This window comes from Rothia sp. 88186D007BW, from assembly GCF_053544215.1.
In genome coordinates this window covers 1-57,671 of sequence record NZ_JBPPTR010000001.1, presented here as the reverse complement: position 1 = coordinate 57,671, position 57,671 = coordinate 1, and the positions used below count along the sequence as shown (strand labels likewise).

Sequence of the window (57,671 nt, the reverse complement as noted above, 5' to 3'; positions counted from 1 at the left end):
AGGCTGAATCGCCGATAATCATGACGCGTGACAGGGCCCGACCTTTATTGCGCCAGTGAACCAGCCACCGGCGCACGGCCCAACGGGCGCAGAGTAGCAGAACGATACCGACTGGGTAGGCCACAACAACATAGGTGCGGGCAAAATCGATTTTGGTGAGGTAGGAGAAAATCGCAATGACCGCGAAGAAATAGGTAGTTGATTTTGTGACGAGCCGGTATTCATCGACTCCGTGGCCCAGATAACGAATGTTGCGGGTATTGGCAATGGAAAGCACCACAAACCAAATGAGGCCAAAGGCTACACCGGTGGCGATATAACCCAGGGGCAGAGACGTGCGTGATACGACTTCGGTATTTTCAAAACCGAAGCTAATAAGATGAGCCACCGTGATAGCAAGCGCAAGAGCAAGAGCGTCCGCTATGTAAAGAGCAGCCTTAATCTTAGGGTGCCAGGTGCGGCGGTTGCGTGTTTCTGCCCACCGTTCCTCGATGTACTGTTCGTTCACTGGTGTGTATTCCCCTAAAGCTGGTGCCTGCGCCGGGTGCGAGAATGGTATGGGCAGACCTGTACGTTAGGTTTTTAATACTACAGGGACGGGTGATTTATCGGCAGATGCATCAGCTGAAATATGTTTCACATTTTTGAATACAATAGCCTATCGCACCTTGTCAGAGGAATATTAGCGGGTGAGTTTAGCTTCGTGCAGGATGAAGTCGATGACCGGTTCATAGAGGTGAGGGGTGACGTTATCATCCATGGGCACCGCAACAAGAATCTGCCCCTGCTCGGCCGAGACGAAAAGCCCGGGATCGTTACAATCTGCGATACCGATTGTGGGAATTCCTGCGGACGCCGCGTACCCGGCTAACCCGTGATCGGCGATGACCAAGTCGGGGGTAATTCCCCGTTCTGTGAGCTGGCCCAAGGCTAGCTGCATGGGGCCGGGGAAATGTGTGTGCTGCAGATTGCCGTACTGCTCAAACATGATCACGTCAAAGATTTGGCGGATATCACCGTCGAGAAAACGGTCGCCCTCATCAATGGTCAGGACGGTCGCCCCCTGGGCTTTAGCGGCTGCAGCAAGTCTGGCGTAGATAGGGAAGAGACCAGCAGGGTGGCCGGTGGCAAAGAGCATGCTCTTGCCTGCCCGAACAGCTTCACCGAAGATGCGGGCGTACTCAGTAAGCCCGTCAATGCACAAATCTGCGCTGATGGTGTCTTGGCCTTCCCTGTGGTTGGGGTCAGCACTGGTGCCGACCCTGCGGGCCATGAGCTCAAAAATATCCTCAACGGTCCAGTCCCTGGTCCATTTAACGCCGAACTCTATGTGCTCATTGCCGTCAATAAATCCCTGCATATGGGCCAGGTTGTTCTCACGGGCGGTTGCTACCTTCCCGGTGATGCGTGAAGCATCAAGGTAAGCGGCAAATGCTTGGCGGGTCATAGAAAAAGACATGGGTTCCTTCCTAGGGACGGGTGAGAGTCTGATAAAGCTGGGTGAGAGCCTGGGCCGTGGACTGCCAGGTGAACCTGCGGGCGCGGTGGGTAGCAGCATCCCCCAGGGCGCGGCGCAGCTGAGGATCCCTGACAAGCTGCTCGATGGCGTCCGCCCACGCAGGCGGGGTGCGTTCTGCTACCAGCAGCCCGGTCAGACCATCTGCAACAGCCTCCTTAAGGCCATCGACTTTACTGGCCAGAACCGGCGCCCCGCAGGCTGATGCTTCCAAGGCTACAAGCCCGAAAGTCTCAGAAGAGGAAGGGCAGGCTACGATATCGGCCCGGCAGAAGGCCCGGGCAAGGTCCGGTGCAGCTAGAGCCGGTAAAAAGCGGACGCGACCAGCCAACCCCAGCTCTTCTACCCGGTCAGCAAGATTCTGCTCATAGCCTGTCCCGGAGCTACCAATAATATCGAGGGTAACCTCCAAGCCCTGCGGCAGCAGACCGAGCGCCTCCACCAACAGATGAGGGCCCTTAAGAGGCTGGGGGCGGCCAGCAAATACTAGATGGGCAGCACCGCTCTGACCCTCATGAGCTGGGTGGACGCCCTCATCCCGAGAAAAAATGGATACATCAACGCCCGGGGCTACCGTCACAAGCTGAGTATTACGCGCCCCATAAAAACACTGCATCTGCTCAGCCTCATAGCCAGTATTCACCACCAAGGCAGCGGCCCTAGCCACCAGGGTCTCTTCACCACGCAAACGCAGCTCAGGTTCGGGGCGCTCGCCCGCACCCAGCCGGGCATTCTTGCCAGCAGCGGTAGTGTGCATAGTATGAACCAGCGGAACCTGCGGGTACGCGGCAAGAGCTGCCAAACCTGAAAGCCAGTAATGACTATGCACCAGCTGAGGCATACGGGAAGCCGCCTGCTGAACAGCTACAGCAAAGCCCGGCACCAAGGCCGGCAAATCTTCCTTGCCGGCCCCCTCAGCCTCAGGCAGATAAAGCGCGGTGACCGTAGCTCGCTCATGGTAGCGCACCTGCCCAGCCTGCTGGGAAGAGGTGGCCAACGTAAAAACCTCCACCGTCAGCTGAGGGTTGACTTCAAGTAAGGCAGCTAGAGAACGCTCAATATAGACGTTCATCCCGCCAGCATCCCCAGAGCCCGGCTGAGCCAGGGGGGAAGTATGCATGGAAAAGATATGCAGGTGCAGCGGAAAAGAAAAAGTCACATCTCTACTCTACCTGCCCCACCAAGCCTATACCCGGCAGAAACGAAGGCAGAGCCGCTGCCAGCAAACTCAACTAAGCTAGAGGGAAAGCCCCTACGCCCAAGGAAGACACTGTGCCTATCGACAGCCTCTACCGCGCCTACGGCTTCGTGCCGCTTGACGCCCCCACAGATGCAGAACGCCTTGCGGTCATCGACCTAGACGCCGTCGAACACAACGTCCGGCACATCAAAGCACTGATCGGTCAGCGGGCCCTTATCGCAGTCGTCAAAGCGGACGCCTACGGGCACGGCAGCGTAGATATAGCCCGCTCCGCCTTAGCTGCCGGTGCCGACTACCTGGGAGTCGTCCACACAACAGAAGCTCGCACCCTGCGAGCCCACGGCATCACAGCCCCCATCATCGCCTGGCTCCACACCCCCCGAACCAACTTCGCCCAAGCCCTCGCCGACCGCCTTGAACTAGGGTTCTCCAGCATGTGGGAACTAGAAGCCATAGCAACAGCCCACCGCGCCAGCTCACAAGAAGAGCCAGTTAAGCTCCACCTAAAAGTTGATACCGGACTCGGCCGCAACGGGGTCACCATGAGCGAACTGCCGGCACTGGCCGCCCACGCCCGTCAGCTGGAAAAAACCGGAACAGTAGAGGTAGTAGGGGTTTTCTCCCACCTAGCAGTAGCCGACGAACCTGAACGTACTGAGACAACCCAACAAGCCCAAACCTTTAACCAGGCCCTAGAAATCCTGCACACCGCCGGGCTACGCCCCACCCTGCGCCACCTCGCCAACACCCCCGCAACCCTCAGCGCCGCCACCCTCAGCACAGAAAATAGCCTGCTACAGGACGCCGTGCGCGTCGGGCTCGGCATCTATGGCCTCTCACCCCTACCCGGCACCACCCCCCAAGAGCTAGGCCTACGCCCCGCAATGCACCTACAAACCTTCATCGCCTCCGTCAAAGAAGTACCCGCCGGCCAAGGAGTCTCCTACGGCCTCAACTACACCACCGACCAACCCACCACCCTCGCCCTCATCCCCATCGGCTACGCAGACGGCATCCCCCGCATAGCCAGTGGCGGCCCCGTGCGCATCTACCCAGCCACCGGCCCCGCCACAACCTACCCAGTAGTCGGCAGAATCGCCATGGACCAGCTCGTCATAGACCTCGGCAAACCCGGCCTCGCCAACCCATCAGCCGGCCTCCTTGGAGCCCCCGCCGTACTCTTTGGCACCGGGGACAACCCACCAGTCACCGACTGGGCAGAAGCCGCCGGAACCATCAACTACGAAATCGTCACCCGCATCTCCCCCCGCGTCACCCGCATCAGCATCGGCGGAACCTGGAAAGACCAAACCTAAGATCATGAAAACCCAACACATCCTCGACCTAGAAATCACCGGCCCCAACCACACCCGGGCCCTCGCCCTAGCCCTAGCACCCCTACTCCAGGCAGGCGACGTACTCATCCTCACCGGCGAACTAGGAGCCGGAAAAACAACCTTCACCCGCTCCCTGGGCGAAGGGCTAGGGGTACGCGAAGGCGTCATCTCACCAACCTTCGTGCTCTCCCGCGTCCACCCCAACCTAGCTGAAGGCCCCCGCCCAGGCGGGCCCGACCTCGTCCACGTAGATGCCTACCGCCTCGCCAGCGCCGAAGAACTCGACGACCTCGACCTGGAATACTCCCTCGACCGCTCCGTCACTGTCATCGAATGGGGGCGCAACAAAGCCGAACACCTCTCCACCTCCATCCTCGACCTAGAATTCACCCGCATCACAGGGGCAGACCTAGCCGAAACCGACCCCTACGCCCTCTACGCCCCCGGAAGCTGGGAAGAAGAGGACGAGGACGAAGACGCCCCTGAGCCCCGCCGCCTGCGCCTGATTGGAAGCGGGCCCCGCTGGGAAGGAGCCTGGGGTGAGTTAGTAGAGAGTCTGACGAGGGTAGGGGAAAGGTAGAGGAAAGGTGGGGGAGCATGAAGGGCTACGGAAGCACCCTTAAACGCCAGCCCCGAGCCAGCTTCCATAGCCTTTCATGCTCCTCCCTTACCAGCTAGCCCCGAGCCAGCTTCCATAGCCTTTCATGCTCCTCCCTTACCAGCCAGCCCCGAGCCAGCTTCCTCAAACCCCTATACCCTCTCAACACGCTAGACTGGGGGGGTGCTTATTCTTGCTCTTGATTCATCCGCTATTGCTTCTGTTGCGCTGGGCCGCCTTAACGGTGACCAGCTGACCTTGCTCGCCTCACGGGCAACCGAAGATACCCGCTCACACGCTGAGGTCATGGCCCCCTTCGTAACTGAGGTCCTGGCTGAAGCCGGTGTATCAGACCAAGACATCGACGCTCTTATCACAGGCACCGGCCCTGGCCCTTTTACTGGTCTACGCGCAGGCATCGTCACTGCCCGCACCCTAGCCTTCGCCTGGAACAAGCCCCTCTACGGGCTCATGAGCCTCACCGCCCTCGCCGAAAGCGCCCACACGGCCGCGCAGGCGTCCGGCCACACCCGTTTTCTGGTCGCCTCAGATGCCCGCCGCAAAGAAATATACTCAGCTGTCTACCAGCTCACTGAGAGCGGCTACCAGCTAGAGAGCGGCCCCACCGTAGGCCCTGCAAACGAGGCCCCCTCCTTACCCGCCTACGGCTTTGGAACCTCCCTCTACCCGCAGGCCCTAGATGTTCAGCCCAGCTTTGAACATACCCAGCCGGACGCCGCCGCCCTGCTAGCTGCCGCCACCCGCCTAGGCCTCACCCAGCTCAGCACCGACACCAGCGCCCTCTACCTACGAGAATCAGACGCTAAAGTACCAGCAGCTCGCAAGAAAGCCAGCGCCTAATGCTCCTCACAGACCTACCACAGGCCCTAGCCCAGGGAGCTAACGCACGGGAAATGACCCTGCACGATCTGCCAGCCGTCCACACCCTAGAACTAAAGCTCTTCCCCGCTGATGCCTGGCCCCTAGACATGTTCCTAGCTGAAATCACCCACGAAACACGGGGCTACATCGTCCTAGAAACACCCACAGCTACCGGCACAGAAATCATCGGCTACGCCGGGCTGATGAGCATAGCTGAGACAGCCGATGTGCAAACCATCGCAGTGGACCCCGCCTACCAAGGGCACGGCTACGGGCAGGCCATGCTCAACTTTCTCGCCCAAGAAGCAAAAGCCCGAGGAGCAGACCAGATACTCCTCGAAGTGCGAGCAGATAACCCCCGCGCCCAGGACCTCTACCTGAAGAACAGCTACCAGCAGATTCACCTGCGCCGCCACTACTACAATGACGGGGTAGACGCCCTCATCATGCGCCGTGACCTCACCGACCAGAACACCCTGCAAGGAGAAAGCAACAATGACAGCTAAAACCCAACCCCTGGTGCTGGGCATTGAATCCTCCTGCGACGAAACAGGCATCGGCATTGTGCGAGGCTCAACCCTGCTGACCAACACCGTCTCATCCTCCATGAACGACCACGTGCGCTTTGGCGGGGTCATCCCTGAAATCGCTTCGCGCGCCCACCTAGAGGCCATGATCCCAGCCTTACAAGCAGCCCTCGATGAAGCCCAGGTCAGTCTAGAAGAAATTGATGCTATCGCCGTCACCGCAGGGCCCGGCCTGGCCGGTGCCCTCATGGTAGGAGTCTCTGCCGCTAAAGCCCTAGCTACAGCCACCGGCAAACCCCTCTACGGCATCAACCACCTGGTTGCCCACGTGGGGGTGGGCCTACTTGAGAACTGCGGCATCGAGGGGCACACCGCTGACTTTCTAGATGGCCTACCCAGCGAAGGCATTGGCGCCCTCCTCGTTTCTGGCGGGCACACCGAGATCCTAGCTGTCCGTGACATTACCGGGGACGTCGAACTCCTCGGTGCCACCCTAGATGACGCCGCGGGCGAAGCCTACGATAAAGTAGCCCGCCTACTGGGCCTGCCCTACCCAGGCGGCCCTGTCATTGACCGGGTCGCTGCGGACGGCGACGAGGCAGCTTTTGCCTTCCCCCGGGGCCTATCCACCCGCAAGTTCATGGGCACAGCCCAAGAACCTGGCCCCCACCGCTACGACTTCTCCTTCTCCGGCCTAAAAACCGCTGTAGCCCGCGTCGTAGAGGGCTTTGAAGCCCGCGGCGAAGAGGTGCCCCTAGCTGATATTGCTGCCTCCTTCCAAGAGGCCGTGGTAGACGTCATCACCAAAAAAGCCATGCTGGCCTGCACCGAAGGCGGCATCACCACCCTACTTCTGGGCGGGGGAGTGGCTGCCAACTCCCGCCTGCGGGAGCTCACCGCTCAACGGTGTGCCGAGCACGGTATCAAGCTGGTCATTCCTCAGCTAAGCCTGTGCACCGACAACGGGGCTATGGTAGCTGCCCTGGGCGCTCGCCTGGTTGCTGAGGGGCGCGAACCGTCGGGGATTGGTTTTACGGCGGATTCCTCTTTGCCGGTGACCACAATTTCCCTCTAAGGGAGCAGCCGCTCTCTCAAGGCTTATAGCCCCTCGATTGCTTGGGTGGTCAGGTCGTCCACCACAGCCTGCAGGTTCCCGCCGTTTTCGGTGGCGATGCGACGCTGACGCTGGTAGCCGGCCCCCGTGAGGCAGATGCGCTCCACCTCAGCCAGTTCAGCAGAGCAGCCGAGGTCAGCGGCGATGCTTTCGAGCTTATTGAGAAGCCCCAGGGTATCTTCAGTCACGAGACGCTCGGTGTTCTGGTTATCAAGAATGACGGTAGCTTCAGCGCCGTAGCGGGCTGCCCGCCATTTATTTTCTTGTACATGCCAGGGTTTGAGCGGGTCAATGCTTTTGCCTGCATCGAGTTGGCGGGAGAACCATTCCACTAGGCATTGGGTGAAGGCGGTGAGCGCTGTGATATCGCGAATTGAGGCCAGCCCGTCGTAGGCCCGCATTTCAACGGTGCCGTATTTGGGTACGGGGCGCACGTCCCAGCGGTTTTCGCTGGGGTCATCAATCACACCGGTCATGACCAGGTCGTTGAGGTAGTCTTCGTAGTCTTCCCACCTCTCAAAGGTAAAGGGCAGGCCAGAGGTGGGTAGCTGCTGGAAAATCTGGGCCCGTTGGGAGGCGAAACCGGTATCTTCACCCTCCCAGAAGGGGGAGGAGGCTGAGAGGGCCAGTAGGTGGGGGTAGAAGTTGGTCAGTCCGTTGAGGACGGGCAGGGCCTTAGCCCGGGAGTTAACTCCGGTGTGTACATGCACCCCGTAAATAATTTGGCGGCGGCCCCAGTATTGGGAGCGGTCTAGCACTCGCAGGTAGCGGTCTTTGTCAACGACTTTTTGGTCGAGGGCCCGTGAGAAGGGGTGGGTGCCTGCTGAGAAGAAGGCGAGGCCTAGCTGGTCTGTGACGTTTTTGAGGACGCTAGTGGTTTGGGTGAGCTGTTCAGCGGCTTGGGCTGGGGTGCGGCAGATGCCGGTGACGATTTCTACGGTGTTGTTCAAGAACTCGCCGGTGATGTGAGCCCGGTTGGTGGCGGGTTCAAGAATATGGGGGTGCTGTTCTTTGAGGAGTGCTAGCACATGGTCTGCCTGTGAAGCTAGCTGGCGGGTGGTGGGTTCAACGAGGGCAACTTCCCACTCCACTCCAATGGTGGACTGGTCTGAGGGATGGAAAATCATACGCTGGCTCCAGGGTCTCGGTGCGGTGCTGGTTCCATCTTATGGGCAGGGGCTGAAGCAGAAGAATCTAGCTCACAGTATGACATTTTTGGTCAGGTGGGAGTTGTGCATCTGACCAGGTAGCTGACCGTCAGTTAGGCTGGTTCAGCCCAGATTGCTAGCCGCTGGGAGCTCGTTCCCTGCCCGAGGCGGGTCAGAATGAGGGTGGCTTCTTTACCCGCGCCCTTCTTCTTTTTTACCCCGGCAAGGAGTGTGGCCCGTAGCTTTTCAGGGAGCACATCGACGCCCCGTTTTTTAACGGTCAGGGCGGTGATGCCTTCTTCTTTGACCCAGCGGCGGAGCTTCTTGTCGTTCAAGGGCAAGGTACCCAGGACGCGGTAGGCGCGGCCTAGCGGGCTATCAGCGGGGGAATCGGCGGTTAGGTAGGCGATGTTCTCATCGAGCAGGGTTGCCCCAATCGTCCGCGCATAATCTGCTACCAGGTGGGAACGTACCACCGCGCCGTCTGGCTCAATCAGGTAGGTGCCCAGTTCTGTTACTTCAAGAGGCTCTTCAGGGGTGGACGCTGGTGCCGGTGAGGTAAGTTCACCCAGTACCTGCCGGGTGGCGGCGTCCGCACCCAGTACCGTAGCTGAGCGGGCTACGCCGGGTCGGGCTAAACCGTTGAACCAGAGCACTACTTCTACCACAGACCCACCGTGACTGACCCACTCGGCTTCTACCCCATCCGGTATAGCCTCATGGGGTAGGGCCGGACCCAGCTTGACCCCCATGGGGGTGCCTGTGGCCGCTAGCTTCTGCAAGAAGGAAAAGGGCGGGGAGAAGGCCTCTGGGTCAAAAATCCGTGAGGTGGTAGACCCGCTTTCGACCTCTCGGCGTGCCGGGTCTAACCAGAGAGCTGAGATAGGCTCCCCGGTGACGGTGGTGAGCTTTTCAAGCTTGACCTCTTCCACATTGCCCACCAGCACCTGGGCGGTGGGGTAGGGGGAGAGATTATGGGCGGCCAGGCTTGCTGTGATTGGGTCAAGTTCTAGGGATGTCACAGCTAAACCTGCCTGCGCAAAGGCTAGGGAATCTGCCCCTAGGCCGCAGCCTAAATCTGCTACTGAGGCAAGCCCAGCAGCGACAAACCGGGCGGCGTGGTGCTGGGCAACAGCTGCGCGGGTGGCCTGCTCATAGCCAGCCTCGGTGAAAAGCATGTGCCTAGCAGCCGGGCCGAATTTACTGGCTCCTAGGGTGCGTAGGCGGGCCTGGGTGAGCAGGGCAGAGGAATCTTCGGCGCTGATGCCCTGCGCCCTGAGCCTGCTGACCGCCTGGAGGGAGTCTGCGGGGTTATAGGGGGTGAGCTGGTCAAGAAGAGCTAAGTGGTCGGCTGAGAAGGGCTGGGCGCCGGCGCGGGGGAAAGAGGTCATGCACATAAGTTTAGGTGCAAGTTATAGGGCAGAGCAGGCAGGGTAGCGGGTGCGCTGTCTGCGAAACCGGCGCCCTATCTTGCCCACCAGGGGCCCAGAGGAATAAAGTTTTAGTTAGCACTTGACTGCTGATAGTGCTAAAACGGCACCCGGTAACACCGCGACGATACCGGGTAAAACCGACTTAGCACCCTGTAGTCACCCCATAAATTTTACGCTGAGACCCACTCAAAGGAGTACCTCACCATGGCTATCAAGCCCCTCGAAGACCGCATTGTCGTTCAGATCGTTGAAGCAGAGCAGACCACCGCATCTGGTCTGGTCATCCCCGATACCGCCAAGGAAAAGCCCCAGGAAGCTAAGGTCATCGCTGTTGGCCCCGGCCGCATCGACGACAAGGGCAACCGCATCCCCGTTGACGTAGCAGAAGGCGACGTCGTAATCTTCTCCAAGTACGGTGGCACCGAGGTTAAGTACGGCGGCGCCGAATACCTGATTCTCTCAGCCCGCGACGTACTGGCTGTCGTTTCCTAAGTTTTCGCTGTTTCTACCGAAGACAAGACGAAACACAAGAAAGAAGTAAGGATTCATGGCAAAGCAGCTTGAATTCAATGATGATGCGCGTAAGCACCTGCAGGCAGGCGTCGATAAGCTTGCTAACGCTGTCAAAGTAACCCTGGGCCCCCGCGGCCGCAACGTGGTACTTGATAAGCAGTGGGGCGCCCCCATCATTACCAACGACGGTGTATCAATCGCCCGCGAGATTGAACTGGAAAACCCCTACGAAAACCTGGGCGCCCAGCTGGCTAAAGAAGTAGCCACCAAAACCAACGATGTTGCTGGCGACGGCACCACCACCGCGACCGTCCTGGCCCAGGCTTTGGTCTCTGAGGGTCTGCGCAACGTCACCTCTGGCGCTGCCCCCGGCGAGGTCAAGCGCGGTATCGAAACCGCCACCAAGCTGGTTTCAGAGCGCCTGCTGGCTAACGCCCGCGAAGTCACTGGTGAAGAAGTTGCCCACGTGGCAGCTATCTCCGCCCAGTCACCCCAGATCGGTGAACTGCTCTCTGAAGCCTTTAGCAAGGTTGGCCAAGACGGTGTTATCACCATCGAAGATGGCTCGACGACTGAGATTGAGCTTGAAGTGACCGAGGGTATGCAGTTCGATAAGGGCTACCTCTCACCCTCCTTCGTCACCGACCCTGAACGAGCTGAGGCTGTTCTTGAGAACACCGCCATTTTGCTCTACCAGGGCAAAATTTCAACCGTGGCTGAGATTATGCCCGTCCTTGAGAAGATTGTTCAGGCCAAAAAGCCCCTGACCATCATCGCTGAGGACGTGGACGGTGAAGCCCTCTCCGCCCTGGTCATTAACAAGCTCCGCGGCAACCTGGACGTTGTGGCGCTGAAGGCACCCGGTTTTGGTGACCGCCGCAAGGCAATCTTCCAGGACCTGGCTATCCTCACCGGCGGTACCGTCATTACCGGCGAACTGGGTATCTCCTTGGACGCTGTGACCCTGGACCAGCTCGGTTCAGCCCGCCGTGTGACCGTCACCAAGAACAACACCACCATCGTCGATGGCAGTGGCAGCTCTGAGGCTGTAGCTGAACGCGTTGATCAGCTCCGCGCCGAAATTGAGCGCGTAGATTCCGAATGGGACCGCGAAAAGCTCAAGGAACGCCTAGCTAAGCTAGCTGGCGGTGTGGGCGTTATCAAGGTGGGTGCTGCAACCGAGGTTGAAGCCAAGGAACGTAAGCACCGTATTGAGGACGCTGTTTCCTCAACCCGCGCTGCCCTTGAAGAGGGCATCGTGGCAGGTGGCGGTACCGCCCTGGTGCACGCTCTTGCAGCCCTTGATGGTCTTGAACTTGACTCCCATGATGCCCAGGTTGGTGCGGACATCGTCCGCCGCGCCCTGGTGCAGCCCCTGCGCTGGATTGCTGAGAACGCGGGTCAGGACGGCTATGTGGTCACCTCCCGCGTAGCAGAGATGCCCATCGGTCACGGCTTCAACGCCGCAACCGGTGAATACGAAGATCTCATCGCCCGCGGTGTCATCGACCCGGTCAAGGTCACCCGCTCAGCCCTAGAAAATGCAACCTCCATCGCTGCCCTGGTGCTGACCACCGAAACCCTGGTCGTTGAAAAGCCTGAGGAGAAAGAAGAAGACGAAGCCAAGTAAGGCTTCTACACCCACCTCTTCACCCTTTCCTAGGTCTTCACGGCTCAACAGGCCCTGCCTCTACAGTGACTAACACCGTAGAGGTAGGGCCTGTTGTTTAATGCAATCTGCCGGTCACTAGCAGTAACATTTTAACTCGGTGTCTTCCTGCTCGTTACTTAACGGTAACTGTCTTTCTGGCACCCAACCCTTGTCAGCAAAGGAGGTAGACCGCAGTGTCCCGCCCAGCCACCGAAACACAACCCGCCACCGGCACTATAGCAACCATCACCCGTTCAGCCGAGCGCGCCTGGCGCCCCGAAATTCAGGGGCTGCGTGCCCTCGCCCTTTTGCTTGTTGCCGCCTATCACTTCTGGTTTGGCCGTGTCTCTGGCGGCGTTGATGTCTTCTTATTGATTTCAGCTTTCTTGCTGACAGGCTCTTTTGCGCGCAAGCTAGAGCAAGGCAAACTGGTAGGCCCTGGCACCTGGTTTGGTGTAAAAACCCTGTTGGCTTATTGGGTGCATGTCTTCAAACGTCTTTTGCCTCTGGCTTCTTTGATCGTCGCCTTGACCCTGCTAGGCACCTATTTCTTTATCCCGGCTGAGCGCTGGCTCTCAATTGCTGATGAGGCTAAGGCCGTGATTCTGTACCAGCACAATAACTGGTCTATCGAGAATGCGGTGGACTATTATGCCGCTGATACTTCTTTAGCTTCTCCCTTGCGTCATTTTTGGTCTCTTTCGGTGCAGGGGCAGATCTATGTGCTCTGGCCTTTGCTGGTGGTGTTACTTGCTGCGGTACTGGGCCAGCGTCTGAGGGGCGCTGGTCGTTGGGTTTTGACCGCCGTCTTCGCCGCAATTTTTGTGGTCTCGCTCCTTCACTCGGTGGAGGTGACCGCAGCTAACCAACAGGCAGCCTATTTTGAGACGGGCGCTCGCCTGTGGGAGTTCGCTCTTGGTTCTTTGGTTGCCCTGTGGCTTCCGGCGGTGAAGTTTCCCCCTGTGGTGCGTGCTGTGCTGGGGTGGGTCGGTATAGCAGCTATTATCAGTTGCGGTTTCATTTTGGACGTTAACGGCACCTTCCCCGGGTATGCGGCCCTCTGGCCTACGGTGGCAGCCTCACTGGTCATTGTTGCGGGAGATACCGGAACCAGGTTTGGCCCGGAGAAGCTGCTAACAGCTAAGCCTCTTCTGGCCTTGGGTGGTTTCTCGTATGCTCTCTACCTGGTGCACTGGCCCCTGCTGGTTTTCTACCTGGCTCAGACTCACCAGGAAAAGGCAGGTTTTTGGGCGGGGCTTGGCCTGCTGCTTTTTTCTGGGGTGCTGGCCTGGGCTCTTACTCATGTGGTTGAAAAGCCTTTACAGTCTTGGGCTCTGCCCAACCGGTCGATGTTTGCGGGGCTGGTGACTGGTCTTTTGTGCGTGGGTTTTGCGCTTGGGCCTTCCTATGCCTGGCAAAGCTCCATTTACCGGCAGGTTGAAGAGGCTGAAGCTAAACGGCCCCTTAATAATGTGGGGGCGGCTGTGTTGCAACCTGATTTTGAATATGCTGGGGATGAAGATGCCCCTGTTATTCCTCTTCGAGAGGTGCTTGATGCTGACTGGGCTGACTTGGGTGCAGCCTGCCAGCAGGTGACCCCTGAGATGAGTCTCCCTGATTCTCTTGCCGGGGATTGCACCTATGTTGCTTATTCGCCTGAGCCTAGTAGGACCATTGTGGCTTGGGGTAACTCTCATATGCAGATGTGGATGACGGCTATGCGTCCGCTTGCTGAATCTCAAGGCTGGACGGTCATCGCCCTCACCCGCCCCGGCTGCTTCCTGGGGGAAACCGATAACGCAGCTTATGCTAGCGGTTCTGACTGCGATACCTGGGCCGCTGATAGTAGCGCCTTCATCCAGGAACTAGCCCCCAGCACCGTCCTGCTCCAGGCCACCAAATCGCAGCCGAATGTGCCTGATGCCCTGCTCATTGACGCCCAGACCCATATTGGGGAGCTGACTGGGGCGGGTATTCAGGTGCTTGGCTTGCGTGATACACCGCGTATGGAAACTAAGCATAAGGACTGCATTGATGCTTTTGGTGGGGCTGATGAGTGTACTATGAGCCCTGGCCAGGACGTCACCATCAACCCCCTGAGCCCTCTGGAGCAGAGCTACCCCGGTTTTGCTGCCTTGAACTTCTCAGATCTTATTTGCCCTGAGAATTCTTGCCCGGTGGCTATTGGTAATATTTACACCTATTTCGATTACGATCACATCACTGCAACTTACATCGAAACTCTCGGGCCCTATTTTGACCCGCGGGTGCTTGAGGCCTTGAATAAGGCCGACGCTAGCTTGCACTCTCACGCTCAGCTGCTGCCCTCTGAGAGCACTCTCTAGAGGAGAGCGGGGTATGGAGAAAAGGTAGGGGAGAGGCTTGACCCAGTAAGAAGAGGGGGCCGGCCCCTGCGATGTGAGCAAGCGGGGCCTGAGTGCTTAGCCCCTGCACTCGCACATCGGGGATAACCCGACTAAGATTAAAAATAGTGTCGCTAAGCGCCCACCTGAACACCCTCGAAAGGTAGCGAACCCTTTATGTCTACTCCTACTGCACTGAGTGAAGACCCCTTCGGCTTTACCGGCCTCACCTACGACGATGTGCTGCTTCTGCCCGGCAACACTGACGTAATCCCGTCAGATGCAGACACCACCACCCGTCTGACTAAGCGTATCTCTATTGCTTCGCCCATTATTTCGGCTGCAATGGACACTGTAACTGAGTCAGCTTTGGCTATTGCCATGGCCCGTTTGGGCGGTATGGGTGTGATTCACCGTAACCTTTCTATCGCTGATCAGGCTGACCATGTAGACCGCGTCAAGCGTAGCGAATCGGGCATGATTACTAACCCTGTTACGGTTAGGCCCGATGCCACTATTGCTGAGCTTGATGCCCTGTGCGGCCACTATAAAGTGTCAGGTCTGCCGGTAGTAGATGATCAGAACGTGCTGGTAGGTATTATTACCAACCGCGATACCCGCTACCTGCCCGAGCCAACCTTCGAAACTACCCTGGTACGCGACATTATGACCAAGATGCCGCTCATTACCGGTTACGAGGGTATGAGCAAGGACGAAGCGTTCGCCCTGCTGGCAGAAAACAAGATTGAGAAGCTGCCCCTCATCGACGAAGCAGGCAAGCTGACCGGTCTGATTACTGTTAAGGACTTCACCAAGAGCGAGCAGTACCCACGCGCTACCAAGGATGAGGACGGTCGCCTGCGCGTTGGTGCAGCTATCGGCTTCTTTGGGGATGGCTACGAGCGCGCTATGACCCTGATTGAAGCGGGCGTTGATGCCCTCTTTGTTGATACCGCTAACGGCCACTCTCAGGGCGTGCTCGATATGATTGCTCGCTTGAAGAAAGATTCTGCTGCTGCCCACGTTGATGTGGTAGGTGGCCAGGCTGCTACCCGTGCTGGTGCTCAGGCTATTATTGACGCTGGTGCCGATGCTGTGAAGGTTGGTGTTGGCCCCGGTTCTATCTGCACCACCCGTATTATCGCTGGTGTTGGTGTTCCTCAGATTACCGCTATCAACGAATCAGCTAAGGCAGCTATCCCTGCTGGCGTTCCCCTGATTGCGGACGGCGGTATGCAGCACTCCGGTGAGATCGGTAAGGCCCTGGTGGCAGGTGCTGATTCTGTGATGCTTGGTTCTTTGCTTGCTGGCACCGCTGAATCACCTGGTGAACTGATTTTTGTTAACGGTAAGCAGTTCAAGGCTTACCGCGGTATGGGTTCCTTGGGTGCTATGCAGTCTCGTGGCGGTAAGAAGTCCTTCTCTAAGGACCGTTACTTCCAGGCTGATGTTTCTTCTGAGGAGAAGCTGATTCCTGAGGGTATTGAAGGGCAGGTTCCCTACCGTGGGCCTCTTTCTTCTGTGGTGCACCAGCTAGAAGGTGGCCTGCGTCAGACCATGTTCTATGTGGGCGCCCACACTGTTGAAGAACTGAAGAATAAGGGCCAGTTCGTGCGTATTACTTCAGCAGGTCTGAAGGAATCGCACCCCCATGACATCACCATGACTGTTGAAGCCCCTAACTACCGTCGCTAAATTTTGATGGTCGGCCCCGGTTCTCTCACCTGCCGGTGAGGGGCCGGGGCTTCCGAACGTTACCACGCTCGTTTGCACCAACCGGCCTGCTGCCGGTGAAAGGAAAATCCATGACCGACATCCAGATTGGTATGTCCAAGCGCGCCCGCCGCACCTACTCACTCGATGAGATTGCCCTGGTACCTACCCGCCGTACCCGTGATGCTCACGATGTGGATCTGAGCTGGCAGATTGACGCCTTCAAGTTCGACACCCCCATTATTGGTGCCCCCATGGACTCTGTGATGTCACCGGCTACCGCTATTGCCCTGGGCAAGCTGGGTGGTTTGGGCGTTCTGAACCTGGAAGGTTTGTGGACCCGGTATGAGGACCCCCAGCCGCTTCTGGATGAAATTAACGCCCTGTCTGCTGACGATGCTCCCGCCGCTACCCGCCGTATGCAGGAAATCTACGCTGAGCCCATTAAGGCTGAGCTGATTACTGCCCGCCTGGCTGAGATTCGTGACTCTGGTGTTATTGTTGCTGGTTCTTTGACCCCTCAGAACACCCAGGAGTTCTACCAGACGGTGGTCAAGGCTGGTGTTGACCTTTTCGTGATTCGTGGCTCTGTTGTTTCTGCCCAGCACGTTTCAACCCGTCGTGAACCGCTTGATTTGAAGAAGTTCATTTACGAACTTGATGTGCCGGTTATGGTGGGCGGGGTAACCGGTTATACCCCGGCTATTCACCTGATGCGCACTGGTGCTGCTGGTGTGCTGGTAGGTTTTGGTGGCGGGGCTGCTTTGACCACCCGCCGCGGCCTGGGTATTCAGGCCCCTATGGCGACTGCTATTTCTGATGTTGCTGCTGCCCGTTCTGATTACCTTGATGAGTCTGGTGGCCGCTATGTGCACGTAATTGCGGATGGTTCCTTGGGCCGCTCTGGCGATATGGTGAAGGCCCTGGCTATGGGTGCGGATGCCGTCATGATTGGTGCTCCTTTGGCTCGTGCTACTGAGGCCCCTGGTGCCGGCTGGCACTGGGGTAATGAGGCTCACTCGGCTGATTTTCCCCGTGGTACTCGCACCTTCCAGGGCACTGTTGGGCCCTTGGAAGAGGTCATGAATGGTCCTTCTGCTCACACTGATGGCAGCGCTAACCTGGTGGGTGCTCTCAAACGTGCTCTGGCAACTTGCGGTTACACCGATTTGAAGTCCTTCCAGCGTATTGACGTGAACGTTACCCCTTACGTCAAGTAGGGTCTTGCCGGCCTCGCCTATCTCCCTCTGTTGGGCAGGCGGGGCCGGTTTCTTGCCGTCTACCTGCCTCATGCTGAAAAGAGCAACCGTGCTAAAAACTGCTATGACGCCCCGCTGGCTTCTTGGCCTGCTCCTGGTGCTGGCCTTAGCTAGCGGTTTCCTTATGCTCAGCAAATGGCAGATTAATGCTTCTACCTTGGGGCAGGTGAGCGCAGACCCGGCTAAGGATCTGGTGCGCCCCTATAGTCAGGTGTTACAGGCCTACGATGGGTTGAGTATGGCTGAGGTGGATACGGTGGTAGAAGCTACCGGTAGCTATGCGCAGGGCTCCAGCTACCTGGTAGAAAATAAGCTCAAAGACGGTACTGAGGGCTACTGGCTTATCAGCCTTTTCGTCCCTGATGGTAGCCAGCAGGTGAGCACTAGCTTGGGGCAGGGGCCTCGCGGTATTGCGGTGGCCCGCGCCTGGACTTCCACCCCTGATCTCCTTGCTGAGCCAGCTGGCACCGTGACTATTGCCGGGCGAGTGGTGGGCAATGACCCTCCGCTGACCAGTAAGGACGTCAGCGAAGAGAACCGGGGGCATGACAGGGTTCTTGCCTCCGCCAACTCTTCCTACCTTACGAACGTGTGGAACGCTGCACTCTTCAACGGGATTCTGACCCTCGACTCTGAAAGTAGGGGGCCAACCCCGCTCACTGAGCAAGGCGCTATCGCCGCTACTGCAAGCCTGCTCGATAGTAGCGGCACTCTCCAGCCAATCCGCGCCCAGCAGGTAACTGATGAAACCCTTGACTGGCTCAATATTTTTTACGCCCTAGAGTGGCTAGTTTTTGCCGGCTTTGCCATCTACCTCTGGTACCGTCTGCTCAAAGATGCGGTTGAAAAAGATACCGACCCAGCCCTCTATTTTGAGTATGAGGGAGAGTACTGGGTTGATGATGCCACCGGGCGGCCCTACTACTGGGACCCAGAAGATAGGGCCTACTACTACTTCGATGATATTCCGGATGCCCCAGCCCGCCGTGACGATAAAGGGTAAGCTGACTGCAAGCGTCCGCCCCCCACTGAATAGACCAACCAGACCAGCTAAGGGAGAAACTTGCTGTGAGCCAGAACCCCACCCCACGCCCTACCCACCGCACCGACGGTAAGAAAGTGACCCTCGCTAGGGGCACTACCGAACAGAATACGGCCGGTGGTTTTACCGTGCGCAAGAAATTTGGTGGAACAGAAGCCCAGATTCGTGGGGCCCTGACCTTCTATAAGTGGTGCGCCTGGATTTCAGGTACCTTCCTTTTGCTGCTTGTTGCTGAGATGATAAGCCGCCACATCTTCGGCTACGATCTGATTGCTGGTGGGGTAGATGCCCAGACCGGTGAAACGGTGGCCCTTGGGTGGCTCAACCGTCAGACCGGTAACCTGCACGGGGGGCTGAATATTTCCACCTGGGTTCTGATTATTCACGGCTGGTTCTACGTCATCTATCTTTTCTCCTGCTTCCGCCTCTGGCTGCTGATGCGCTGGAAGCTACCTCAGATGATTGTCATGGCCTTGGGTGGTGTGGTGCCCTTCCTCTCTTTCATCGTGGAGCGCCGTATCTACGCAGAAACCCTAGCCTTACTTGAGGCCAACCCGCAGGCCACCAAACGTTACTAGCTCTAGTGACTCTGCACTAGAATAGAACCCAAGGATTACCCTCAAACCCCAACCGAAAAGGTAAACACCTGTGACTACCCATAACCCTATCGAGGAGCTCGAAGAGCGCCCCGTACTGGTTGTCGATTACGGCGCCCAGTACGCTCAGCTTATCGCGCGCCGCGTGCGTGAGGCTGGCGTCTATTCAGAGCTGGTACCTCACACCATGCCCACTGAGAAGATGCTCGCCAAGAACCCGGCCGCTATCATTCTTTCTGGCGGCCCCTCATCTGTTTACGAGGACGGCGCCCCTAAGGGCGATATCGCCATGTTTGAAGCTGGCGTACCCGTCTTTGGTATCTGCTACGGATTCCAGGTCATGGCCCAGACCCTGGGCGGAACCGTGGCCAAGACCGGTAAACGCGAATACGGTGCAACTGATGCTGTGGTCTGCGCCGAGAACTCTTCCTTCCTGACCGGAACCCCCAAAACTCAGAACGTCTGGATGAGCCACGGTGACTCTGTCTCTGAAGCCCCTGAAGGTTTTGAGGTACTGGCTCAGACCCCCGGCGCAACAGTTGCTGCTTTTGTTGATGAGAAGCGTAAGTTCGGTGGCGTGCAGTGGCACCCTGAGGTTAAGCACTCTGACTACGGCCAGGCTGCCCTGGAGAACTTCCTCTTCAAGGTAGCTGGCTTGGAGAAGACCTGGTCTATTGGCAACATCATTGAAGAGCAGGTCGCTAAGATCCGTGAGCAGGTCGGCGACGACCAGGTTATCTGCGCTCTCTCTGGCGGCGTTGACTCTTCTGTTGCTGCTGCCCTGGTACACAAGGCCGTAGGCGACCAGCTCACCTGCTTCTTCATCGATCACGGCCTGCTCCGTGAGGGTGAGCGTGAACAGGTCGAGCAGGACTACGCCTCAACCATGGGTATTAAGGTCGTTACCATTGATGAGTCAGAGCGCTTCCTGGGCGCCCTGGCCGGTATCACCGAACCTGAAGCGAAGCGTAAAGCCATCGGCCGCGAGTTCATCCGCTCCTTTGAAGCTGCCCAGCGCAAGCTGATTGAAGAGGCCGGCACCGAGGGCGCGGACATCAAGTTCTTGGTGCAGGGCACCCTCTACCCCGACGTGGTCGAGTCAGGTGGCGGCGAGGGCGCAGCGAACATTAAGTCCCACCACAACGTGGGTGGTCTACCTGATGACTTGCAGTTTGAGCTAGTTGAGCCCCTGCGAACCCTCTTCAAGGATGAGGTTCGCGCCATTGGCCGAGAACTGGGTGTGCCTGAGAAGATTGTTGCCCGCCAGCCCTTCCCCGGCCCCGGCCTGGGCATCCGTGTCATTGGTGAGGTCACCCGGCACAACCTCGATATTCTGCGCGCTGCTGACCTGATTGTGCGTGAGGAACTGACCGCTGCGGGCATGGACGAAGAGATCTGGCAGTGCCCTGTGGTGCTGCTGGCGGACGTCCGTTCCGTTGGTGTGCAGGGCGATGGCCGCACCTACGGTCACCCCATTGTGCTGCGCCCGGTCTCTTCTGAGGACGCCATGACCGCTGACTGGTCACGCCTGCCTTATGACCTGCTGGCAAAGATTTCAAACCGTATCACTAATGAGGTTTCTGAAGTGAACCGAGTGGTTCTGGACGTCACCTCAAAGCCCCCGGGAACAATTGAGTGGGAATAACAAAAATTTTCCCCAACAGGGGGAAATAAAATTTTTGTTATTCCGCGAGCCTGCGAGCGGCATGGCTGATTGAGTAAAGCCGCCACTTGCAGGTTTACTGTAACAGCCCCCGTCTTTCCCCGGAATAGGAGAATAGGCGGGGGCTGTGGGCTTGAAAGCTCTATGATGGTAGGGAAGTAATCACGTGCAGAAAGCTAGAGTAGATTCAGTGAACGAGCAGGTAGACCCTGAAACCGCTAACCAACGTCCTGACGTCGCCGCACCCTGGTCCCAAGGTGGTGCGCAAGCCCCGCAGGAAACCGGGGACTCTACTGCCGATGAACAGGTCATAGCTCAGGTGCAGGCTGGCCTTGAGGCCTGGGCCGAGCAGATGGAAACCTACACCGGGCCCGATGCCATGCTGGACTTCAACCAGGTTGATTATGTCCATATTGACCTGACCGACGCCAACTCCTCGGGTGTCGCCCAAATGTTTATGGGCCGTAAAACTCGCCTCTCTACCATCTTGCGTGATAAAGCAAAACTTGAGGCTGGCATGGTGGCAGCCCGTGCCCTGCGTACTAAAATCTTTGAGCTAGCTACCGGCCACGGGCTGGACGCTGGCTATTTCGTAGCAGGTACCGCCTCCTGGCTTTCACGTGACGTCCGTGAAGACGGCATGGTAGGGGAGAAGCGCTTTATTGCCCCTATTCTAATGGCCCCGCTCTCTATTACCCCCCACCCCACCAGCGATGATTTCGAGGTTCAGCTCACCGGCCCGGCCCAGCTTAACCCCGCTATGGTGCGCCAGATTAAGAAAGAGTACGGCATCGATTTGGGCACCATGGACGTAGCCCAGTTAGCTAACTCTATGCGCAAGCTCGACCCCGAGCCGGTCATTGAGCGGATGCGAGCCACCACCGGGTCTGTGCCGGGCATGACGATTCGCTCTACCTACTTCATCTCCACCTTCGCAGACCTGAAGGAAAGCACCGGGGAGCTACCGGCAACCGCCCACACCCCGCTGGTGCGTGATATTGCCCAGCTTAAGCTCAACCCCCTAGAGCAACCTTTCATCGCTCCTGTGCACAACACCCGTGAGCCCCTTGATAGCCGTGACCCTGCTACCGATATGCTGGTTGTCGATACGGACGCCAGCGGCCAAGACATCGTCGATCTAGCCCACCTGGGGCACTCCCTGGCTGTTACAACGGCCCCTGGCACTGATCAGCTTGGCACCGCAATCAACATTGCAGCAGCCCTTATTAACCAGGGTAAATCCGTACTGGTGGTGGGGGAGAAACGCTCCACCCTCAACGATTTCAACCGTCTGCTTGAACGCACCCACCTGACCGATGTGACCTTCAACCTGCTCACTGAACGGGACTCTGAGGCCTACCGGCAGGAATTTATCTCAGCGATTGTGCGTGATGAGAAGGCACCTGCCCCCAACGTCACCGATATCCATAAAGAACTGGTAGATACCCGGGCCAAGTTGCGCGGGCACACCGAATCCTTGCGGTTTACCGAATCCCGGTGGGGATGCTCCGTCTACGAAGCCCTACAAACCCTGGCAGCTCTCACCGCCCAAGACCCGGCTCCTGCCACCCAGGTGCGTCTGAGCCGCACCACTATGGACGCACTGACCCGCCGCACTGAAACCGTCCACAAGCTCCAGCGTCTAGCGGACCTAGGCGGCTTCCGCCCCTCGACTCGCGCATCGGCCTGGCACCAGGCCAAACTCACCAGCGCCGAAGACACCGCAGCTGCCCACACCCTGGTCAAAAACCTGCGTAGCTCCCTGAACGAGGCATCAGCAGGCATGGCCCTGCTGGCTGATGAAACCGGCTTGAAACCAGCCGCCAGCATGGACGACTGGGGCGCCCAACTCGACCTGCTCGAACGGATCGCCGACACCCTCACCCGCTTCAGCCCCGACATCTTCGACCGGCCCGTCACCGACCTCATTGCCGCGACCGCAAGCGGAACCTGGCGGCGAGAACACGGCATTGACATGTCCAGCATCCAACGCTCCCGCCTACGCCGTGCCGCTAAAGAATACATTGTGCCCGGGGTTAACATCTCAGATCTTCACGAGAACCTCTTTATCGTGCAGAGCCAACGCGAAGAATGGATTAGCTGGGCAAAGGACGACCGCGTCCCAACAATCCCCGCCAACCTGGCTGATTTGCGTGCCCGCTACACCGCCCTGCTTGAAGAGTTCACAGGCCTTGCCATCGTCCTTGAAGACTCCCCAGCCGGTACTAACTTTTCAGCTACCCCCCTCAGCCAGCTTGAAGAAAGACTTGCTGCTCTCATTGATGATGAGTGGCTCCTGCACACCCTGCCTGAGCGTGTGCGCCTCACCCAAGAACTGATCGACCAGGGGCTAGAAGAACTCCTGGCTGACTTCTTCGAACGCCAGCTAGAGAGTAGCGCGGTAGCGGCCGAACTAGAACTAGCCTGGTGGCAGACAGCCCTAGAAATGATGCTGGCCTCCCAAGAACTTGAAATCTTGAGCGCAGACACCCTCCGCGACTTAGAGACCCGCTTCCGCCGGGCCGACTACTCGCACCTGGCGTCCGCTCCGGCCCGCCTGCACGCCCAGATAGCCGATACCTGGCGTGCCCGCATCCACGAATACGAGCAGGAAGCTGCCTTCTTACGAAGCCAGCTCAAGAGCCACGAATTCAACCTTCAGCAGGTACTCACCCAGGCCCCCACCATGGCCACCACCTTGCTACCGCTGTGGATCGCCAGCCCCTTTGCTCTCTCTGGCAAGGTGCCCACCAGTATGCGCTTTGACGCGGCGATCCTGCTCGATGCAGAATCCACCCCCCTGGCCGCGAACCTGCCCGCCCTGATTCGGGCAGAGCAGGTGATCGCCCTGGGCGACCCCCATAGCGGCTTCCCTGCACCCTTTATGGTCTCAGCGGTAGCCCACAACGCCCCGGTAGCCAAAAACCAGGAACTGGTCAGCACCTTTGAGGCCCTCTCCAAGGTGCTACCTGGCCGCTCCCTAGCAACCATCAACCGTGCCGTAGACCCGGCCCTCTTTACCTACCTCAACGAACACTTCTACGATGGTGCTCTCATCAGCTACCCCTGGGGTGAAGAAATCACTGACGGCACCCCGGCCCTAACCGTTGAATACGTGGACGTGACCGGGCGAGTCTCCGATAACGCCTCCTTGGATTCGCCTAGCCTTGAGGTGCAGCGGGTAGCTGAGATGGTCATCGAACACGCCTACCGTAGCCCCCAGCAGACCCTGGCCGTCGTCACCACCACAGCCCGCCACGCCCAGCGCATCGCCGAGGCCGTCCGGCACCTGCTGGTACGCTACCCCCAATTTGCCCCCTACTTTGCAGCGGGCGACGAGTCCTTCCGCGTCGTTGACGTATCCCGTGCCGTGGACATGGAACGAGACGTCATTATCTTCGCTCTGGGCGCCGGTAAAACAGCCCAAGGGGCAGCCCACCACTTCGGGCACCTCTCAGAACGCAGCGGCCGGGAGAGCTTCGTGCTGGCCACCACCCGGGCCCGCCACCTCACCCGCCTGGTCACCTGCGTCACCCCTGAAGACCTAGACCCCCAGCGCCTAGACTACGGGGCCTTCGATATCTACCGCCTGCTCCTGGCCTACCGCAGAGAACAAGAAAACCGGGCAGCCCAAGAACTGACCAAACCCATTACCGATAAACTTCCAGTCAACGAGTTCCTCACCAATGACCACCTCGAAGCCATCGACATGGGGGACTGGCTGCTCAATGATCTAGTACGCCGACTAGGGCAGCACCAGGTGACCCTCCACGAATCATCGGTGCCCCTCATTTCCCTAATTGCCACAAGTGATAAAGAATCGCTGGTGGCAGGTGCGGTGGGTAGCCCGCGCGCTCGCACGATGGTGCATGATGTTGACCGCGCTACCCCCTTGCGGGTGCCTTTGGCTGTGGTGTCAGATGGGTCAGATGCCTATGCCGCTTTGAGTGTGCGTGAACGCTCCCGCCTGATTCCTGAGCTGCTGGCACGAACCGGCTGGAACCACATGACCTGCTGGACCATCGAGGTCTTCTCAGACCCCGAAGCCCTGGTCGGGCGTATCGGAAGCTACCTGGGGTTGAGCCGTGAATCCTAGAGAGCAAGAGGCACAAGAGAACCCCGCAAGCACTGACCCCGCCTCCTCCTATAGCCCAGTGCCTAAGCGGCGCCGCGGCCACCGCCGGGCTAGCGGCGGCTCAGCCTTTACCGGCGCCGAACCCAAGCTGGCGGGGCTCACTGATGCCCGCCCGTCCGCCCCAGCCCCGGAAGGGCAGGACGCCCGCGATACCTGGCTGAAAGAACAGCGCCCTCCCCACTACGGGCAATAAGAAAAAGGGTGCAACAAAAGGGGCTGCCTACCACGGTCTTGTGGTTGGCAGCCCCTCAGTCTTGTGAGGGCTTACTTGCCCTTATCGTTTGCGTAGAAACCGGAGCCTTTAAAGACCACACCTACCTGGCCAAACTTTTTGCGGAGGGTATCTTGGCCGCACTCCGGGCAGGTCTTGAGGGCGTCCTCTGAGAAGGACTGGTGCTGCTCAAATAGGTGGCCGCAGTTCTTGCACTGATAAACGTAAACAGGCACGTGTGACTCCACATCAAATAGGTGATAAATCTGCTGGTTATTCTACTCTGTTCTGGCCCTTCCCCCTGAATCATCGAGGCGGTGGAGCCCTTGTTCTGTGGCCACATATCTGAGCTGGGCGTCCCAGCTATCTGCTGGCAGACTGTCAAGAATTTCTCGCTCAAAGACAACCCCTATGGTGGAGGGCTCTAAGGCAAGCGGGCCAAGCTGCTCAAAGAGCCGGTCGTAGTAGCCGCCGCCTTGCCCTAGCCGCCGCCCTGTGACGTCATAGGCCAGAGCTGGAACTAGGCGCACATCTGCTTGTATAAAAGCCTCAGAGCCCAGGCGCTCACCGACTGGCTCAGCAATACCTAGCGCATTGGTCGTGTGCTCTATGTGAGGCCACCACTGAACCCAGGCCAGCTGATGCTGGGGGCGGACGATGGGCACCAGCACCCGATAACCTTCAGTAAGGGCCCGGGTGAGGGCTGGCAGAATGGGTGGCTCTGTGGGAAGGGGGAGAAAAGCTGCAAGGGTGGATCCTGAGGGTAGGGCACCCCAGAGGGGCGCTAGGGTGCGCTCAAAGGCCTGGGCTGTCTTATCATGTGGTGGGTTGTGGGCGCGGCGTCTGCGCAGATAGCTGCGGACGCTGGCCTTGGCTGAGGCTTGTGAGCCTGACTCTGGTGCGGTCACAGGAGCCCTTCCTCTGGTGTTAGCTGAATCTAGTCATAATTTACCGTCACTTAGGGTGCAGAATGCAGATAAAGCTTAGAGATTAGGTATTCTGAAAAGCATGACTGAAAATAAATCACTCACCGTGACCAAAGCAGTAATTCCTGCTGCCGGTCTTGGCACTCGCTTCCTTCCCGCTACTAAGGCTACTCCTAAGGAGATGCTGCCGGTGGTGGATCGCCCTGCCATTCAGTACGTGGTTGAAGAGGCTACGCGCGCTGGTCTACATGATGTGCTGATGATTACCGGCCGCAACAAGCGTGCCCTGGAGGATCATTTTGACCGTGTTCCCGGTCTAGAGCAGCAGCTTGCCGCTCAGGGTAAAGATGCCCTCTTGAAGAGCGTTGAAGATTCTAATGGTTTGGGTGAAATCCACTATGTGCGTCAGGGTGACCCTAAGGGCCTTGGCCACGCGGTACTCCGTGGCAAGGTGCATGTAGGTAATGAGCCCTTTGCCGTGCTTCTGGGTGATGACCTCATTGACGAAAAAGAAGATTTGCTTTCTGCCATGGCTGCTGTTCAGCAGAAGACTGGCGGCTCTGTTGTGGCCCTGATGGAGGTACCTGAAGAACAGATCTCTGCTTATGGCTGTGCAGCGGTAGAGGCTGTTGAAGGTGAGGACGGCTTCGTGAAGGTCACCGGCCTGGTCGAAAAGCCTGCTGTTGAGGACGCTCCCTCAAACCTGGCCGTTATTGGTCGTTATGTTCTTTCGCCTAAGGTCTTTGAGGTGCTAGAAAACACCGCACCGGGCCGTGGCGATGAAATCCAGCTAACCGATGCCTTGCAGACCCTGGCTCAGGGTGACGGTGAGGGTGAAGGCGTGTACGGTGTGGTCTTTAAGGGCCGCCGTTTCGATACTGGCGATAAGCTCTCTTACCTCAAGGCCAACGTCATTCTCGCTGCTGAGCGTAATGATATGGGCCCTGACCTGCGGGCCTGGATTAAGGAATTCGCAGCCGAGCTGTAAACCTCGATACTGCTGCTGAGCAGGTGCAGGGCTAAGGGAAGCCCTCACCTGCTCTGGTGGTGGGCGCTGGGGTAGAATGAACTAGATACTTTTGTCATAGAGATAAAGAACGGGGGCAGCGATGGGCTTCCTGAGTGGCTCTGGCCTTATTTTGCTTGTGTGTGTGCTGGTTGGCCTGGGGCTTGTTGTACGCCGTCGCACTACAGGGTCTATGACGAGTATCGGAGCTGAAAAGTTCGTAGCTGATATTGTTGAGAACTCTGATGGGCCAACTGGGAACCGATCCGGTTCCTTGGTAGCTTTACCTGAAGCCCCTTCTGAGCATGCCCCCATCTTTCGCCTCAACTATGGCCGGGTTTCCTTATTTGGTTTAGCCCTGGTGCTTATCATCGCTAGCCTCATCACAGGGGTGCTAGCTCTGATGGGTAAGATAGCGGGGCTTCTTCCTTTACTCTTATTCCTCGCTAGTGTGGGGTGTTTGGCCGGGTTGCGTGTACTGGCTCTACGCGACCGTGATCGTAGGCGGGCCCGCACCGTGCTAGCTCTTGAACAGAAACAGGCCCGGCGGCGTCCTTCACCAACCCAGGAGCCCAGTTCTGCTCGTACTCACCAGCAGTCCCAGCGAGCTGCTACCCTTGAGCTGAAACCTGCCCCCCAGCGTCCTGCCCGGGCCCGTCAACAGATGCCGGTAAGTCACGCTGCTAAGGCCCTGCGCAAGGTAAAAACCCAGCACCCCATGGTAGCGCCTACCCTCGCCCCTGCCTCTGAGGGTGAGGCTAGGGCCCCTCATGCTCCTGCCCGCTTGCGGATGGACGAAGCCCTGCCCGATAACCGCTGGCAGGTCACCGCAGTGCCCCTGCCCACCTACCTGCAAGCAGAAACTGCCCGCCGCCCAGCTCCTGCGCCACTTGAAATTGAGGCTGCCCCGCAGAGCCAAACCCAGACCCTGGCAGAGGCGGCCACCCTCAACCTTGATGATGTTCTCAAGCGCCGCCGCGCTTAGATGAAGATGACGTTCTTCTAAAGAATAGATACCCAGCCCCTAGCTTCACACCCTGAAGCCTTGGAGCCGGGTATTCTGTTTGAAGGGCGTGCACACCAACTCGCCGTATTTTGAGGAAGGCTACCTGCATGGCTACACACCATCTAGAAGTTGAGCAGAAGTTTGAGCTTGCCGATGTGAATCGTGAGGTTCCCTCTGTGGAATGGAGTTTCACCCGGTGGAGCGTTCGTGAGCCTGTCATTGAGCAGCTTGATGCCACCTACTACGACACCCCTTCTGGCAACCTTGGCCGCCACAAGGTTGCCCTGCGCCGTCGGCTGGGCGGGTATGACCAGGGGTGGCATATTAAGTTTGATGCTGCTGGCCAGCGTCATGAGGTGACTTTTGACCTGCTTCCCCAAAGTTCCCTAATGCCAGCAGCTGTCAAGAAATTTGTGCAGGTTCCCGCCCTGGGTGAAGAGCTAGAACCCCGGGTTTCGCTACAAACCCACCGGACTCGAACTGTCATACGTGATGCTGCCGGGCAAGAACTAGCTGAGATTTGTGATGACCGTGTGCAGGCGCTGGATTTTGCCACCGGCCAGGAACGTACCTGGCATGAGTGGGAGGTAGAGCTTCTAGGGCAGACCGCCCAGGACCCTCAACTAGCAGAGGCCTTATTTGATGCTGTGGCTACTCAGCTACGGGCCCTTGGGGCTCTTGCCTCAAAGTCACCGGCTAAAATCGCCCGGGCGCTGGGGCAGGACGCCGACTTTGAAGCCCGCCTGGCGGCAAAGGGCAAGGGGCACAATAAAAAGACGGGTAAAAAGAGCAAAAAAGCTCTGCCAGCGGGGTTCCCCATTGTGCCGGGCTCTGCAGAGCTGCTCACCAGTGTGCTTGCCTCTCACGCTCAACGACTAGCTCAAGCTGATTTACTGGTTGCCGCAGGAGTACCTGATGCTACCCACCAGGGGCGAATTGTTGCCCGCCAGTTGCGCAGCGTACTGAAATATATGGCTCTTCCCTACGCGCGTAGCGGGTGCGCCCCGGTGCTTGAAGAGATGATGCGGGGGCTGAAAATATACGCCCGTCAGCTTGAAACCCACCGTAACGGCGAGCTGATGCACCCTCTAGCCCAGCAGGTGGTGCAGAGCCACCCGATTCTGGGGCAGGGCTTTGCCGGTATGTTGGGTGTGGTGATGGAACACCAGCAGGAAGAGGCAGCCACCCAAGCCCGCCGCTATTTGGCATCTGCAGATCGGTTAGAACTTCAATTGGCTCTTGAGTCCTTACTGACCGATGTGACCTTGCTGTTGGAGCTTCCGCTCAATAGCGAGAACTATGTGAACAAGGTGGCTAAGCGTTTGCGGAAGAACCTGGTCAAGCAGGGGAAAGGGGCGGTAGCCACCTGGCCAGAAGAGGCAGCTGATTTTGCTGCCAGTGTTTCTTACGATGAGGGGCTACACGATGTGCGTAAGGCTGCTAAGGCTGTGCGCTATTGCCTCTGCGCTACGGCTGCGGCGGGTCTGCCTCTGACTGAACCTCAAACGGAGTTGCTGGCTCAGGTAAAGGCTGTGCAGGCCGATGTGGGTGAGCTTACCGATGAGCTGACCATGGGGGACTGGCTACGTGGGCTACATGCTCAGGCTGAGGAGCTGAGATTAGATCCCTTTGCAATTGGTTACCTGCTGGGCCGGTCTGAGACGCTGGCACAGCAGCTGCGCCTGGGTGCTTTTGATGCTCTACCGTCTTCTGTGAAGAAAATAAAAGCTATCAAACTGACCTGAGACGAGGTAAGCCCCTGCCCGACTGAGTGCCTGCCCACCTGAGTGCCTGCCCGCTTAGGGGCTGAACCAGCTAGACTGGTGGGGTGAGGGAATGGCTTGAAAGTTTGCACTTGGTTGCCGCCATCGGTTTTATGTGGGCGGTGGGTATTGTGCGTACCTGCCTAGTTTTTTCGCTGGGCTGGTTGGCCCAGGTGAGCGGGTCCCGCTTCGAGAAAATACAGTATCTTATGGGGCACCCCCTCTACCGTAGAGCCCAGTACTGGGTGAACCGTTGGGGTGTGCTGGCTGTGCCTGCCTGCTTCTTGACGGTGGGCTTTCAAACTGCGGTTATTCTGACCACGGGTTTTGCCCGCATGCCCCTGATCCGCTGGATACCGGCCATGCTGGTGGGCACTCTCATCTGGGGCACCATTTACGCCACCGTGGGTATGTCGGTTGTTTGGCTGTGGCTTGAGAACCCACAGGTGGCTGCCCTCGTGCTGGTTGTGCTGGCAGCTTTTATTATCACCGCTAAAATTCGGGGCAGGAATCGTTCTATGCCTCACCTACCGAAAGACACCACCCTATGACTCTGAGCGAGCGCATTCTTGCCCACCCCGATTTGCTGGTTGATGATCAGACGGCCCGCTATGAGCAGGTGGGGCAGGCGCCCGGCCTGTGCGTGGGGTTTGTGCCTGGGGTGATGCCCGGTAAGTGGTTTACGCGCTGGCGGGAGCGTTATTCAGCGCTGGCGCCGCTAACTGATGTTGCCTTGGCCCAGGGGCAGGGTTTAGCTTCGCTGGATGCTTTTGCCGATATGGCCCTGGTGCGTGCTGAGGATGAGCCTGCTGCCCGCGATAAGAAGCGATATCACGCTATTGAGCTTTATCGGGAGACTCCGGTGGTGATCTTGCCTAAGGAGCATCTGCTGACCGTACTTGATACGGTTCCTCTAGCTGAACTAGCTGAAGAGTTCTTGCTGCAAAGCCCCGATGAGGTGCCTGAGTGGCGTGATCTTTCTGCTGATTACCGGGCTGAGAACCCGCGTCCGCTGCCCCAGATGAGGCACCGGGCGGACGCTGTTGAGCTGGTGGCTGCTGGGCTGGGCCTGCTGGTGGTGCCTATGTCTGTGGCTCGTTTCTATCACCGTAAAGATGTGACCTACCGGCCGGTGGAAGGGCTGGAGGAGTACCCGGTTCTGCTGGTGTGGAAGAGAGAGGCCCGTGAGGACGCCCGTGAGCAGGTTATTCAGGACTTTGTGGGGATTACCCGTGGCCGTACTGCCGCTTCGCAGCGGGGAAGTGATAGCCGTGAGGTGGCCCTTGAGAAGCAGCGGCGTGAGAAGGAAGAGGCTAAGCGTAAGCGGGCTGCTGCCAATAAGCGCCGGGAGGCGGAGGACCGGAAGAAACGCAATGCCCAGAAGAGCGGTAATCTGCGCCAGTACCAGGCGCAGAAGGGCGGTAAGGGCGTTGCTAAGGGGTCTGGCCGGGGCTCTCGCGGGAAGAAACGCTAGGGCTTAGCCTGGGGCGGTTCCTGAGCGGTCTTCGGGCTAGCACCTGTACTTACCGGTGGGTGCTCATGGACCTCATTGTGTATTACTGATTGGTTAGCTAGAGGGATGCGCAGCCCGCGCTGATCCATGGCTTTTTTCAGTTCCTCACGGAGTTTGCGGCCTACCGCGAACTGCTCTGAGGGGGCGGTTTTGACCGTTAGGCGCAGTACCACCGATTCGCCGGTGACCGACTGCACACCCAGGTATTGGGGCTTGCCCGATATGTTTTCTTTGATGCCCGGTAGCTTGATGGCCTTTTGTGTGGAGGTCATCAAAAACTTGGCCATCTCGTCAATATCGGCATCGTAGGGGATGGGTAGGTCGATGATGGTGCGGGCCCAGCCCTGGGAGGAGTTACCTACGCGGAGGATTTCGCCGTTGCGCACATGCCAGAGGGTTCCGGCGGTATCACGTACCTGGGTGGTGCGCAGGCCCACAGCTTCCACCTCGCCCTCAGCTTCACCCAGGTTAACCCAGTCACCGATACCTAGCTGGTCTTCAGCCACGATGAAGATACCTGAGAGAAAATCCTTCACCAGAGACTGAGCCCCAAAAGATAGGGCAACACCCACCACGCCGGCTGAGGCAATAACAGGGGCGATATTGAAGCCTAACTCAGCAATAATCATGACAATCATGACCGTCCAGATCACGATTGATGAGACCGAACGAAGCACCGACCCAACCGTTTGAGCGCGCTGGGACTGGCGGGCACTGGCTAAGGAAACATCAGACTTCCACCGGCTATTTCTGCCACCCTTTTTCTCTCCTGTTGCAACCACCCGGCTCTTAGTACCACGGGCAATAGAGTCGGTGACGTGGCGAATAATCACTCGCACTAGGGCATGTAAAACAAACCCAATGAAGATAATGATGAATATGCGCAAGGGGGCACCCAGCCAAAAATCTAGGCTAGCTAACCTGGTCATCGCGGTTCCCGCGGTCTCTGCGCTTTCTTTAAGGGGCGTTGTTTCTGCTGCTAAAATCCCGGTCACTATCATACCTATGAGCCTATCGTCTTTAGCCCAGAAAAACCGGTATGCTAGCTGCCCGCGAACGGGCACACCATGCCCCGCCCAGGAGTGCAATAGACTGGTTCTTGAGCACGAACAAAGGAAGAAAAGATGCCCCTGGTGATGGACACTCGCCCAGCCGCTTACGCCGTGGTCATTAAGGACAGCAAGATTCTGCTCTCCCGCTGGGTGCCGCACATTCCCGGCTACCGACCGGGCTGGACCCTGCCCGGCGGCGGCATGGACCCTGGCGAACAACCCCACGAGACCGCCCTACGCGAGGTCTTTGAAGAAACCGGTTACCGGGTAGAACTTGACCAACTGCTAGGGGTGCACGCAGCCTACTTTGAGCCAGAAGCTGGTGCCACCCGTCCTTTCTGCGCCATGCGGACCTTCTACAGGGCACACATCACCGGCGGAGAACTCACCTACGAAGTCAACGGCTCCACCGACCGCGCCGAATGGATCCCCCTGGCAGAACTAGACCAGCACTTCTACTACTCTCTGGTTGATGAGGCCGCCCGACTCCTTGGCCATGCGGACGCCCAGGAAATGGCCAGCAAGTACAAGGAGGCTCAGCATGGCTAAAGAAAAAGGACGCCTAGACCTGCCCCGCCATGGGGCTGCTGCGCTTGCACTCGCTGCAGCTATCAGCCTCGCGCTCAGTGGTTGTGGTGATTCAACAGCCGGGGGTGGGGGGAGTGCCTCAGCGAGCCCGGCCACGGACGCTACTTTACGTATCGGTACAGGTTTAACCCCTGAAACCCGCCACGCAGCCTATATTTATCAGGCTGCCTTGCAAGAGGCTGGTTATACCGTTGATGTTGTAGAAACTGAAGATGACCGCCCCGCTTATTTTGCCAGCATGGGCCTTGATACTGCTGCCACCAGTACAGCTAGACCTACCGCCAGTAGCCCGGCTGAAGGGCTGGTGCATATCACCCCTGATCTATCTGGAGACCTGCTGCTTTATCTGACGGATAATGGTGCTGTGAGCCCCACCATTATTGAAGAGGAGCGGGCACGAGCGGCAGAACCCAGCCCCACGGTAGAATCCAGCCCCGCGGTAGACTCTCAGCCGAGTATGGCTTCTGGTGGGAGTGCGTCCGCTGACCCTAGCGGTAGTGCCGGCCCCAGCACGAGCCCTACCCCCAGCCCCAGTGCTACCTCTTTGAACGTGCGCGGGCTGAGCAGTAACGATATTGTCAGCTATGTGGATCGAGCGCTTCCTGATACTGCTGAAGTGCTTTCACCATCAAACGCCACCAACCGTTACGGCTATGTGGTCACCCGGGCTACCGCCCAGCGGTATGATCTAGAAAGCATGAGCGACTTAGATACGGTCTGTGCTGAACTGAGCCTGGTTGCGCCTAGTAGCTATGACGCTAACCCCAATGGCGCTAGTTCTCTGACGACCCACTACGGCTGCACCCCTGGTACCCGAACGACCTCTAATAACAGGTCTGATCAGGCTCAAGAACTCATTACCGGTGCTACTAGCATGAGCTACATGTACTCAGCCAGTGCAGAGATTTCGGCTAATAATTTGCTCTTACTTGATGACCCGGAGCGTACTGAGCTAGCGCAAAATATTGTGCCAATTACCCGGGCTGGTGAGCTGCCTCAAGAGGTTAAAGACATCCTCAATGATGTATCAGCGCATCTTGATACTGATTCTCTGGTGCGTCTCAACACGCTCACCAGCGGCGATAACCCTGTGTCAGAAACTGATGCCGCCTATTTCTGGTTAACCACTATGAAGGAGTAATGTAGGTCTCATGGCATTCAAGCAATCTAAAAAACTTCAAAACGTTCTCTACGATATTCGCGGGCCTATTCTGGAAGAAGCTCAGCGCATGGAGGCGCGTGGCCACCGGATCCTCAAACTCAACATCGGCAACCCCGCCCCCTTTGGTTTTGAAGCGCCTGAAACCATCATGATGGACATCATCGAGCACCTGCCCTACACCCAGGGCTACTCAGATTCTCGCGGCCTTTACTCTGCCCGTACCGCCATTGTGCAGTACTACCAGAACGAGGGCATCATGAACATCACCACCGATGATGTCTACCTGGGCAACGGTGTCTCAGAGCTCATCCCCATGACCCTACAGGCCCTGCTTGATGACGGGGAAGAGGTCCTGGTGCCCAGCCCCGATTACCCTCTCTGGACGGCCGCGACCCAGCTAGCAGGGGGCAAGCCGGTGCACTACATCTGCGATGAAGAGAACGGTTGGCTCCCCGATATTGAGGACATCCGCTCTAAAATCACCCCCAAGACCCGCGGAATTGTGGTCATTAACCCCAACAACCCCACCGGCGCGGTTTATACCCCTCAGGTGCTCCAGCAGATTGTTGATGTGGCCCGGGAACACGAGCTTGTTATCTTTGCCGATGAGATTTACGAGAAGATTCTCTACGATGCTGCCACTATGACCCACATGGCCTCGGTAGCAGGTGAGGACGTCCTCACCCTGACTTTCTCAGGTCTGTCAAAGGCCTACCGGGTCTGCGGCTACCGTGCTGGCTGGGTGGCTATCTCAGGGCCCAAGAAGGAAGCAGCCCCCTTCATTGAAGGGATTAATCTGCTGGCTAACATGCGCCTGTGCGCTAATGTTCCGGCCCAGCACGCCATTCAAACAGCCCTGGGCGGCTACCAGTCCATCAATGACCTGGTGCTCCCCGGTGGGCGTCTTAAAGAGCAACGCGACCTTTCGTACCAGATGCTAAGCCAGATGGAGGGGGTGAGCGTGCAACAGGCACAAGGTGCCCTCTACCTCTTCCCCAAGGTTGATGTAGAGAAATTCAACATCACCAGCGATGAGCAATTCATGCTTGATCTGCTACGAGAGCAGAAGATACTGCTGAGTCACGGCTCTGCCTTCAACTGGGGCAAGCCAGACCATTTCCGCCTGGTTTTCTTGCCTGATACCCGCACCCTAGCGGACGCCCTAGAACGGCTGGGTAACTTCCTGGCAAGTTACAAGCAGAACTAAGAGGCCTCTCACCTCTGAGCGCGAGGGTATGGCAGGTGCACTGTGGTCAGCTAACAGCTTGGCTGTGCCCCTGCCATACCCTCTACTTTTATGGCCCTAATTCTGGTTCTGGCGGGCAGCGTCCAGGGTGGCCTGGGCACCGTCGAGCCAGGCTTCGCAGCGCTGGGCAAGGGCCTCGCCACGTTCCCATAGGGCAATAGATTCTTCCAGGGTGCTTGCCCCAGATTCCATGCGGGCTACTACCTGCAGGAGCTCTTCGCGGGCCTGCTCATAGGTCAGCTGATTGACCGGGGTAGCGTCAAGCTCTGCTGTGAATTCGATTTTGTCACTCATATCTTTCTATACCTCACTCTAGGTTCTGGTTAGGTCTAATGGTTCTCTTGGTGCACGGCGGTAACTGTAGCCTCAACAGCACCGGCGGCAGCACGCACGCTAATGCTCTGGCCCTCTTCCAAAGTGCGGGCATCTCGCACCAGCTGACCGGTGGCGTCCTGCATGACCGCATAACCGCGCTCCAGGGTCTGCTGGGGAGAAAGGGCCCTAACCCGTGCCCGTAACTGGCTAATAAGATCACGGTCCCGAGCCAGCCGGTGGGTAGCTGCACTCGATGCCCTAGCCCGTAGCCGCTCAATATCTTCTGACCTGGCCAGCAAGGCTGAACCAGGGTTGGCAAGAACCGGGCGGGATCGCACCTGGGCTAGCCCATGCCGCTCAGCTAAGACGAACTGCTCCACCGCCCTCATGAGCTGGTAGCGGGCTGAGACAAAGAGTTCGCGCTCCTCACGGACGTCCGGCACAATACGTTTACCGGCATCGGTAGGGGTTGAAGCTCTCAAGTCTGCCACATGGTCAATCAGCGGAGAATCAGCCTCATGCCCAATAGCTGAGACCACCGGGGTCTGTGCTGCGGCAACAGCCCGCACCATGGCCTCTTCAGAAAAGGGGAGCAAATCCTCAAAGGAACCGCCACCGCGGGCAAGGACAATCACATCAATATCAGCTACCGCATCAAGCTCCGCCAGAGCAGCGGTCACCTGTGCTACCGCATTCACTCCCTGCACCGCCACCTCCCGCACCACAAAGTCCACGGCAGGCCACCGCAGGGAAGCGTTACGGATAACATCCTTCATCGCATCTGAATCGCGACCGGTAATGAGCCCCACCCGGCGGGGAAGTAAGGGCAAGGGCTTCTTACGATTGGGGCTAAAAAGGCCCTCAGCTTGTAGTTTGGCCCGCAACTGCTCAATGAGCTCTAACATGGAGCCCACACCGACCGGCTTAATGTTCGAGCCTTGCATCGACAGGCGGCCAGTCTTGACCCAGAAGTCAGGTTTGAGCTGTAACACCACCCGAGAGCCACGTTCTAACTGGCCCTGCACCTTAGCCATCTCAGAGCCCCACACGGTGACTGAGACAGAGACCTCCTGGTCAATATCGCGCAGAGTCACATAAGACACCCGGCCGCGGTGGTTGAGCTCAATAATCTGCCCCTCTACCCAGGTGGGCACACAACGGGCAATATACTCGTGCATCTTATTGGAGAGCACATGCAAGGGCCAAGGGTTATCAAGGCTGGTCTGACCAGCACGTTCTGCCAGCTGCCGGGCAGGGCGCTGCGCCTGCTCTTGCTGTTGGGCCTGTAACTGAGCCAGCGTCACATGGTCGCTGGCCGAACCACCAAAACTGTTCATACACCTACTTCTACCACCGCTGGCTGACACTTTAAGCACTGACTCGAGAAAAAGCCGCCTTTTCTTCTGTCAGGGAGTGCCCCTACCCCTGCACATACCCAGTAAGACCGGCTACCATACAAACATGACCGGTCCCCACAAAAGCACAGAAGACTACGATAACGGCAACTGGACTAACCCCTACATTCAGGCCGAAAACCAGCGCGCCCAAGAACAGGCCTGGGCCCCAGTGGCCTCTTACGCGCCCCCACGCCTGCCGGGTAGCCCGCGCCGCCGACTGGCCTTCAGCCTAGCCAGAACCTTTTTCTGCACCCTGCTGGCCCTACTGACCCTGGCAACAGGGTTAGCCTCAGCTACCGCCTACTGGGGCCAAACCACCCTGGTTGATACCAAAAACTTTGCAGCTATGACTGAAAACATCGCCTACGATCAGGACTTCCAGACCAGCCTGGCTACCGCAGTCACCGACGACATCATGACCTCGCCTGCCATCACAACCTACCTGGGCGATGGCCACTCAACCACCTGGTACGGGGGAGTGCAGAACTGGCTCTACGACCAGACCCACACCCTGGTAGAAGGCGCCACCCACTCACTGGTGACCTCAGATATCTACCCTCAACTCTGGGCCCAGGTTATCTCAGATACCCACGCCTATAACTTCTCCGGCGAAAGCCGCCCAGCTATACTTGACCTCTCCGCCCTCTACGATCAGGCTGGATCCTCAGTGCAGTCTGCTACCGGCTTTGGCATAGATACCTCAAACCTGCCCGGGCGCACCATTCCACTGGACATCGGCCAGAACAGCTGGCCTATTAACTCCACTATCAACACCCTGATATGGCTAGCCTCCCTCTGGCAGCCCCTGCTCATCGTCAGCGCAAGCTCAGCCCTGCTCGGCTTCCTCATCTGGCCCCGTAACCGCTTTGCCTACCTAGCCTTTATGGCTTTTGCTGCAGCAGCCCTCCTCTGGCTGGCAGGTCTACTAGGTGGGGGTGCCTCACTCACCGCCGGAATAGAGATGCCAGCCAGCAGCGCGGCCGTCCTCTTCATCCAAAAACTATCTGAAACTCTCACCCTCTCTTTCTCCAGCTACCACACAGACCTAGCCCTCAAAGTGCTGGTTGCAGCGGCAGCGCTAACACTGCTAGCTCTTCTCTCGGCGATCATGAAGCTGACTGCGAGAGAAGCCACTGCACCCACCCGCTAGAACCACGTAGGATAGAGACTATGTCTACCCAAGAGAAGACCATTGACCTGGGTCTGCCCACTGTACCCCGTGTGCGCCGGACCCGTGAAGAAGTTGAGGCCGCTGCGCCCACCGGCGACAAGAAGGTGCTCCTTGCAGCACCGCGCGGCTACTGCGCCGGTGTTGACCGTGCTGTTATCGCCGTGGAAAAAGCCCTAGAGCACTACGGCGCCCCCGTGTATGTGCGCAAACAGATTGTGCACAACCGCCATGTGGTAGAAACCCTAGAAGCCCAGGGTGCAATCTTTGTGGATGATGTGGAGGAAGTCCCTGAGGGGGCCGTCACCGTCTTCTCAGCCCACGGTGTTTCACCGGCTGTCGTTGCCTCGGCAGAAGGCCGCCAGCTCAACACTATTGATGCCACCTGCCCCCTGGTGTCCAAGGTGCACCGGGAGGCTGTGCGCTTCGCCAAACAGGATTACGACATCCTCCTCATTGGCCACACCGGCCACGAAGAGGTTGAGGGCACCGCCGGTGAGGCCCCTGACCACATTCAGATTGTCAACTCACCTGATGAGGTTGATCAGGTAACTGTTCGCGACCCCGAAAAGGTCGTATGGATCTCTCAAACCACCCTGTCTGTGGATGAAACCCTTGAAACTGTTGCCCGCCTGCGCGAGCGCTTCCCCACTTTGCAAGACCCCCCTTCAGACGATATCTGCTATGCGACTTCTAACCGTCAAGGTGCTATTAAGGAGATCGCCCCGCAAGCTGATTTGGTGATTGTGGTGGGTTCGACCAACTCTTCGAACTCTGTACGTTTGAAGGAAGTTGCCCTGGAATACGGTGCCAAGCAGGCTTACCTGGTGGATTATGCCCATGAGGTGGATGAGGCCTGGTTTGAGGGCGTCACTACGGTGGGCGTGACCTCTGGTGCTTCTGTGCCTGAGGTGCTGGTGCAGGATGTGCTGCGCCTGCTGGCAGATTATGGGTATGTTGATGTTGAGAAGTTTGAGACCGCTAAGGAAGATATTCTTTTCTCACTTCCTAAGGAGCTGCGTGCGGCTTTGAAGAATGATGCGGGTGAGCCCGGTATGCGCCTGGGCGGGCGAGGGTCTAAGCCTAACCGCTAAGTGCGGCGGCCTGTGAAAGTGAACCCGACGGTTTACCACCAATCACCCGGTTAAAGGGGAGGCGTGGCAAGCCGTCGGGTTCTTTCTATTTAAGAGGTGGGGTTAGTTGGGAATCAGGCCGTAGATAACTGCTGAGAAGGCTGCGATACCGGTGATCACCACAAAAATGTTGCTGAGCTTGCCCCGGTAGGGTTCAAGGGCAGGGGCCTTGCGGATAGCCCACATGGGCACGATGAAGAGCACCAGGGCCATGACCGGGCCAACCAGTGATTCAATGAGGGTAAGGACGCTGGGGTTCAGTACCGCTGCGACCCAGACGGTGACCACGATAAAGACGTTGATAGCCATGTTGAGGGCCTTATCGCTGATGCGTTTTTTCTCGGGGTCGAAGTTTTTGCGGATAATACCGGCTGCTCCTTCGTGCCCGCCGAGCCAATGACCGAAGTAGGAGGAGACGATAGCGGCGATGGCTACGATGGGGCCGAGCCAGTTGATGAAGGGGGCGTCGAACTCGTTAGCTAGGTAGGAGAGGATAGGCAGGTTGGAGGCGCGGGCTTCAGCTAGGCCGTTGGGGCCAACGGCTAGTACGCAGGACCAGACGAAGCCCATGGTAAAGAGCACCAGAATGATAGAGGTTACTCGTAGTACGCGGGATGCTTTGAGGGAGGCGAAGTTGCGGTATTCCTTGCGCATGGCTACTGAGAACTGGGAGATAGCTGCTGCATGGTAGAAGGAGAAAACGAGGACCGGCAGCATGAGCCAGAGGGTCATGCCGAAGTTCGCGGCATCAGGTACTTGGTTGAAGCCTTCTAGGGACCAGTGGGGGATGAGGTAGAGGGTGAGCGCTGCAAGAATCAGGATGAGGGGGTAGACCAGGAACTGGGTGACGGCGAGCATGAATTTTTGGCCGATCATCATGACGGCGCTCATGGCACCGACCAGCAGGGCGGCCAGTAACCAGCGGGGTAGGGGTTCTAGCCCGAACTGGTGGGTGAGGAAGGAGTCAACGGTGTTGGTGATGCTGACCCCGTAGATGAGCAGAATGGGGTAGATGGAGAGGAAGTAGAGCAGGGTAAAAATTTTGCCAAAACCTTGGCCGAAGAATTCTTCTGATACTTCGGTGATGTCTGCGGTTTGTTGGGAGCTGGCGGAGACCATGCGGGAGAGCCCCCGGTGGGCCAGGAAGGTCATGGGCCAAATCAGGATGGTTGCGGCCAGTAGGGGCCAGACGCCACCGGCTCCTGCGTTGATGGGGAGGAAGAGAATGCCTGCGCCGACGGCGGTTCCGAAGAGGCTGATGGTCCAGGCTGTGTCTGTGCGGTTCCATTTTGGGGCCCGGGTTGCGGCGTCGCCCATTTCGATAGCTGCGGTGGAGACATCTGTGTGCTCCTTGCTGCCCTTATGAGACATGCGAAAACTCCTAGGTTGACATAAATGCAAGATATGCTTACTTACTATTCTAGTCTTTGACGCACTCTTTAGACAGGTCAGTAACATGTCGATGAGAGTGTTTTTGCGGGCATCTGCAAAGGCGAAACCCACCGGGGCCCACCAGTAGAAGCAAACTCACCCACCCGCGTCCTGCTAAAACGACAGAGCAGGCACCATACCTAGTAAACTGGGCACTAAGAATACCCCAAGCAAAGGTTTATTTTTCCGTGGCTTTAACTATTGGAATTGTGGGTCTGCCCAACGTCGGCAAATCGACCCTCTTTAACGCACTGACCAAAAACAACATCCTGGCAGCGAACTACCCCTTCGCGACCATCGAACCCAACGTGGGCGTCGTCAACCTGCCCGATGAGCGCCTGGCTCGCCTGGCAGAGATTTACGGCTCCGAGCGCATCCTACCTGCAACCGTCTCCTTCGTGGATATCGCAGGTATCGTTCGTGGCGCCTCCGAAGGTGAAGGCCTGGGCAATCAGTTCCTGGCTAACATCCGCGAGGCCCACGCTATCGCCCAGGTCGTCCGCGCCTTTGACGACCCCGACGTCATCCACGTTGACGGCAAGGTAGACCCCGCCAGCGACATGGAAACCATCAACACCGAGCTGGTGCTGGCTGACCTACAGACCCTGGAAAACGCTATTCCCCGCCTGGAAAAGGCCGTCAAAATCAAGAAGGGCGACCCCGCCCAGCTTGAGGAATACAAGAAGGCCCAGGCCGTACTGGAACAGGGCGATACCCTGATTTCTAAGTACGAAGAAGCCAAGATTGATTTGGCTCTGCTCAAGGAACTGAACCTGCTCACCTCCAAGCCCTTCATCTACGTCTTTAACTCGGACGAGGGCGTCCTGGCCTCTGAGGAAAAGCAGGCCGAGCTGCGGGCCATGGTTGCCCCCGCTGAGGCTGTCTTCCTGGACGCCAAGCTTGAGGCTGACATGGTTGAGCTCTCTGAAGAAGAGGCCCGTGAAATGCTAGAGATGAGCGGTCAGGACGAGTCCGGCCTCGACAAGCTGGCCCGTGTGGGCTTCTCCACCTTGGGATTGCAGACCTACCTGACTGCTGGGCCTAAGGAAACTCGCGCCTGGACTATCGCCAAGGGTGACACTGCCCCTCAGGCTGCCGGCGTGATCCACACCGACTTTGAGCGCGGCTTCATTAAGGCTGAGGTTGTCTCCTTCGCTGACCTGGACGATGCTGGTTCCATGGCTGAGGCTAAGGCCCGCGGCAAAGTCCGCATGGAAGGTAAGGACTACATCATGCAGGACGGCGACGTGGTGGAGTTCCGCTTTAACGTCTAGTTTTCCTTCTTTCATCTGGAGAAATGCAGTTGCTCCTCACTGTGTGAGGGGCAGCTGCATTTTTCTTGGGGTAACTTGGGGTTTTGTGCGGTGTGTCGCCTACCGCAAGTAAGTATGCTTTGGCACAATAGGGGATAAGAAGCCCCCTGATGAAAGAAGGTTAATGATGAAGGCACGTCTAGCATTCCTGGCCGGTGCAGGTATCGGTTATGTTCTTGGTGCTCGTGCTGGCCACGACCAGTACGAAAAGATTAAGAACCAGGCTGTGAGCCTCTGGAACGACCCCAAGGTGCAAGACGGCATTAAAACCGCCGAAGAAACCATCAAGGAGCAGGCACCTGTACTAGCTGATAAGGCTAAAGAAGCTGCTGCCGCCGGTGCTGAAAAGGCTAAAGAAGCAGCCTCAGCAGGTACCGAGAAGGCCAAAGCAAAGGCTGAAGACGTAAAGGAAGCCCGCACCGAAGCTAAGGCTGACAAGGCTGATAAGGGCACCGAAAAGTCAGACGCTCAGGCTAAGAAGCAGAACGAAAAGACTGACGCTAAGACTGACACCAAAACTGATGCCAAGGCTGATAAAGACGCCGATAAGTCTGAGAAGAAGGACCAGAAGGCCGCTGATGACGCTCCTTCTGATGTTGTCTCAGACCCCGCAACCGACATGGAAGACGAAGGCCCTGCCAACAGCAAGTAAGGCCTAGTCTCTCACTAAGGTATAACCTCCCACCCTGCGAAACCTCGCAGAGTGGGAGGTTTTGTGTTTCTATCTGTGATAATGGGGGAGGACTTATTTTTTCCCCCCCCTTTAGTATTGGAGACCCTCATGTCTGACGTCCTCACACCTGCCTGCCCCATATGCTCTGAAGAATACTCCTACCAGCAAGGGGATCTGTGGGTCTGCCCCATGTGCGGCCACGAATGGGTTGAAACTGAGGCCACCGAGGCAGAAGAAACCAGCCCTAAGGTGCTCGATGCTGTGGGTAACGAACTGGTTGATGGTGACTCGGTGACAATCACCAAGGGCCTGAAAGTTAAGGGCGGCGCAGACATTAAGGCCGGTACCAAGGTGCGCGGCATCCGCCTGCTAGAAAGCCCCGTCAACGGCCACGACATTGAGGCTAAGGTACCTGGCGCCGGCCAAATGTATCTGAAGTCTTCCGTGGTGAAGAAGAGCAACTAATTCTTGAAAGCAGTGGCCCACCGATGAAATGGCTGACCTGGGCGGTTGCCGTCGCCGCCTATGTGTTCTCGATTATCAACCGCAGTTCCTTTACAGCTCTGGGGGCCACTGCCCAAACCCATTTTGGGGTTGAGGCTACCGCAATTTCAGTTTTTATTGTGGTGCAGATGGTGGTCTATGCGGGCTGCCAGGTGCCCGTTGGTGCCCTCCTTGATCGCAAGGGCGCCCCTGCCATGATCGCTAGCGGGCTGATGCTTCTGACGGTGGGCCAGTTCCTTCTTGCCCAGAGCCAGACTCTTCCGCTAGCTCTGCTGGCCCGTGTGCTGGTAGGCGGCGGGGATGCTTGCATGTTTATCAGTCTAATCCGGCTAATTTCTGACTGGTTCTTACCCAAACAGATACCGGTGGTCAACCAGATCAGCGGTAATCTGGGTCAGATGGGCCAGCTCGTTGCGGTTGCCCCTTTGGTTGCCCTGGTAGGTGCCTTGGGGTGGCGCGGCGGTTTTACTGTCTTGGCCGCTATCGGCCTTTTCCTGCTGATCTTGGCCTTGCTGACCCTCAGGCAGGCGCCGGGTGCTTCTACTGCTGCCCAGGGGCTCGCTCACCGGGTTCGGCGTACTCGCAGGGGTTCGAGCGTCCGGCACCTGCAGATAGAAGATGCACGGGCTGAGCACCCCTACCCGGTCACAGACTCCTTACCTGTCATACCGCCTACTGCTGGCCCTGGCTTTTTTGCCTCAATCCGGCAGGTGCTGGCCTACCCGGGGGTGCGCCTGGCCTTCTGGGTCCACTATGCTACGGCCTCCATGTTTTTCTCCATGATGCTCTTGTGGGGCATGCCTTTCTTAACCGGCGGGTTAGGTTATAGTTCTGCAACTGCCTCAACTGTTTTGAGCACGGTGGTGGTTTCTATTGTGGTTGCGGGCTTTGTGACCGGCTCTATCCTGGCGCGGTTTGCCACCTACCGGGTGCATATTGCGGTGGGCGTGAGTCTGCTGAATTTGAGCCTGTGGTCCCTTGTCTTCTTCTGGCCTGGTGTTGCACCTCTTCCCCTGGTGTATGCGGCAGCTATGACGCTGGGTATTAATGGGCCGGTGTCTATGGTGGCTTTTGAGGTGGTGCGCTCGCATGTGCCCTCGCAGCAGCGGGGTTTAGCGACCGGTGTTGCTAATATGGGCGGGTTTATGGCGGCCTTTGTTATCGTCCTGCTCATTGGTTTAATTCTTGACCTGATGGGGGCCGGTACTCCCGATACCTATACCCTTGATGCCTTCCGTTGGGCTATGGCTAGCCATATCCCGGTCATCATGCTGGGTATCATCATGATTGTGTTGCTTTACCCCAAGGCTCGCCGTGATTTAGCAGGTAGGCGCTAGTTGCAGGAGCGTAGTCTCTGAACGGTGAGTAGTTTTGAGGCAAATTAATAGACTTTTTGAGAGCAAAATTCCAGATAGCATTAAAGCTGAATATTAGGACGTTGTCCGCAACTTTAGGGTTGTACGGAAGAAAAACGAAGGTTGAGGCTTTGCATGAAGAAGAAGGCTGTATGGGTTGGGGCTGTGGCAGCGAGGTATTATTCCTGTACCGTCCCCTACGGTCAGATTGTTACCTACGGTAATATTGTCTGTGACTCTCAGCAAAATGGTTTGACCTGCGGAAATATTATAACCGGCCAGGGCGTCTTTATGAGTCGTGAAGGCTACCGCACTTTTTCTTTCTAGTTCTCAGACCAGATAAGGTTTTCTCGTGAAAAAAATCTCTCTCATCTTCTCAGCCTGTGCCTTGCTAGCTCTCACCGCCTGCCAGCAGGAAGAAGTTATTACCCGCACTGACCCACAAACCGCTTCAGCAAGCGTCAGCTCAGCCACTCCCGCGGTGGAAGTAACGACCGAAACTGCCACCCCTGAGCCCACTCCCGAACCGACCACTGAAGAGCCGACCCCGGAACCTACCCCTGAGGATCCCTTCCCCGGCTCTGTTTTCGCTGAGAACGGCGTGACCTTCTTCGTTCCCCTGGATTATGTGCAGGACGCTAGCCCCGCCCAGGCCGAGATTTTTGTCTACCAGTTCACCCAGTACCGTAGCACCGATGACGCCGCAGGCCGCTTTATGGTGGGCACCCCCTATGTTGATGAGCAGGGAAGAAGCGCAGAAGAGAACGAAAAAGAAATCGTGGCTCGACTCACCCCTGCCTGGTCTATCAAAGAAACCGTTGAAACTATCAGTTACACCCGTGCGGACGGGGTCAGGGTCATTCGCTCTGAGGTTCGTTTCGCATCGGGCAACAACCCCGGCTATATTTTCACCCTCGATAATGGGTACGAGCTAATGCACGTTGCCATTCTGGTTGATGACACCAACCCTGATTTCTTGCAGAAGATTGAGGACTCTATCGGGTTCGCCTGGTAGAAGCAGGTAGCTTCAGCAGCAGCTCATCAGTAAAGCGGGCAGAGCCACCAGTGGCTCTGCCCGCTTTACTGCCCCAAAACAGTGCAGGGAGGGCGCTTTGACCCTGATTTATTGTTCTTCGCTAGATGGTTCGGGGGTATGTAGTTCCGCTACACCCTCAGAAAGGGCTATGAACTCATCAATATCCTCCTGCGTCGCATAGGGCACAGGGGTGGTGAGTAGCTCATTCACGCTGGAGCGAAAAATATAGCTGAGATTAACCGGGTCTGACCCTTTACCGCCGATAATCGCCTTAGTGGTTAGGCCGTAGCAGAGCATAGTGAGCTGGTTAGCCTCTACCTTGATATCGGTCCCAGCTTTGAGCTGGCCTGCCTCATCAAGGTGTTGCAGCATGTCGTGGAAGAAGGTGCGGATGCGCTGGAGGCTAGCAGCGGCAATCTCTTTCACCTCGGGGGTGGACCGCAACTCAGCAATCATGCCCAAAGTAATGCGGGAAAATGCGCGACTGCGCGGGGTGAGAGGAACGAAATGCTCCATCATTTTCACAGTGTTTAGTACATCCTGGCCTTTCACTGAGACTGCCCTCATGCTCGCTTCGTTCTCAAGACCAATCAGCTCAAGGGCATAGGTCACCAACTCCACCCGGCTATCAAAAGAATGACGCAGGGAGCCGGTGGAGATACCTGCTTCAGCGGCGACGTTGCGAATGGTGATAGCGCTAACGCCCCGCTCGGTGAGGAGCTTCCAGACAGCTTGGGAGATAACTTTTTTGCGTTCGTCGTGATCAATGAGTTTAGGCATTGAAGAACTCCTGACTAAAGTAGCCCTTGCCGTGGCCCTCGGGGTAGGCAAAAACTTCAAGTAGGTTCTTAAAGTGGGTGAACATGGGGGCCATGAGCTCTTCCTCGCTGGCCTCATTATCGGTGAGGAGGTAGAGGCAGTTGATACCCCATAAGATGGCCACTACTTTTTCAACTTCCAGCTCAATATCGATATCGGGGCGCACAAATCCGTGAGCACGTAGCTGGGTGAGTAGGAAGCCGTAGGCGTAGAGGAAGTCCTCTTCTTGGGCCTGCAGAATCTTAGCAATACCGGGGATTGTGGAGGCGTTGCCTAGCATACCTGCTGCTACAGTGATGAAGAGTTTGCCTTCTTCAGAAACGGGGGAGAGGCTGCTGTAGATATCTTCGAGACTGTAGATAAGTTCCTTGTCATAGATTCGGCTTGTTAAGGTTCCTATAAAACGCTTGCCGGCATAGTCAAGTGAGAACTGTAGCATCTCTTCGTGGGAGGGGAAGACATGGCGTAGGGACCCTGTGGAGATACCGGCTTCGGCAGCTACAGTGCGTACTGAGACACCACGGATACCTTCACGGGCTAGAACCGACCAGACTGCCTGGGCGATTTCTTTTTTTCGTTCTTCATGGTTGATGAGTTTTGGCACAGATTTATTGTAAACGAATGGAATAGCGACAAGGTGATGGTGTTCAGGGCAGAGCACAATGGTGTAGGCATCGACCAGTAGTTCCCCGCACAGCGCAACCCCTTGCATAGGGCTAATTGTTTACGCCACAATAAAACTATGGCTACTACACATCTTGAAGGCAATGACGTACAGACCGTAGGCGACCTGCCTGCCGTAGGTTCCAAGGCACCGGAATTCACCCTAGTGGGTACCGACCTCGACACCGTAAAATCAGACTCATTCGAGGGTAAGAACCTAGTTCTGAACATCTTCCCCTCCATCGACACCGGCGTATGCGCCACCTCCGTCCGCAAGTTCAACGAAGAAGCATCCAAGCTGGAGAACACCACCGTTGTGTGTGTCTCCAAGGACCTCCCCTTCGCATTCGAGCGCTTCTGCGGCGCTGAAGGCATCGAGAACGTTGTTTCAGCTTCGGCTTTCCGCGACTCCTTTGGTGAAGACTACGGCGTCACCATGGCCGATGGCCCCCTGGCTGGCCTGCTGGCCCGCTCCGTTGTGGTTATCAACCCCGCCGGTGAAGTCATCTACACCCAGCTGGTAGACGAAATCACCACCGAACCCGACTACAAGGCAGCTCTCGAAGCTCTCTAAAACCAAGATCACTTACGCGGTGGGTATATCCCTTCCGCCTGCTGACCCTCTCCCAGCTCGCGCTGGGGCGCTCGCTGGGATTCATGCCAGCCCCAAGGCAGCAGGCTTTCAGGGATATACCCACCGCTATGTGTGTAGGTGCTTGGCGTAGCTACCTCTTGTCTCTAGAGCACCTAATTAGCAAGGACGACGCAGACAGCCGTGCCTGCCATAAGAGAAAGAACACCTATGACCGACAAAACCACCCGCACCCAAGACCCTAATTACCGGGCCGTGATTGTCGAACGGGTAGCCTCCCGCCACTACCGGGCCACTAACGCCAAAGGTGACACCCTAGACTTCGGGCAAGGCGAGGGGCTACTCACCCCCGTCGAACTACTTTTAGCAGCTATCGCAGGGTGCTCAGCTATCGACGTAGATGTAGTTACCAGCCGCAGAGCAGAACCCGAAACTTTCACTGTCCACTCATCAGGGCTGCGCACAGTCGATGACAATAAGGCCGTTAGCCTCGATAACATCGAAGTCAGCTTCAACGTGCGCTTCCCCGCCACCGATGAGGGCGCTAAGGCCCGCTCCATGGTAGACCGCCTCATTAAACTTTCCGCCGAAAAAGATTGCACCGTCTCCCGCACCGTCGAACACGGCGCATCTGTCACTTTCATCAACGAAGATACACAAAACTAAATCACCCTTTCATACCGGGCAGTGCAGGGCGCTGGCGGTGGTAGTCTAAAGTCTGTCTTTATGCCCTTGGGCGAACCTATTGGGGCGCCCACACCATTGAAAGTAGCCCCCTATGTCTACTGACGCGCACTCTGTACGTGCCGGGCAGGCCAGCCCGGGCGGTGCCCCCACCCCCACCAAAGAAGAGCTCAAGCGTGGCCTGGCCAGCCGCCACCTCTCCATGATCGCTATTGGTGGCGCTATCGGCACCGGCCTTTTCGTGGCCTCCGGCTCCACCATCGCAGAGGCTGGCCCCGGCGGTGCCCTGCTGGCCTATGCGCTCATCGGTATTATGGTGCTGCTGCTCATGCAGTCCCTGGGTGAGATGGCAGCGAACCTGCCGGTTGCAGGGTCCTTCCAGACTTTTGCCTCCCGCTACGTCTCAGACTCTTTCGGTTTTGCCATGGGCTGGAACTACTGGTTCAACTGGGCTATTACTGTAGCTGCTGAGCTGGTGGCTGCTGGCGTCATTATGTCCTACTGGTTGCCCGGTATTCCCGGCTGGGTATGGGCTGGGGTATTCCTGGCCATCATTCTGGGCATCAACGTGCTCTCAGCCCGTTCTTACGGCGAATCAGAGTTCTGGCTGGCTACTATCAAGGTGGTTACGGTCATTGTCTTCCTGATTGCCGGTGTTGCCATGATTTTTGGTATTTTGGGCAACCACGATAACGGTTTCGCCAACTGGACCGACGGCGAAGCCCCCTTTAAGGGCGGGTTCCTCTCCATTATGGCTATCTTCATGGTCGCTGGGTTCTCCTTCCAGGGCACTGAGATGATTGGTGTTGCCGCTGGTGAGTCTGAGAACCCCCGCCGCGATGTGCCCCGAGCCCTCAAGAGCGTCTTTTGGCGCATCATGCTTTTCTATATTGGCGCTATCGCTGTTATTGGCACCTTGATCCCTTACACCCACCCCAACTTGCTGCGGGCGGACGCCACCGACGTCGCCTACTCACCTTTCACCATGGTTTTTGAGAATCTGGGTGTTGCTTTTGCCGCGTCGGTGATGAATGCCGTCATTCTGACTGCGATTCTTTCTGCCGGTAACTCGGGCCTTTACGTCTCATCCCGTATGCTCTACGCCCTGGCTCTTGAGGGGCGTGCTCCTAAGATTTTTGCCCGCGTGAACTCCCGTGGCATCCCCATGCCTGCCCTGCTGATGACTGCTGCTATTGGCCTGTTTGGGTTTGTGTCTGCTGTGGTGGGTGAGGGTTCTGCCTACACCTGGCTGATTAATATTTCTGGGCTTTCTGGGTTTATTACCTGGGTGGGTGTGGCTATCTGCCATTACCGCTTCCGCCGCGCTTACGTGGCCCAGGGCAAGGATGTGAACGACCTGCCTTATAAGGCTCCGCTCTTCCCCATTGGCCCGTTTGTTGCGCTGCTGATGTGTCTGATGGTGATTGCTGGGCAGAACTATAACGCTATTTTTGCGGGCCACTGGTTTGAGGTTGTTTCGGCCTACATCGGTCTGCCCATCATTATTGGTGTCTGGCTGGTGCACAAGCTGGTAACCGGCTCAAAGACTATTCCGCTCAAGGACGTGGACGTTTCGGGACTTGAGGTCTCAGGCAAGTAAGTTTCTTTGTGAGAAAGGGGAGGGTGCCGGGTTTTCCGGGGCCCTCCCTTGTTTATAGGGTAGGACGCCTGTGAGCGGGGGAGCGGGCCGGGCTAGAATGGTGTGGTTTGGTCTTGTTTTCTGTGTAAGTGTTCTGGGTTGAAAGGTGTGGCCGGGTGGCTAAGCTCTATTTCCGTTTTGGCGCTATGAATTCGGGTAAGTCTACTGCGCTGTTGCAGGCTGCCCATAACTATGAGGAGCGGGGCCAGCGGGTGCTACTGGCTAAGCCGCAGGTGGATACTAAGGGCGATACGGAGATTGTGTCCCGCTTGGGCGTGACCCGCCAGGCTGATTTTTTGGTGGGGGTGGACGATTCTGTGCGCGAGCTTTTCCACGCTGCTGCTGAGCCTAATGCTGATGACGACCGTATGCACTGGCACCTGCCCGTCTCGTGCCTGCTGGTGGACGAGGCCCAGTTTTTGACCGCCGCGCAGGTGGATGACCTGATGCGGATTGCGGTGGTAGAGAACGTGCCGGTGATGTGCTACGGCATCCGTACGGACTTTAGGACGCGGGCTTTCCCCGGCTCTGCCCGCCTGCTGGAGATCGCCCACACCCTTGAGGAACTGAAGACTATTTGCCGGTGCGGACGCAAGGCTTTGTTCAATGGTCGCACCGTTGATGGAAAGTTTGTTTTTGCCGGCGACCAGGTGGCCATCGATGGTGTGCATGTGGGCTACGAGTCGCTCTGCCCCACCTGCTACCTGGAGGAATCGGGCGGCAAGCTCTACCAGTAGCGGGCTCTGAATATTACCTCTCGTAGCGCTCTAAGTTCTTCAGCTACGCATAAACACCTGGCTTATTTCTAGTAGTTTCGCCGACATCATCGTGACTATCACCCAGCCAATCGCAAAATGACAGAGTAGAACTCACTAGCTTTTACCCTGTTTCTGAACAAGTGGCTGTCGACAGACAAATAGGTATTCTAGCCACTCCTATGGGAAATATCGGATGTGACACTTGGGCAGCCGATGGTATAGCAACCTGTGGTGTGAAGTCTTATTTTGGCGAGAATAAATACCCTAATAATACTGGGATCAGGCCGAGCTGGATTTTTGCGTTAGATGATGATGCTTCTACGGTAGAAGTCGCTCCGCGCGGAGATGCTATGTTCTTCATGATTGGTGAGCAAGTGGGAGTCCCGCCTCAGATACTTGAGTACGGCACTTCTGTGTAATATGGGTCTATCAAGTGCAGGTCAGAGATAGAAGCTCTAACCTGCACCAAGATGAAAAAGGGCAGGGCGTCACGATGATTGCTGAAGGCTATCCAACTTTCTGATTACTGCATCTGGAGAGGACAACGGTGAAGTAGTTGATATTAAATTCTCCTTGAGATGCTTATAGACAATAAACAAGATGAATTGTAAACTCTGCATTTTGTAAATCTCGGGATTAACTGAGGCTTCTCTTAACAAAGATTTATATACCGAACCTAGCCCAGACGTCGAAAATTCTAACCGTTTAGAGCACGATTTGGCATTTAGCAATATCAAATCGGGCAGGTTACTTGATTTTCTATTTTAGCTTGGTCCAGTGTTAGCTAGGTAGCGCTTCTAAAAATATTGCGGGTTGTGCGTGGGCTGCTTTTCATTCTTTGCGTGAAAGGGAGGTTGAATAAACATCAAAAAACTTTGCAATAATATTATAGTCGAAGCTATTATTAATAGGAAGTAGAGTTAACCCTCCTGTAGAGGTTGATTTTTTTAAAATATCATTAACGTCCTCATTTAGATAAGGTTTATCTTCGTTTTCACCATTTGATATAGACCATTCTGCTATTTCTTTTTCAAAAGAATTATATTTAATTGAGTCAAATAATAGGTCGATTCTCTGGTAGCTTAAATGGTTGTGGTATAGAACACCAGATATTTCTAAGTTGCGTATGAAACGTTCAGAGGTTATGGATTTATATAGATCTTCGTATAGGTGTATTGCAAAGTCTTCAATTGTTGTGCTTGATTCTTCTTTAAGAACTAAAACATTGTCTTTGAAACTTCCAGCCGGGTTTTCCTCTCTAAAGTATTTACCGTACTCTTTTGCTAGATGGATAATGGGGGAATCTGAAATATCGCTTATTAATTTAGTGAAATCATCTGATTGAAGTTTTTCGAGCAATTCTTTTCTGTGGTAGTCTTTGCATCTTGAAAATATATCTTTTGCACGCTTGAGGGTCCTTGTGTTTTCCATGTTTTTATACTTTTTACAAATATTATTAAACTCCTCTAGTTGCTGCGCTATTTCTCGTTCGCTAGGATTGAAATCAAAATTTTCTTTATGAAGACTACCGTTACACTCATATAATAGCTTATTCAAACAATATTCGTATATATAATCAGCGATGATTATTTGTTGTGAATAGTTTGAAATGCTCCAATGTATGTTGCAATGATAGTTTATATTTAGATCTTTTCTGGCTAAATTGTCGTTGAAATTGATTAGGTGGTCAGCAAGATACATATCGAGGCTTATTCAAAAGTAGAAGCACACCCCACACCCACCAACTAAACAACGACCCCACCAACGTACAACCAGGCTAACAACTACGCAAAACGCCCACGCTACTACAAATCCTAAACAACCACCTCACCTGAGGAAAACCAGGAGACAGACCACCAGCCCTCATCCTATCCCAGGCACTCACAGCACCAGGAGCACTGCTCATCAACGGGACACTAATACCGGTCTGGAACTGGCGCTCACTAGGTAAAACCAACGTCTCTGGTCAGCACAAACAGGCCCGGTGCAATCACCAAGTCCTCTGCGCCATCAACGGTAAGCTTCTGCTCATCACTGACCGGCTACCTGGTGCTCGGCACGATGCTTATGCCCTCAAAAAGCATGGTGTAGATAGGTACGTAGATGAGATACCTCTAGCTGATAAAGGCTAGGTAGGTTTGGGGCTACTGACACCACCCAAGGGGCAAACCCGGCGGTGAAGACATCGAAGGCTGTCAAGGACAATCATCGTGTGATGAACAGGGTGCGAGCTGTGGTGAAACGTGTCATCGCTCAAATCAAGACTTGGCGGATTCTTCAGACGGGGTTTAGGCGGCCGTTGGGGTTGTGTGGGCGGGTGTTTTCGGTGGTGCGGGGGTTGGTGTTTTTGGCTGCGGGTGGGACTTTTGAATAAGCCTCATCGGATATTGCCTGGTTTTTTAAACTTGGCGCTGAGATGTTAAGGTTGTAATTGTTTTCAATATCCTCAAGTTCATTTAGTATTTCATCTATCCAAAAAACAATGAATTCTATACTGGGCCTGTCGTTGGGATTAAAGGAAATCATTTTTTCTACAATGGTATCTACTCTGTATAGGACCGGGTGTACATCAGCAATCTTGATGTAGTTCGTGCCAGCCGGATTTCTTCCAGTAAGAATTTCATTAATGATTAGGCCAGCTGAGTAAATATCTACTTTTTTAGTAATTTCCTCGAAAGATTCTCTTTTTTGTTCCGGGGCTAGATAAGAACGGTTGGCTAAAAGATCCTTTTTTGGGTTAAGTTGGATCCAGGGAAGTGCGAGATTCCAAAATCTGTTATTACGGCTAATCCAGTATCTTCGATTAGAATATTTTCTGGCTTGAGATCTCTGTGAATGATATCTTTATCGTGTATGTATTTTAGGCCTTCAAGTACATCGCGTATGATTTTTAGTTGACATTTAATGCGTAAAAAATATTTAGGGTCAGAAAAATGAAGAGGTCTAGTATTTAAATTTTCTAGATGTTTTCTTAAGTCGCTGCTATAAAGCGGCATTAAGTATGCTATCAGACCTTTCTGGAGGTCATCGGGGGAGGGGACAATTTCTTCGAACTGAATAATGTTTACTATATTTTTATGATTAATTTCCGAAACGGTGAGAACTTCCTGCTTAGCCCTGAGATACTCATTCTTATCTTTGTTAATAGATTTGTTTGGGACTTTTAATGCAAATTTATTTCCATTATTGTCTTGGACGAGTCGTATTGACCCTTGTCCGCCTTGTCCAATTTGCTCCCCGCTGATGGGTGAGTATTTATTTTTTTCTTTGTTAAAATATTTTAATATTTCTTTAGTTTTCATAATAAATAAAAAGGTGCACTCCAAATTTTCTTGGATAAAATATTGAAGTGCACCTAACGTTTCCTTGTAGTTAAAACTACTTCTTCAACCCATCCACCACGTCATTCAGCGTGGCGCTGGGGCGCATGACGGCTGATGCCTTGGCGTCCTCGGGCTTGTAGTAGCCGCCTAGGTCGGCGGGGGAGCCCTGGGCGTCCAGCAGCTCAGCCACAATCTTCTCCTCGTTCGAGCCCAGAGCCTCAGCTACCGGGGCGAACTTAGCCGCCAGATCGGCGTCCGCGCCCTGAGCAGCCAGCTCCTCAGCCCAGAACTTGGCCAAGTAGAAGTGTGAGCCACGGTTATCAATCTCGCCCACCCGGCGGGAAGGTGACTTGTTCTCGTTCAAGAAAGTACCGGTCGCCTTATCCAGGGTGTCAGCCAGAACCTGGGCAGAAGCATTACCGGTGGTCTTGGCCAGGTGCTCAAAGGAAGCCGCCAGGGCCAGGAACTCACCCAAAGAATCCCAGCGCAGGTGGTTCTCTTCCAGAACCTGCTGAACGTGCTTGGGGGCAGAACCACCAGCGCCGGTCTCAAAGAGACCACCACCGTTAATGAGTGGAACAATGGACAGCATCTTGGCTGAGGTGCCCAGCTCCAGAATGGGGAAGAGGTCGGTCAGGTAGTCACGCAGCACGTTGCCTGTCACCGAAATGGTGTCCTCACCCTTGCGGATGCGGTCAATGGAGAACTGGGTTGCCTCAGCAGGAGCCAGAATGCGGATATCCAGACCTGAAGTGTCGTGCTCGGGCAGGTACTTCTCGACCTTGGCAATCAGGTTTGCGTCGTGGGCCCGGTTCTTATCCAGCCAGAAGATAGCGGGGGTCTGGGAGTCGCGGGCGCGGGTGACGGCCAGCTTGACCCAGTCCTGCACGGGGACGTCCTTGGTCTGGCAGGCACGCCAGATATCACCGGCAGACACCTCATACTCAATGAGTACCTCCCCTGCAGAGTTCACCACCTGAACCTTGCCGTCCGCCTCAAGCTGGAAGGTCTTATCGTGAGAACCGTACTCCTCAGCCTTCTGGGCCATCAGGCCCACATTGGGCACAGTGCCCATAGTGGTGGGGTCAAAGGCGCCGTTGGCGCGGCAGTCCTCAATAACAGTCTGGTAGACACCCGCATAGCAAGAATCAGGGAGCACAGCCAGCGTGTCAGCCTGCTGGCCGTCCTTACCCCACATCTTCCCGGAAGTACGAATCATAGCGGGCATGGAAGCATCCACAATCACATCTGAAGGGACATGCAAGTTAGTAATACCCTTATCAGAATTGACGTAAGCCAGCTCCGGGCCCTCAGCCAGGCCCTTCTCAATCAGCTCACGAACCCCACCCTGAATATCAGCAGGCAGAGAATCAATACCGGAGATAATAGCGGCCAGGCCATTGTTACCGTTCAACCCTGCCGCATCCAACTGCTCACCATAGGTCTCAAAAAGCTCAGAGAAATAAGCGCGCACCACACGGCCAAAAAGAACAGGGTCAGAAACCTTCATCATGGTGGCCTTCAAATGCACCGAGAAAAGCACACCCTCAGCCTTCGCGCGGGCAATCTGCTCAGCCAAGAACTTATCGAGCTCAGCTACATTCATGTAGGTGCCGTCCACAATCTCACCGGCAAGCACCGGAAGAGATTCCTTCAAAACAGTCACAGTACCATCAGCACCCACATGCTGAATCTTCAGAGTGTCGTCAGCCCCCATAATCACGGACTTCTCGTTAGAGAAAAAGTCATCATGGCCCATGGTGGCAACATTAGTCTTAGAATCAGCTGACCAGGCCCCCATAGAATGAGGGTTCTTACGGGCATAGTTCTTAACAGACAGGGGAGCGCGGCGGTCAGAGTTGCCCTCGCGTAGAACCGGGTTCACAGCGGAGCCCTTCACACGGTCGTAGCGGGCGCGGACGTCCTTATCCTGCTCGGTCACAACCTCATCAGGGTAATCGGGGATCGCGTAGCCCTTACCCTGCAACTCGGCGATAGCAGCCTTAAGCTGCGGTACGGACGCAGAAATGTTAGGCAGCTTGATGATGTTAGCTTCGGGGGTCTTCACCAGATCGCCCAGCTCGCTCAGGGCGTCCTCAACCTGCTGCTCTGCAGGGAGAATATCACTGAACTGGGCCAGAATACGGCCGGCAAGTGAAATGTCACGGGTCTCTACCTCAACACCAGCAGTTGAAGCGTAAGCCTCAAGAATAGGTAGGAAGGAGTAGGTCGCCAGCAGCGGAGCCTCATCGGTGTGGGTGTAGATAATCTTTGCCATGAAGGGGCATCTCCCTTGTCGCTTGTGGGCAGTTTCTATCTCAAGAATACAACGCTGTGCCCCAGCTCTCTGAAATTTGAGCTGGGCAGAGACAGAATATGACAGATACAAGTAATCCAACTACCAGCAGGCTCCGCTTGCTACGGCGCTCAAGAATCACCTGCTCATAGCAGGTATAGGGCACAAACTTATTGCGCTGATTTTACGTAGATTTCGTCAACAGCCGACGCCAGGCCCCCAGCGTAATCCTGCTTCGCCAACTGAGGAATCAAGGACGTCTCCACAATCTTGGCAGCCTCATTATCGGTCAGAGTTCCCCGAAGCTCCGAACCTCGAGCAATGAAAACCGCCTTGCCCTGCTTATCTACCGCAATAATTGCGCCCTTCTGACGGAACTCAGCATTGTCGGAACCATCAATCAGACGCTGAACTTCTACCTTGAACTGATCCATCTTCTGGTCATACAGGTAAACCTGTACCAGCGGGGACCCATGCTCATCAATTTTCTGGCGAATCTGATTGGCTAGCGCTTCTTCCTGCTCCTGCGACAGCAAATCACCGGCATCATGTACCACATCGGACGTAGCAAGACTGTAGGTTTCTGAGGCGCTAGGAATAGAACCTTGGTTAGCTTGCTCAGAAGAACAACCGGTCAAGCCTGCACCTGCAAGGAGGGCAAGAGTAAGAGTTTTAGTCAAGAATGAGTTTTTCATAGAGGTAACCTCTCAAAATAGCTGGCGAGTGAGAACCAAGTGCTAGTAAAAATAATGCAGATAGTGGGGGTGCAACCACACGGTTACACCCCCACTATCTATGGGAAGAAGTGGCCCTCACCGCTTGCAGCAGGAGGGTAACACCTCAGTGGTAAAGGCTATAAACCTTAGGCCTGGAAGCGGCGGGCAGCAACAACTGCGCCTGCACCCAGAACCAGGACAGCCAGACCGCCCAGGGCGAGCAGAGTGGCGTTGGAAGCACCAGTCTGAGCCAGGTTCTGCTGCTGAGCGTTGTTAGCAGCGGGAGCCTGAGCGGCAGGTGCCTGAGCGGCAGGTGCCTGAGTGGTGCCGTTTGAAGCTACCGGTGCAGCAGCTGCTTCAGTTTCTTCTACAGCAGGTGCAGAAGTCTCATCAGCGGCGGGAGCGGAGGTCTCTTCAACTGCAGGAGCGGAAGTCTCCTCAGCAGCAGGGGTTTCCTCTACTGCAGGAGCGGAAGGCTCGTCAGTAGCAGGGGTCTTGTCGTCAACTACGATGGTTGAAGGGTCGATGGTGGGCTTGGGCTCAGCAGTGGTGCCGGGGCCGTTGATGCCGATGTGACCTTCAGGCAGTTCGTGAGTAACGCCAGGGCCCTTGTCAGTAACCAGGGGAGCTTCTTCGATGGGAGCGGGGTTCAGGTTCTCGTTGACCCATACTGAACCGTTGTCGATGGTGCC

At 56.4% G+C, this 57,671-nt stretch carries 54 protein-coding genes (1 of these 54 running past the window's edge); 35 read left to right on the top strand and 19 right to left on the bottom strand.

Annotation, left to right across the window (positions count from 1 at the left end):
* The 3 genes from ACEE09_RS00270 to ACEE09_RS00260 all read right to left on the bottom strand — a co-directional run.
* A protein-coding gene (locus ACEE09_RS00270) for a sugar transferase (RefSeq protein WP_449081046.1) crosses the window boundary here: on the bottom strand, window positions 1-508 show its 5' end (the start). 965 nt of this gene lie to the left of the window's left edge; the window shows 508 of its 1,473 coding nt (coding positions 1-508); its start codon is at window positions 506-508; its stop codon lies off the left edge, out of view.
* 174 nt (window positions 509-682) lie between these two features.
* Complete coding sequence (locus ACEE09_RS00265; protein ID WP_449081045.1) at window positions 683-1,459, bottom strand: phosphatase; 777 nt, start codon at window positions 1,457-1,459, stop codon at window positions 683-685.
* Between the two features lie 10 nt (window positions 1,460-1,469).
* A complete protein-coding gene (locus ACEE09_RS00260; protein WP_449081044.1) occupies window positions 1,470-2,675 on the bottom strand; it encodes a glycosyltransferase in 1,206 nt (401 codons plus the stop codon).
* A gap of 119 nt (window positions 2,676-2,794) precedes the next feature.
* Between ACEE09_RS00260 and alr the strand changes: the two genes are divergently transcribed.
* The 5 genes from alr to tsaD all read left to right on the top strand — a co-directional run bounded on the left by alr (window position 2,795) and on the right by tsaD (window position 7,136).
* Window positions 2,795-4,033, top strand: coding sequence for an alanine racemase (gene alr, locus ACEE09_RS00255; RefSeq protein ID WP_449081332.1), 1,239 nt, complete (start codon window positions 2,795-2,797; stop codon window positions 4,031-4,033).
* A gap of 4 nt (window positions 4,034-4,037) precedes the next feature.
* Entirely contained in the window at window positions 4,038-4,634 is a 597-nt protein-coding gene (gene tsaE / locus ACEE09_RS00250; RefSeq protein WP_449081043.1) for a tRNA (adenosine(37)-N6)-threonylcarbamoyltransferase complex ATPase subunit type 1 TsaE, read from the top strand.
* A gap of 201 nt (window positions 4,635-4,835) precedes the next feature.
* A complete protein-coding gene (tsaB, locus tag ACEE09_RS00245) occupies window positions 4,836-5,513 on the top strand; it encodes a tRNA (adenosine(37)-N6)-threonylcarbamoyltransferase complex dimerization subunit type 1 TsaB (protein WP_449081042.1) in 678 nt (225 codons plus the stop codon).
* The gene (gene rimI / locus ACEE09_RS00240; RefSeq protein WP_449081041.1) at window positions 5,513-6,040 is read left to right on the top strand and encodes a ribosomal protein S18-alanine N-acetyltransferase; all 528 of its coding nucleotides are present in this window, start codon (window positions 5,513-5,515) and stop codon (window positions 6,038-6,040) included. The genes tsaB and rimI overlap by 1 nt, the downstream gene beginning before the upstream one ends.
* A complete protein-coding gene (gene tsaD / locus ACEE09_RS00235; protein ID WP_449081040.1) occupies window positions 6,030-7,136 on the top strand; it encodes a tRNA (adenosine(37)-N6)-threonylcarbamoyltransferase complex transferase subunit TsaD in 1,107 nt (368 codons plus the stop codon). The genes rimI and tsaD overlap by 11 nt, the downstream gene beginning before the upstream one ends.
* A 23-nt stretch (window positions 7,137-7,159) precedes the next feature.
* On the opposite strand, the gene ACEE09_RS00230 is transcribed toward tsaD, so the two are convergent.
* Complete coding sequence (locus ACEE09_RS00230) at window positions 7,160-8,302, bottom strand: glutamate--cysteine ligase (protein WP_449081039.1); 1,143 nt, start codon at window positions 8,300-8,302, stop codon at window positions 7,160-7,162.
* Between the two features lie 134 nt (window positions 8,303-8,436).
* Window positions 8,437-9,714 (bottom strand): THUMP-like domain-containing protein, encoded by a 1,278-nt coding sequence (locus ACEE09_RS00225; protein WP_449081038.1) that lies wholly within the window; start codon window positions 9,712-9,714, stop codon window positions 8,437-8,439.
* 246 nt (window positions 9,715-9,960) lie between these two features.
* On the opposite strand from ACEE09_RS00225, the gene groES reads away from it, so the two are divergent.
* From groES to ACEE09_RS00175, 10 genes are all read left to right on the top strand, one after another.
* Window positions 9,961-10,248, top strand: coding sequence for a co-chaperone GroES (gene groES / locus ACEE09_RS00220; protein WP_135013045.1), 288 nt, complete (start codon window positions 9,961-9,963; stop codon window positions 10,246-10,248).
* 55 nt (window positions 10,249-10,303) lie between these two features.
* Window positions 10,304-11,899 carry a chaperonin GroEL gene (gene groL / locus ACEE09_RS00215; RefSeq protein ID WP_449081037.1) on the top strand — a complete coding sequence of 532 codons (1,596 nt, stop codon included), beginning with the start codon at window positions 10,304-10,306 and terminating at the stop codon, window positions 11,897-11,899.
* Window positions 11,900-12,114: 215 nt separating this feature from the next.
* Window positions 12,115-14,265, top strand: a complete 2,151-nt coding sequence (locus ACEE09_RS00210) for an acyltransferase family protein (RefSeq protein ID WP_449081036.1) — start codon at window positions 12,115-12,117, stop codon at window positions 14,263-14,265.
* A gap of 195 nt (window positions 14,266-14,460) precedes the next feature.
* Window positions 14,461-15,978, top strand: a complete 1,518-nt coding sequence (gene guaB, locus ACEE09_RS00205; protein ID WP_449081035.1) for an IMP dehydrogenase — start codon at window positions 14,461-14,463, stop codon at window positions 15,976-15,978.
* 110 nt (window positions 15,979-16,088) lie between these two features.
* Window positions 16,089-17,216, top strand: a complete 1,128-nt coding sequence (locus ACEE09_RS00200; protein WP_449081034.1) for a GuaB3 family IMP dehydrogenase-related protein — start codon at window positions 16,089-16,091, stop codon at window positions 17,214-17,216.
* Window positions 17,217-17,304: 88 nt separating this feature from the next.
* On the top strand, window positions 17,305-18,258 hold the full coding sequence (locus ACEE09_RS00195; protein WP_449081033.1) for an SURF1 family cytochrome oxidase biogenesis protein: 954 nt from the start codon (window positions 17,305-17,307) through the stop codon (window positions 18,256-18,258).
* Between the two features lie 116 nt (window positions 18,259-18,374).
* A complete protein-coding gene (locus tag ACEE09_RS00190) occupies window positions 18,375-18,875 on the top strand; it encodes a DUF3817 domain-containing protein (protein ID WP_449081330.1) in 501 nt (166 codons plus the stop codon).
* 70 nt (window positions 18,876-18,945) lie between these two features.
* Complete coding sequence (gene guaA, locus ACEE09_RS00185; RefSeq protein ID WP_449081032.1) at window positions 18,946-20,538, top strand: glutamine-hydrolyzing GMP synthase; 1,593 nt, start codon at window positions 18,946-18,948, stop codon at window positions 20,536-20,538.
* A gap of 208 nt (window positions 20,539-20,746) precedes the next feature.
* Window positions 20,747-24,652 (top strand): DEAD/DEAH box helicase, encoded by a 3,906-nt coding sequence (locus ACEE09_RS00180; protein ID WP_449081031.1) that lies wholly within the window; start codon window positions 20,747-20,749, stop codon window positions 24,650-24,652.
* Window positions 24,642-24,884 carry a hypothetical protein gene (locus tag ACEE09_RS00175; RefSeq protein WP_449081030.1) on the top strand — a complete coding sequence of 81 codons (243 nt, stop codon included), beginning with the start codon at window positions 24,642-24,644 and terminating at the stop codon, window positions 24,882-24,884. Before ACEE09_RS00180 ends, ACEE09_RS00175 begins: the two co-directional genes overlap by 11 nt.
* A 71-nt stretch (window positions 24,885-24,955) precedes the next feature.
* Here ACEE09_RS00175 and ACEE09_RS00170 read toward each other — a convergent pair whose 3' ends face one another.
* Together ACEE09_RS00170 and ACEE09_RS00165 are read right to left on the bottom strand one after the other, a co-directional pair.
* Entirely contained in the window at window positions 24,956-25,138 is a 183-nt protein-coding gene (locus ACEE09_RS00170) for an FmdB family zinc ribbon protein (RefSeq protein WP_449081029.1), read from the bottom strand.
* A gap of 42 nt (window positions 25,139-25,180) precedes the next feature.
* Window positions 25,181-25,810 (bottom strand): 5-formyltetrahydrofolate cyclo-ligase, encoded by a 630-nt coding sequence (locus tag ACEE09_RS00165; protein WP_449081028.1) that lies wholly within the window; start codon window positions 25,808-25,810, stop codon window positions 25,181-25,183.
* A 100-nt stretch (window positions 25,811-25,910) separates the two neighbouring features.
* Here ACEE09_RS00165 and galU point away from each other — a divergent pair, with 100 nt between their 5' ends.
* The 5 genes from galU (at window position 25,911) to ACEE09_RS00140 (ending at window position 31,077) form a co-directional block, all read left to right on the top strand.
* Window positions 25,911-26,816, top strand: coding sequence for a UTP--glucose-1-phosphate uridylyltransferase GalU (galU, locus tag ACEE09_RS00160; RefSeq protein ID WP_449081027.1), 906 nt, complete (start codon window positions 25,911-25,913; stop codon window positions 26,814-26,816).
* Between the two features lie 211 nt (window positions 26,817-27,027).
* Complete coding sequence (locus tag ACEE09_RS00155; protein ID WP_449081026.1) at window positions 27,028-27,819, top strand: hypothetical protein; 792 nt, start codon at window positions 27,028-27,030, stop codon at window positions 27,817-27,819.
* Window positions 27,820-27,947: 128 nt separating this feature from the next.
* The gene (locus ACEE09_RS00150; protein ID WP_449081025.1) at window positions 27,948-29,585 is read left to right on the top strand and encodes a CYTH and CHAD domain-containing protein; all 1,638 of its coding nucleotides are present in this window, start codon (window positions 27,948-27,950) and stop codon (window positions 29,583-29,585) included.
* Window positions 29,586-29,695: 110 nt separating this feature from the next.
* Window positions 29,696-30,154, top strand: a complete 459-nt coding sequence (locus tag ACEE09_RS00145) for a DedA family protein (RefSeq protein ID WP_449081024.1) — start codon at window positions 29,696-29,698, stop codon at window positions 30,152-30,154.
* Entirely contained in the window at window positions 30,151-31,077 is a 927-nt protein-coding gene (locus ACEE09_RS00140) for a LysR substrate-binding domain-containing protein (RefSeq protein WP_449081023.1), read from the top strand. Before ACEE09_RS00145 ends, ACEE09_RS00140 begins: the two co-directional genes overlap by 4 nt.
* Here the strand turns inward: ACEE09_RS00140 and ACEE09_RS00135 are convergent.
* Window positions 31,074-32,111 carry a mechanosensitive ion channel family protein gene (locus tag ACEE09_RS00135; RefSeq protein WP_449081022.1) on the bottom strand — a complete coding sequence of 346 codons (1,038 nt, stop codon included), beginning with the start codon at window positions 32,109-32,111 and terminating at the stop codon, window positions 31,074-31,076. The two genes, ACEE09_RS00140 and ACEE09_RS00135, sit on opposite strands and share 4 nt — an antisense overlap.
* A gap of 141 nt (window positions 32,112-32,252) precedes the next feature.
* On the opposite strand from ACEE09_RS00135, the gene ACEE09_RS00130 reads away from it, so the two are divergent.
* Genes ACEE09_RS00130 through ACEE09_RS00120 form a run of 3 tightly spaced genes read left to right on the top strand, consistent with a single transcriptional unit; the run spans window position 32,253 to window position 35,125 of the window.
* Window positions 32,253-32,717 carry an NUDIX domain-containing protein gene (locus tag ACEE09_RS00130; RefSeq protein ID WP_449081021.1) on the top strand — a complete coding sequence of 155 codons (465 nt, stop codon included), beginning with the start codon at window positions 32,253-32,255 and terminating at the stop codon, window positions 32,715-32,717.
* On the top strand, window positions 32,710-33,897 hold the full coding sequence (locus ACEE09_RS00125) for a glycine betaine ABC transporter substrate-binding protein (RefSeq protein WP_449081020.1): 1,188 nt from the start codon (window positions 32,710-32,712) through the stop codon (window positions 33,895-33,897). Before ACEE09_RS00130 ends, ACEE09_RS00125 begins: the two co-directional genes overlap by 8 nt.
* Window positions 33,898-33,907: 10 nt before the next feature.
* Entirely contained in the window at window positions 33,908-35,125 is a 1,218-nt protein-coding gene (locus tag ACEE09_RS00120) for a pyridoxal phosphate-dependent aminotransferase (RefSeq protein WP_449081019.1), read from the top strand.
* A 96-nt stretch (window positions 35,126-35,221) separates the two neighbouring features.
* On the opposite strand, the gene ACEE09_RS00115 is transcribed toward ACEE09_RS00120, so the two are convergent.
* Window positions 35,222-35,458 carry an exodeoxyribonuclease VII small subunit gene (locus tag ACEE09_RS00115; RefSeq protein ID WP_449081018.1) on the bottom strand — a complete coding sequence of 79 codons (237 nt, stop codon included), beginning with the start codon at window positions 35,456-35,458 and terminating at the stop codon, window positions 35,222-35,224.
* A gap of 35 nt (window positions 35,459-35,493) precedes the next feature.
* Entirely contained in the window at window positions 35,494-36,816 is a 1,323-nt protein-coding gene (xseA, locus tag ACEE09_RS00110) for an exodeoxyribonuclease VII large subunit (RefSeq protein WP_449081017.1), read from the bottom strand.
* 124 nt (window positions 36,817-36,940) lie between these two features.
* Here xseA and ACEE09_RS00105 point away from each other — a divergent pair, with 124 nt between their 5' ends.
* Window positions 36,941-38,026 (top strand): hypothetical protein, encoded by a 1,086-nt coding sequence (locus ACEE09_RS00105; RefSeq protein ID WP_449081016.1) that lies wholly within the window; start codon window positions 36,941-36,943, stop codon window positions 38,024-38,026.
* A 20-nt stretch (window positions 38,027-38,046) separates the two neighbouring features.
* The gene (locus tag ACEE09_RS00100; RefSeq protein ID WP_449081015.1) at window positions 38,047-39,138 is read left to right on the top strand and encodes a 4-hydroxy-3-methylbut-2-enyl diphosphate reductase; all 1,092 of its coding nucleotides are present in this window, start codon (window positions 38,047-38,049) and stop codon (window positions 39,136-39,138) included.
* Between the two features lie 102 nt (window positions 39,139-39,240).
* Here the strand turns inward: ACEE09_RS00100 and ACEE09_RS00095 are convergent, their stop codons facing one another.
* Window positions 39,241-40,548 carry an amino acid permease gene (locus ACEE09_RS00095; RefSeq protein ID WP_449081014.1) on the bottom strand — a complete coding sequence of 436 codons (1,308 nt, stop codon included), beginning with the start codon at window positions 40,546-40,548 and terminating at the stop codon, window positions 39,241-39,243.
* A gap of 248 nt (window positions 40,549-40,796) precedes the next feature.
* Between ACEE09_RS00095 and ychF the strand changes: the two genes are divergently transcribed.
* The 6 genes from ychF to ACEE09_RS00065 all read left to right on the top strand — a co-directional run bounded on the left by ychF (window position 40,797) and on the right by ACEE09_RS00065 (window position 45,468).
* Window positions 40,797-41,882, top strand: a complete 1,086-nt coding sequence (ychF, locus tag ACEE09_RS00090; protein WP_449081013.1) for a redox-regulated ATPase YchF — start codon at window positions 40,797-40,799, stop codon at window positions 41,880-41,882.
* Window positions 41,883-42,045: 163 nt separating this feature from the next.
* The gene (locus ACEE09_RS00085; RefSeq protein ID WP_449081012.1) at window positions 42,046-42,573 is read left to right on the top strand and encodes a hypothetical protein; all 528 of its coding nucleotides are present in this window, start codon (window positions 42,046-42,048) and stop codon (window positions 42,571-42,573) included.
* 129 nt (window positions 42,574-42,702) lie between these two features.
* Window positions 42,703-43,059, top strand: a complete 357-nt coding sequence (locus tag ACEE09_RS00080) for a zinc ribbon domain-containing protein YjdM (RefSeq protein WP_449081011.1) — start codon at window positions 42,703-42,705, stop codon at window positions 43,057-43,059.
* A 23-nt stretch (window positions 43,060-43,082) separates the two neighbouring features.
* The gene (locus ACEE09_RS00075) at window positions 43,083-44,435 is read left to right on the top strand and encodes an MFS transporter (protein ID WP_449081010.1); all 1,353 of its coding nucleotides are present in this window, start codon (window positions 43,083-43,085) and stop codon (window positions 44,433-44,435) included.
* Window positions 44,436-44,588: 153 nt separating this feature from the next.
* Window positions 44,589-44,780 carry a hypothetical protein gene (locus tag ACEE09_RS00070; RefSeq protein ID WP_449081009.1) on the top strand — a complete coding sequence of 64 codons (192 nt, stop codon included), beginning with the start codon at window positions 44,589-44,591 and terminating at the stop codon, window positions 44,778-44,780.
* Between the two features lie 25 nt (window positions 44,781-44,805).
* Complete coding sequence (locus tag ACEE09_RS00065; RefSeq protein ID WP_449081008.1) at window positions 44,806-45,468, top strand: hypothetical protein; 663 nt, start codon at window positions 44,806-44,808, stop codon at window positions 45,466-45,468.
* A 108-nt stretch (window positions 45,469-45,576) separates the two neighbouring features.
* On the opposite strand, the gene ACEE09_RS00060 is transcribed toward ACEE09_RS00065, so the two are convergent.
* Together ACEE09_RS00060 and ACEE09_RS00055 are read right to left on the bottom strand one after the other, a co-directional pair.
* Complete coding sequence (locus tag ACEE09_RS00060) at window positions 45,577-46,269, bottom strand: TetR/AcrR family transcriptional regulator (RefSeq protein WP_449081007.1); 693 nt, start codon at window positions 46,267-46,269, stop codon at window positions 45,577-45,579.
* A complete protein-coding gene (locus tag ACEE09_RS00055) occupies window positions 46,262-46,912 on the bottom strand; it encodes a TetR/AcrR family transcriptional regulator (RefSeq protein ID WP_449081006.1) in 651 nt (216 codons plus the stop codon). Before ACEE09_RS00055 ends, ACEE09_RS00060 begins: the two co-directional genes overlap by 8 nt.
* Window positions 46,913-47,050: 138 nt before the next feature.
* Here ACEE09_RS00055 and tpx point away from each other — a divergent pair, with 138 nt between their 5' ends.
* From tpx to ACEE09_RS00035, 4 genes are all read left to right on the top strand, one after another.
* Window positions 47,051-47,545 carry a thiol peroxidase gene (gene tpx, locus ACEE09_RS00050; RefSeq protein ID WP_449081005.1) on the top strand — a complete coding sequence of 165 codons (495 nt, stop codon included), beginning with the start codon at window positions 47,051-47,053 and terminating at the stop codon, window positions 47,543-47,545.
* A gap of 228 nt (window positions 47,546-47,773) precedes the next feature.
* Complete coding sequence (locus ACEE09_RS00045; protein ID WP_449081004.1) at window positions 47,774-48,229, top strand: OsmC family protein; 456 nt, start codon at window positions 47,774-47,776, stop codon at window positions 48,227-48,229.
* A gap of 112 nt (window positions 48,230-48,341) precedes the next feature.
* Window positions 48,342-49,847, top strand: coding sequence for an amino acid permease (locus ACEE09_RS00040; RefSeq protein ID WP_449081003.1), 1,506 nt, complete (start codon window positions 48,342-48,344; stop codon window positions 49,845-49,847).
* 155 nt (window positions 49,848-50,002) lie between these two features.
* Complete coding sequence (locus ACEE09_RS00035) at window positions 50,003-50,623, top strand: thymidine kinase (protein ID WP_449081002.1); 621 nt, start codon at window positions 50,003-50,005, stop codon at window positions 50,621-50,623.
* A gap of 852 nt (window positions 50,624-51,475) precedes the next feature.
* On the opposite strand, the gene ACEE09_RS00030 is transcribed toward ACEE09_RS00035, so the two are convergent.
* From ACEE09_RS00030 to ACEE09_RS00005, 6 genes are all read right to left on the bottom strand, one after another.
* On the bottom strand, window positions 51,476-52,075 hold the full coding sequence (locus tag ACEE09_RS00030) for a hypothetical protein (protein WP_449081001.1): 600 nt from the start codon (window positions 52,073-52,075) through the stop codon (window positions 51,476-51,478).
* A gap of 846 nt (window positions 52,076-52,921) precedes the next feature.
* Window positions 52,922-53,170 (bottom strand): hypothetical protein, encoded by a 249-nt coding sequence (locus ACEE09_RS00025; protein WP_449081000.1) that lies wholly within the window; start codon window positions 53,168-53,170, stop codon window positions 52,922-52,924.
* Between the two features lie 191 nt (window positions 53,171-53,361).
* Window positions 53,362-53,946, bottom strand: coding sequence for a protein kinase domain-containing protein (locus tag ACEE09_RS00020; RefSeq protein ID WP_449080999.1), 585 nt, complete (start codon window positions 53,944-53,946; stop codon window positions 53,362-53,364).
* Window positions 53,947-54,022: 76 nt separating this feature from the next.
* Complete coding sequence (locus ACEE09_RS00015; protein WP_449080998.1) at window positions 54,023-56,245, bottom strand: NADP-dependent isocitrate dehydrogenase; 2,223 nt, start codon at window positions 56,243-56,245, stop codon at window positions 54,023-54,025.
* A 188-nt stretch (window positions 56,246-56,433) separates the two neighbouring features.
* The gene (locus ACEE09_RS00010; RefSeq protein ID WP_449080997.1) at window positions 56,434-56,958 is read right to left on the bottom strand and encodes a TPM domain-containing protein; all 525 of its coding nucleotides are present in this window, start codon (window positions 56,956-56,958) and stop codon (window positions 56,434-56,436) included.
* Between the two features lie 167 nt (window positions 56,959-57,125).
* Window positions 57,126-57,671 (bottom strand): LPXTG cell wall anchor domain-containing protein (locus tag ACEE09_RS00005; protein WP_449080996.1); only part of this gene is annotated, 546 nt, incomplete at its 5' end.

What these genes read in the sequence shown, in the direction of transcription:
- ACEE09_RS00265 (WP_449081045.1), bottom strand. Translation starts at nt 1,459, where the DNA reads ATGTCTTTTTCTATGACCCGCCAAGCATTTGCCGCTTACCTTGATGCT.
- tsaE (WP_449081043.1), top strand. Translation starts at nt 4,038, where the DNA reads ATGAAAACCCAACACATCCTCGACCTAGAAATCACCGGCCCCAACCAC.
- rimI (WP_449081041.1), top strand. Translation starts at nt 5,513, where the DNA reads ATGCTCCTCACAGACCTACCACAGGCCCTAGCCCAGGGAGCTAACGCA.
- tsaD (WP_449081040.1), top strand. Translation starts at nt 6,030, where the DNA reads ATGACAGCTAAAACCCAACCCCTGGTGCTGGGCATTGAATCCTCCTGC.
- ACEE09_RS00230 (WP_449081039.1), bottom strand. Translation starts at nt 8,302, where the DNA reads ATGATTTTCCATCCCTCAGACCAGTCCACCATTGGAGTGGAGTGGGAA.
- ACEE09_RS00225 (WP_449081038.1), bottom strand. Translation starts at nt 9,714, where the DNA reads ATGACCTCTTTCCCCCGCGCCGGCGCCCAGCCCTTCTCAGCCGACCAC.
- groES (WP_135013045.1), top strand. Translation starts at nt 9,961, where the DNA reads ATGGCTATCAAGCCCCTCGAAGACCGCATTGTCGTTCAGATCGTTGAA.
- groL (WP_449081037.1), top strand. Translation starts at nt 10,304, where the DNA reads ATGGCAAAGCAGCTTGAATTCAATGATGATGCGCGTAAGCACCTGCAG.
- guaB (WP_449081035.1), top strand. Translation starts at nt 14,461, where the DNA reads ATGTCTACTCCTACTGCACTGAGTGAAGACCCCTTCGGCTTTACCGGC.
- ACEE09_RS00200 (WP_449081034.1), top strand. Translation starts at nt 16,089, where the DNA reads ATGACCGACATCCAGATTGGTATGTCCAAGCGCGCCCGCCGCACCTAC.
- galU (WP_449081027.1), top strand. Translation starts at nt 25,911, where the DNA reads ATGACTGAAAATAAATCACTCACCGTGACCAAAGCAGTAATTCCTGCT.
- ACEE09_RS00155 (WP_449081026.1), top strand. Translation starts at nt 27,028, where the DNA reads ATGACGAGTATCGGAGCTGAAAAGTTCGTAGCTGATATTGTTGAGAAC.
- ACEE09_RS00150 (WP_449081025.1), top strand. Translation starts at nt 27,948, where the DNA reads ATGGCTACACACCATCTAGAAGTTGAGCAGAAGTTTGAGCTTGCCGAT.
- ACEE09_RS00140 (WP_449081023.1), top strand. Translation starts at nt 30,151, where the DNA reads ATGACTCTGAGCGAGCGCATTCTTGCCCACCCCGATTTGCTGGTTGAT.
- ACEE09_RS00130 (WP_449081021.1), top strand. Translation starts at nt 32,253, where the DNA reads ATGGACACTCGCCCAGCCGCTTACGCCGTGGTCATTAAGGACAGCAAG.
- ACEE09_RS00125 (WP_449081020.1), top strand. Translation starts at nt 32,710, where the DNA reads ATGGCTAAAGAAAAAGGACGCCTAGACCTGCCCCGCCATGGGGCTGCT.
- ACEE09_RS00120 (WP_449081019.1), top strand. Translation starts at nt 33,908, where the DNA reads ATGGCATTCAAGCAATCTAAAAAACTTCAAAACGTTCTCTACGATATT.
- ACEE09_RS00115 (WP_449081018.1), bottom strand. Translation starts at nt 35,458, where the DNA reads ATGAGTGACAAAATCGAATTCACAGCAGAGCTTGACGCTACCCCGGTC.
- xseA (WP_449081017.1), bottom strand. Translation starts at nt 36,816, where the DNA reads ATGAACAGTTTTGGTGGTTCGGCCAGCGACCATGTGACGCTGGCTCAG.
- ACEE09_RS00105 (WP_449081016.1), top strand. Translation starts at nt 36,941, where the DNA reads ATGACCGGTCCCCACAAAAGCACAGAAGACTACGATAACGGCAACTGG.
- ACEE09_RS00100 (WP_449081015.1), top strand. Translation starts at nt 38,047, where the DNA reads ATGTCTACCCAAGAGAAGACCATTGACCTGGGTCTGCCCACTGTACCC.
- ACEE09_RS00095 (WP_449081014.1), bottom strand. Translation starts at nt 40,548, where the DNA reads ATGTCTCATAAGGGCAGCAAGGAGCACACAGATGTCTCCACCGCAGCT.
- ACEE09_RS00085 (WP_449081012.1), top strand. Translation starts at nt 42,046, where the DNA reads ATGATGAAGGCACGTCTAGCATTCCTGGCCGGTGCAGGTATCGGTTAT.
- ACEE09_RS00080 (WP_449081011.1), top strand. Translation starts at nt 42,703, where the DNA reads ATGTCTGACGTCCTCACACCTGCCTGCCCCATATGCTCTGAAGAATAC.
- ACEE09_RS00075 (WP_449081010.1), top strand. Translation starts at nt 43,083, where the DNA reads ATGAAATGGCTGACCTGGGCGGTTGCCGTCGCCGCCTATGTGTTCTCG.
- ACEE09_RS00070 (WP_449081009.1), top strand. Translation starts at nt 44,589, where the DNA reads ATGAAGAAGAAGGCTGTATGGGTTGGGGCTGTGGCAGCGAGGTATTAT.
- ACEE09_RS00060 (WP_449081007.1), bottom strand. Translation starts at nt 46,269, where the DNA reads ATGCCTAAACTCATTGATCACGACGAACGCAAAAAAGTTATCTCCCAA.
- tpx (WP_449081005.1), top strand. Translation starts at nt 47,051, where the DNA reads ATGGCTACTACACATCTTGAAGGCAATGACGTACAGACCGTAGGCGAC.
- ACEE09_RS00045 (WP_449081004.1), top strand. Translation starts at nt 47,774, where the DNA reads ATGACCGACAAAACCACCCGCACCCAAGACCCTAATTACCGGGCCGTG.
- ACEE09_RS00040 (WP_449081003.1), top strand. Translation starts at nt 48,342, where the DNA reads ATGTCTACTGACGCGCACTCTGTACGTGCCGGGCAGGCCAGCCCGGGC.
- ACEE09_RS00030 (WP_449081001.1), bottom strand. Translation starts at nt 52,075, where the DNA reads ATGGAAAACACAAGGACCCTCAAGCGTGCAAAAGATATATTTTCAAGA.
- ACEE09_RS00025 (WP_449081000.1), bottom strand. Translation starts at nt 53,170, where the DNA reads ATGATTTCCTTTAATCCCAACGACAGGCCCAGTATAGAATTCATTGTT.
- ACEE09_RS00020 (WP_449080999.1), bottom strand. Translation starts at nt 53,946, where the DNA reads ATGAAAACTAAAGAAATATTAAAATATTTTAACAAAGAAAAAAATAAA.
- ACEE09_RS00015 (WP_449080998.1), bottom strand. Translation starts at nt 56,245, where the DNA reads ATGGCAAAGATTATCTACACCCACACCGATGAGGCTCCGCTGCTGGCG.
- ACEE09_RS00010 (WP_449080997.1), bottom strand. Translation starts at nt 56,958, where the DNA reads ATGAAAAACTCATTCTTGACTAAAACTCTTACTCTTGCCCTCCTTGCA.